General features: G+C 70.5%; 51 protein-coding genes and 3 tRNA genes (1 of these 54 only partly in view). 15 read left to right on the top strand and 39 right to left on the bottom strand.

All coding sequences use genetic code 11. From position 1 onward, the window contains the following. Positions 1-155 carry the final stretch of a class I adenylate-forming enzyme family protein gene (locus ACWF62_RS05540; RefSeq protein ID WP_378506612.1) on the top strand. It extends 1,504 nt beyond the left edge of the window, so only the last 155 of its 1,659 coding nucleotides appear in the window; its start codon lies beyond the left edge, outside the window; it ends in the stop codon at positions 153-155. Further along, positions 152-1,936 (top strand): N-acyl-D-amino-acid deacylase family protein, encoded by a 1,785-nt coding sequence (locus ACWF62_RS05535; protein WP_452629576.1) that lies wholly within the window; start codon positions 152-154, stop codon positions 1,934-1,936. The genes ACWF62_RS05540 and ACWF62_RS05535 overlap by 4 nt, the downstream gene beginning before the upstream one ends. Before the next feature lie 66 nt (positions 1,937-2,002). Here ACWF62_RS05535 and smc read toward each other — a convergent pair whose 3' ends face one another. Both smc and ACWF62_RS05525 read right to left on the bottom strand, forming a co-directional pair. Next, positions 2,003-5,611 carry a chromosome segregation protein SMC gene (smc, locus tag ACWF62_RS05530; RefSeq protein WP_378569954.1) on the bottom strand — a complete coding sequence of 1,203 codons (3,609 nt, stop codon included), beginning with the start codon at positions 5,609-5,611 and terminating at the stop codon, positions 2,003-2,005. Positions 5,612-5,671: 60 nt separating this feature from the next. After that, entirely contained in the window at positions 5,672-6,436 is a 765-nt protein-coding gene (locus ACWF62_RS05525) for a VOC family protein (protein ID WP_378506609.1), read from the bottom strand. Between the two features lie 154 nt (positions 6,437-6,590). Between ACWF62_RS05525 and ACWF62_RS05520 the strand changes: the two genes are divergently transcribed. Then, positions 6,591-8,153: an APC family permease gene (locus tag ACWF62_RS05520; RefSeq protein ID WP_378569955.1), complete on the top strand. Its 1,563-nt coding sequence runs from the start codon at positions 6,591-6,593 to the stop codon at positions 8,151-8,153. A 70-nt stretch (positions 8,154-8,223) separates the two neighbouring features. On the opposite strand, the gene ACWF62_RS05515 is transcribed toward ACWF62_RS05520, so the two are convergent. From ACWF62_RS05515 to ACWF62_RS05405, 23 genes are all read right to left on the bottom strand, one after another. Continuing rightward, complete coding sequence (locus tag ACWF62_RS05515) at positions 8,224-8,679, bottom strand: DUF350 domain-containing protein (protein ID WP_378506607.1); 456 nt, start codon at positions 8,677-8,679, stop codon at positions 8,224-8,226. Positions 8,680-8,720: 41 nt separating this feature from the next. After that, the gene (locus ACWF62_RS05510; protein ID WP_378506606.1) at positions 8,721-9,887 is read right to left on the bottom strand and encodes a glutathionylspermidine synthase family protein; all 1,167 of its coding nucleotides are present in this window, start codon (positions 9,885-9,887) and stop codon (positions 8,721-8,723) included. Then, positions 9,887-10,396: a hypothetical protein gene (locus ACWF62_RS05505; protein ID WP_378506748.1), complete on the bottom strand. Its 510-nt coding sequence runs from the start codon at positions 10,394-10,396 to the stop codon at positions 9,887-9,889. Before ACWF62_RS05505 ends, ACWF62_RS05510 begins: the two co-directional genes overlap by 1 nt. Positions 10,397-10,570: 174 nt before the next feature. Next, positions 10,571-10,852: an acylphosphatase gene (locus ACWF62_RS05500; RefSeq protein WP_378506605.1), complete on the bottom strand. Its 282-nt coding sequence runs from the start codon at positions 10,850-10,852 to the stop codon at positions 10,571-10,573. Between the two features lie 11 nt (positions 10,853-10,863). Beyond that, entirely contained in the window at positions 10,864-12,045 is a 1,182-nt protein-coding gene (locus ACWF62_RS05495) for an SMP-30/gluconolactonase/LRE family protein (protein ID WP_452629575.1), read from the bottom strand. Between the two features lie 13 nt (positions 12,046-12,058). After that, positions 12,059-12,502, bottom strand: coding sequence for an OsmC family protein (locus tag ACWF62_RS05490; protein ID WP_378506603.1), 444 nt, complete (start codon positions 12,500-12,502; stop codon positions 12,059-12,061). Positions 12,503-12,551: 49 nt separating this feature from the next. After that, the gene (locus ACWF62_RS05485; RefSeq protein ID WP_378506602.1) at positions 12,552-13,232 is read right to left on the bottom strand and encodes a response regulator; all 681 of its coding nucleotides are present in this window, start codon (positions 13,230-13,232) and stop codon (positions 12,552-12,554) included. Further along, complete coding sequence (locus ACWF62_RS05480) at positions 13,233-15,746, bottom strand: DUF4118 domain-containing protein (protein WP_452629574.1); 2,514 nt, start codon at positions 15,744-15,746, stop codon at positions 13,233-13,235. 7 nt (positions 15,747-15,753) lie between these two features. Continuing rightward, entirely contained in the window at positions 15,754-16,398 is a 645-nt protein-coding gene (locus tag ACWF62_RS05475; protein WP_452629573.1) for a potassium-transporting ATPase subunit C, read from the bottom strand. Positions 16,399-16,404: 6 nt separating this feature from the next. Beyond that, the gene (kdpB, locus tag ACWF62_RS05470) at positions 16,405-18,507 is read right to left on the bottom strand and encodes a potassium-transporting ATPase subunit KdpB (protein ID WP_378506599.1); all 2,103 of its coding nucleotides are present in this window, start codon (positions 18,505-18,507) and stop codon (positions 16,405-16,407) included. Beyond that, the gene (gene kdpA / locus ACWF62_RS05465) at positions 18,504-20,195 is read right to left on the bottom strand and encodes a potassium-transporting ATPase subunit KdpA (RefSeq protein ID WP_378506598.1); all 1,692 of its coding nucleotides are present in this window, start codon (positions 20,193-20,195) and stop codon (positions 18,504-18,506) included. Before kdpA ends, kdpB begins: the two co-directional genes overlap by 4 nt. Further along, a complete protein-coding gene (kdpF, locus tag ACWF62_RS05460; protein ID WP_378506597.1) occupies positions 20,196-20,294 on the bottom strand; it encodes a K(+)-transporting ATPase subunit F in 99 nt (32 codons plus the stop codon). 321 nt (positions 20,295-20,615) lie between these two features. Further along, positions 20,616-21,482: a bifunctional DNA-formamidopyrimidine glycosylase/DNA-(apurinic or apyrimidinic site) lyase gene (gene mutM / locus ACWF62_RS05455; protein WP_378506596.1), complete on the bottom strand. Its 867-nt coding sequence runs from the start codon at positions 21,480-21,482 to the stop codon at positions 20,616-20,618. 4 nt (positions 21,483-21,486) lie between these two features. Beyond that, a complete protein-coding gene (rnc, locus tag ACWF62_RS05450) occupies positions 21,487-22,254 on the bottom strand; it encodes a ribonuclease III (RefSeq protein ID WP_452629572.1) in 768 nt (255 codons plus the stop codon). A 5-nt stretch (positions 22,255-22,259) separates the two neighbouring features. Next, a complete protein-coding gene (gene rpmF / locus ACWF62_RS05445; protein ID WP_137799096.1) occupies positions 22,260-22,442 on the bottom strand; it encodes a 50S ribosomal protein L32 in 183 nt (60 codons plus the stop codon). A 2-nt stretch (positions 22,443-22,444) separates the two neighbouring features. Beyond that, positions 22,445-23,071, bottom strand: a complete 627-nt coding sequence (locus ACWF62_RS05440) for a YceD family protein (RefSeq protein ID WP_378506594.1) — start codon at positions 23,069-23,071, stop codon at positions 22,445-22,447. A gap of 131 nt (positions 23,072-23,202) precedes the next feature. Continuing rightward, positions 23,203-23,967 (bottom strand): DivIVA domain-containing protein, encoded by a 765-nt coding sequence (locus ACWF62_RS05435; RefSeq protein WP_378506593.1) that lies wholly within the window; start codon positions 23,965-23,967, stop codon positions 23,203-23,205. Between the two features lie 102 nt (positions 23,968-24,069). Beyond that, complete coding sequence (gene coaD / locus ACWF62_RS05430) at positions 24,070-24,561, bottom strand: pantetheine-phosphate adenylyltransferase (RefSeq protein ID WP_378506592.1); 492 nt, start codon at positions 24,559-24,561, stop codon at positions 24,070-24,072. Then, positions 24,558-25,121: a 16S rRNA (guanine(966)-N(2))-methyltransferase RsmD gene (gene rsmD, locus ACWF62_RS05425; RefSeq protein WP_378506591.1), complete on the bottom strand. Its 564-nt coding sequence runs from the start codon at positions 25,119-25,121 to the stop codon at positions 24,558-24,560. The genes coaD and rsmD overlap by 4 nt, the downstream gene beginning before the upstream one ends. Before the next feature lie 25 nt (positions 25,122-25,146). After that, the gene (locus tag ACWF62_RS05420) at positions 25,147-28,560 is read right to left on the bottom strand and encodes a pyruvate carboxylase (RefSeq protein WP_378506590.1); all 3,414 of its coding nucleotides are present in this window, start codon (positions 28,558-28,560) and stop codon (positions 25,147-25,149) included. A 151-nt stretch (positions 28,561-28,711) separates the two neighbouring features. Beyond that, a complete protein-coding gene (locus tag ACWF62_RS05415; RefSeq protein WP_452629571.1) occupies positions 28,712-29,230 on the bottom strand; it encodes an Rv2732c family membrane protein in 519 nt (172 codons plus the stop codon). Positions 29,231-29,284: 54 nt separating this feature from the next. Continuing rightward, entirely contained in the window at positions 29,285-31,624 is a 2,340-nt protein-coding gene (gene recG / locus ACWF62_RS05410) for an ATP-dependent DNA helicase RecG (protein ID WP_378569962.1), read from the bottom strand. A gap of 29 nt (positions 31,625-31,653) precedes the next feature. Beyond that, the gene (locus ACWF62_RS05405; protein WP_452629570.1) at positions 31,654-33,288 is read right to left on the bottom strand and encodes a DAK2 domain-containing protein; all 1,635 of its coding nucleotides are present in this window, start codon (positions 33,286-33,288) and stop codon (positions 31,654-31,656) included. A gap of 214 nt (positions 33,289-33,502) precedes the next feature. Between ACWF62_RS05405 and rpmB the strand changes: the two genes are divergently transcribed. Further along, the gene (rpmB, locus tag ACWF62_RS05400) at positions 33,503-33,694 is read left to right on the top strand and encodes a 50S ribosomal protein L28 (RefSeq protein ID WP_378506586.1); all 192 of its coding nucleotides are present in this window, start codon (positions 33,503-33,505) and stop codon (positions 33,692-33,694) included. 115 nt (positions 33,695-33,809) lie between these two features. After that, the gene (locus tag ACWF62_RS05395; protein ID WP_378506585.1) at positions 33,810-34,607 is read left to right on the top strand and encodes an enoyl-CoA hydratase/isomerase family protein; all 798 of its coding nucleotides are present in this window, start codon (positions 33,810-33,812) and stop codon (positions 34,605-34,607) included. A 92-nt stretch (positions 34,608-34,699) separates the two neighbouring features. Here ACWF62_RS05395 and ACWF62_RS05390 read toward each other — a convergent pair whose 3' ends face one another. After that, positions 34,700-35,395: a uracil-DNA glycosylase gene (locus tag ACWF62_RS05390; protein WP_452629568.1), complete on the bottom strand. Its 696-nt coding sequence runs from the start codon at positions 35,393-35,395 to the stop codon at positions 34,700-34,702. Between the two features lie 243 nt (positions 35,396-35,638). On the opposite strand from ACWF62_RS05390, the gene ACWF62_RS05385 reads away from it, so the two are divergent. Continuing rightward, positions 35,639-37,084 (top strand): DUF1254 domain-containing protein, encoded by a 1,446-nt coding sequence (locus tag ACWF62_RS05385; RefSeq protein ID WP_452629567.1) that lies wholly within the window; start codon positions 35,639-35,641, stop codon positions 37,082-37,084. 9 nt (positions 37,085-37,093) lie between these two features. Here the strand turns inward: ACWF62_RS05385 and ACWF62_RS05380 are convergent, their stop codons facing one another. Continuing rightward, on the bottom strand, positions 37,094-38,002 hold the full coding sequence (locus tag ACWF62_RS05380) for a thiamine-phosphate kinase (protein WP_378506582.1): 909 nt from the start codon (positions 38,000-38,002) through the stop codon (positions 37,094-37,096). Between the two features lie 201 nt (positions 38,003-38,203). On the opposite strand from ACWF62_RS05380, the gene ACWF62_RS05375 reads away from it, so the two are divergent. Next, positions 38,204-38,437, top strand: coding sequence for an Lrp/AsnC ligand binding domain-containing protein (locus ACWF62_RS05375; RefSeq protein WP_378506581.1), 234 nt, complete (start codon positions 38,204-38,206; stop codon positions 38,435-38,437). A 35-nt stretch (positions 38,438-38,472) separates the two neighbouring features. Continuing rightward, positions 38,473-39,066: a DUF3515 domain-containing protein gene (locus tag ACWF62_RS05370; protein WP_378506747.1), complete on the top strand. Its 594-nt coding sequence runs from the start codon at positions 38,473-38,475 to the stop codon at positions 39,064-39,066. A 161-nt stretch (positions 39,067-39,227) separates the two neighbouring features. Here the strand turns inward: ACWF62_RS05370 and ACWF62_RS05365 are convergent, their stop codons facing one another. Both ACWF62_RS05365 and ACWF62_RS05360 read right to left on the bottom strand, forming a co-directional pair. Then, positions 39,228-40,334: a D-alanine--D-alanine ligase family protein gene (locus ACWF62_RS05365; protein ID WP_452629566.1), complete on the bottom strand. Its 1,107-nt coding sequence runs from the start codon at positions 40,332-40,334 to the stop codon at positions 39,228-39,230. Positions 40,335-40,385: 51 nt separating this feature from the next. Then, positions 40,386-41,384 (bottom strand): NAD(P)H-dependent glycerol-3-phosphate dehydrogenase, encoded by a 999-nt coding sequence (locus ACWF62_RS05360; protein WP_378506579.1) that lies wholly within the window; start codon positions 41,382-41,384, stop codon positions 40,386-40,388. A gap of 119 nt (positions 41,385-41,503) precedes the next feature. Here ACWF62_RS05360 and cofC point away from each other — a divergent pair, with 119 nt between their 5' ends. From cofC to ACWF62_RS05345, 3 genes are all read left to right on the top strand, one after another. After that, positions 41,504-42,163: a 2-phospho-L-lactate guanylyltransferase gene (gene cofC / locus ACWF62_RS05355; protein WP_378506578.1), complete on the top strand. Its 660-nt coding sequence runs from the start codon at positions 41,504-41,506 to the stop codon at positions 42,161-42,163. A 124-nt stretch (positions 42,164-42,287) separates the two neighbouring features. Beyond that, entirely contained in the window at positions 42,288-44,453 is a 2,166-nt protein-coding gene (locus tag ACWF62_RS05350) for an RNA degradosome polyphosphate kinase (protein ID WP_378506746.1), read from the top strand. 28 nt (positions 44,454-44,481) lie between these two features. Continuing rightward, a complete protein-coding gene (locus tag ACWF62_RS05345; RefSeq protein WP_378506577.1) occupies positions 44,482-45,426 on the top strand; it encodes an NUDIX hydrolase in 945 nt (314 codons plus the stop codon). A gap of 68 nt (positions 45,427-45,494) precedes the next feature. Here ACWF62_RS05345 and ACWF62_RS05340 read toward each other — a convergent pair whose 3' ends face one another. From ACWF62_RS05340 to leuC, 3 genes are all read right to left on the bottom strand, one after another. Beyond that, on the bottom strand, positions 45,495-46,214 hold the full coding sequence (locus ACWF62_RS05340) for an HU family DNA-binding protein (RefSeq protein ID WP_378506576.1): 720 nt from the start codon (positions 46,212-46,214) through the stop codon (positions 45,495-45,497). Positions 46,215-46,367: 153 nt separating this feature from the next. Beyond that, positions 46,368-46,982: a 3-isopropylmalate dehydratase small subunit gene (leuD, locus tag ACWF62_RS05335; RefSeq protein ID WP_378506575.1), complete on the bottom strand. Its 615-nt coding sequence runs from the start codon at positions 46,980-46,982 to the stop codon at positions 46,368-46,370. 28 nt (positions 46,983-47,010) lie between these two features. Then, entirely contained in the window at positions 47,011-48,444 is a 1,434-nt protein-coding gene (gene leuC, locus ACWF62_RS05330) for a 3-isopropylmalate dehydratase large subunit (RefSeq protein WP_378506745.1), read from the bottom strand. 159 nt (positions 48,445-48,603) lie between these two features. On the opposite strand from leuC, the gene ACWF62_RS05325 reads away from it, so the two are divergent. The 3 genes from ACWF62_RS05325 (at position 48,604) to ACWF62_RS05315 (ending at position 50,210) form a co-directional block, all read left to right on the top strand. Beyond that, positions 48,604-49,323, top strand: a complete 720-nt coding sequence (locus tag ACWF62_RS05325) for an IclR family transcriptional regulator (RefSeq protein ID WP_378506574.1) — start codon at positions 48,604-48,606, stop codon at positions 49,321-49,323. A 100-nt stretch (positions 49,324-49,423) separates the two neighbouring features. After that, the gene (locus ACWF62_RS05320; RefSeq protein WP_378506573.1) at positions 49,424-49,921 is read left to right on the top strand and encodes a PPOX class F420-dependent oxidoreductase; all 498 of its coding nucleotides are present in this window, start codon (positions 49,424-49,426) and stop codon (positions 49,919-49,921) included. 121 nt (positions 49,922-50,042) lie between these two features. Next, on the top strand, positions 50,043-50,210 hold the full coding sequence (locus ACWF62_RS05315) for a DUF5302 domain-containing protein (protein ID WP_378506572.1): 168 nt from the start codon (positions 50,043-50,045) through the stop codon (positions 50,208-50,210). 58 nt (positions 50,211-50,268) lie between these two features. Here the strand turns inward: ACWF62_RS05315 and ACWF62_RS05310 are convergent. From ACWF62_RS05310 to ACWF62_RS05290, 5 genes are all read right to left on the bottom strand, one after another. Beyond that, positions 50,269-50,341 (bottom strand) — tRNA-Glu (locus tag ACWF62_RS05310). Positions 50,342-50,371: 30 nt separating this feature from the next. Continuing rightward, positions 50,372-50,447: transfer RNA gene (locus tag ACWF62_RS05305), tRNA-Glu, on the bottom strand. Positions 50,448-50,533: 86 nt separating this feature from the next. Next, positions 50,534-50,605: transfer RNA gene (locus tag ACWF62_RS05300), tRNA-Gln, on the bottom strand. Positions 50,606-50,744: 139 nt separating this feature from the next. Beyond that, positions 50,745-52,217 (bottom strand): glutamate--tRNA ligase, encoded by a 1,473-nt coding sequence (gene gltX / locus ACWF62_RS05295; protein WP_378569967.1) that lies wholly within the window; start codon positions 52,215-52,217, stop codon positions 50,745-50,747. A gap of 87 nt (positions 52,218-52,304) precedes the next feature. Further along, positions 52,305-53,078, bottom strand: a complete 774-nt coding sequence (locus ACWF62_RS05290; RefSeq protein WP_378506570.1) for a fumarylacetoacetate hydrolase family protein — start codon at positions 53,076-53,078, stop codon at positions 52,305-52,307. Between the two features lie 76 nt (positions 53,079-53,154). On the opposite strand from ACWF62_RS05290, the gene ACWF62_RS05285 reads away from it, so the two are divergent. After that, the gene (locus tag ACWF62_RS05285) at positions 53,155-54,354 is read left to right on the top strand and encodes an MFS transporter (RefSeq protein WP_378506569.1); all 1,200 of its coding nucleotides are present in this window, start codon (positions 53,155-53,157) and stop codon (positions 54,352-54,354) included. Between the two features lie 232 nt (positions 54,355-54,586). Here ACWF62_RS05285 and ACWF62_RS05280 read toward each other — a convergent pair whose 3' ends face one another. Continuing rightward, complete coding sequence (locus ACWF62_RS05280) at positions 54,587-55,600, bottom strand: 3-isopropylmalate dehydrogenase (RefSeq protein ID WP_452629565.1); 1,014 nt, start codon at positions 55,598-55,600, stop codon at positions 54,587-54,589. A gap of 95 nt (positions 55,601-55,695) precedes the next feature. After that, on the bottom strand, positions 55,696-57,288 hold the full coding sequence (gene serA / locus ACWF62_RS05275; RefSeq protein ID WP_378506567.1) for a phosphoglycerate dehydrogenase: 1,593 nt from the start codon (positions 57,286-57,288) through the stop codon (positions 55,696-55,698). Positions 57,289-57,671: the final 383 nt, after the last annotated feature.

Here is a 57,671-nt window from a genome sequence, read left to right as displayed (position 1 = left end):
CGCGACCGGGCGATGACGTGTCGGCGGAGGCGTTGCGCGCCTATGCCGCCGACCGGCTCGCGTACTTCAAGGTGCCGACCCGGTGGCGGATCACCACGACGCCGCTGCCGCGCAACGCGACCGGCAAGACAATGCGAACGAGGGTGCAGCTGTGACGAACCGACCAGTGCCCGGCGATCCCCGCGACGGGACGCGCTTCGACGTCATCATCAGGAACGGCCGCTGGTTCGACGGCACCGGCGCCACGTCCGCGATCCGGAACCTCGGCATCCGCGGCGGGCGGGTCGCGGTCGTCTCGATCGACCCGCTCGACGAAACCGGGTGCCCGCAGGTGCTCGACGCCTCCGGCAAGTGGGTCATGCCGGGCATGCTCGACATTCACACGCACTACGACGTCGAGGTCCTCCTGAGCCCGGGACTGCCCGAATCGGTGCGGCACGGCGTCACCTCGGTCTTCCTCGGTTCCTGTTCGCTGTCCGCCGTCCACGCGGACCCCTCCGATGCGGGCGACCTGTTTGGCCGGGTCGAGGCCATCCCGCGCAGGCACGTCGTCGACACGCTCACCCAATCCAAGACGTGGACCTCGGCGCACGAGTACATCGAGGCGATCGAGGCGCTGCCGTTGGGCCCGAACGTGTCTTCCTTCCTTGGGCATTCGGACATTCGTTCCGCGCGGATGGGACTGGACCGGGCGACCCGCAAGGAGGTCGCGCCGACGCAGGCCGAGCTCGACGCGATGGCGGCCATGCTGGAGGAGGCGCTCGACGCGGGCTTCGTCGGCCTGTCCACACAGGAACTGCTGTTCGACAAGCTAGACGGTGACCTCTGCCGGTCCCGGACACTGCCCTCGACCTATGCGACGCGGAAGGAGCGCCGCAGGCTCGGCGCAATCCTGCGACGCCGGGGTCGGGCGTTGCAGGCGGGCCCCGACGTGGCCCGTCCGCAGTCGATGGTCGCGTTGGCGCTGAGCAGCGTTGGCCTGTTCCGGCGTCCGCTGAAGGTGAGCCTGCTCTCCGCCGCCGACGTCAAGGCGACACCGGCTGCGGCGCACCTCTTCCCGGCGATGGCGAAGGCGATCAACGCGCTGGGCGGCGACTTCCGCTGGCAGCATCTTCCTGTGCCGTTCGAGGTGTACGCGGACGGCATCGATCTGCCGGTGTTCGAGGAGTTCGGCTCCGGCGCCGAGGCATTGCACCTGTCGAACCAGATCGAGGAGCGGCGGGCGCTGCTCGCCGACGTGGACTACCGGCGACGTTTCCGCGCGGACTACGACAAAAAGTACGGGCCGCGGGTCTGGCACCGGGACTTCTTCGACGCCGAGATCGTCGAATGCCCGGACACTTCGGTGATCGGCAAGACCTTCGGGCAGGTCGGGGTCGACCGGGGCGGGGTGCACCCCGTCGACGCGTTCCTCGATCTGGTCGTCGAGCACGGCACCAAGGTGCGGTGGCGTACCACGATCTCGAACCACCGCCCGGCGGTGCTCGACCGGTTCGCCGCCGACCCCGGCATCCAGCTGGGCTTCTCCGACGCGGGCGCGCACCTGCGGAACATGGCCTTCTACAACTTCGGACTGCGGTTGCTGCGCCGCGTTCAGGACGCCGAGCGGGCGGGAACACCGTTCATGTCGGTGGAACGGGCGGTGCACCGCCTGACCGGGGAGCTCGCCGACTGGTATCGGCTCGATGCCGGGCACCTGCGGATCGGTGACCGGGCCGACGTGGTGGTGATCGACCCCGCGCACCTCGATGCCACGCTCGACGCATACGCCGAGTGCCCGGTGCCGGAGTACGACGGACTGTCGCGCATGGTGAACCGGAACGAGGATGCGGTGTCCGCGGTGTTCGTCGGCGGCGAATGCGTCGTCTGCGACGGGGTCCCGACACCCGTCCTCGGCGTCCGGCGAACCGGGACCTTCCTGCGCGCCTCCCCCTGACCGAATGTGGGATTCGGTCACTTGAAGTGACCGAATCCCACATTCGGTCAGGAAGGGGGGCGGTGGCTAGTCGGCGACCGGGGCGGGTTCGGCGACATTCTGGCCGCGCAGCCGCTGCGAAATCACCTGCGTGATGCCGTCGCCGCGCATGCTGACACCGTAGAGCGCGTCGGCGATCTCCATCGTCGGCTTCTGGTGCGTGATGACGATCAGCTGCGACTTCTCCCGCAGCTGCTCGAACAGGCTGATCAGCCTCCGCAGGTTGGTGTCGTCGAGCGCCGCCTCCACCTCGTCCATCACGTAGAACGGCGACGGCCGGGCCCGGAAGATCGCGACCAGCATCGCGACCGCGGTCAGGGACTTCTCGCCACCCGAGAGCAGGGACAGGCGCTTGACCTTCTTGCCGGGGGGACGGGCCTCGACCTCGATGCCGGTAGTAAGCATGTCGCCCGGGTCGGTGAGCAGTAGACGGCCCTCCCCGCCGGGGAACAGCGTCCCGAACACCTGCACGAACTCGCGCTCGACGTCCACCCAGGCGTCGGTGAACACCTGCAGGATGCGGGCGTCGACGTCGGCGACGACACCGAGCAGGTCCTTGCGGGCCGTCTTGACGTCCTCGAGCTGTGTGGACAGGAAGTTGTACCGCTCCTCGAGCGCGGCGAACTCCTCGAGCGCGAGCGGGTTCACTCGACCGAGGGTGGCGAGGTCCTTCTCGGCGCGCTTGGCCCGCCGTTCCTGAGTGGCGCGGTCGTAGGCCATCGGCGTCGGCGCGACCACCTGCTCGCCCCGCTCCTTCGCCTGCTCGTACTCGGCGATCTCGAGCTCGGACGGCGGCAGCGGCACGTCGGGACCGTACTCGGCGACCAGGTCGTCGAGGCCGATGGCGTGCTGTTCGGAGATCGCGGCCTCGAGCTGTTCGATGCGGGTCGCGGCCTGCGCGCGGGCCACCTCGTCCCGGTGCACGGCATCGGTGAGCGCGGTCAGCTGCGCGGTCAACTGCCGGACCCGTTCCTTGACCGCCTCGACCTGCGTGGCGCGCTCGACCCGTTGACGGGTCAGGTCGTCGCGATGGGCAAGGGCGGCGGCGACGACGGTGTCGAGATGCGCGGCGACCTTCACACCGGATGCGGCGACGGCAGCGGCGACGGCGGCGGCGTTCTTCCGTGCCGACATCGCCCGTTCGGCGCGCGCCCGCGCCTCCCGTTCGGCCCTGGCCGCGCGACGCAGCGAATCCGCCTTGCCGCGAACGGATTCCGCTCGTTCCTCCGCGGTCCGCAGGGACAGGCGGGACTCGACCTCCACCGCCCGCACCTCCGCAAGCGCCGCGGACGCCGCCTCCCGTTCGCTGCTGTCGATCACGGTGTTGGCGCCCGGCCCGCCGGACTGCTCCTGCTGGGCGAGCGTCAACCGCTCCTCGAGGTCCCGCAGGGACGCGATCGCGTCCTCCCGACCGGATTCGGCTGCGGCACGCTGCGCGGCGAGCCGATCCGACTCGGCGTGCGCGGCGCGGGCCACCTGCCCGAGGCGGCCGAGCTGCTCGTAGATCGCGGACATCGCCGCATCGGATTCGTGCAGCGCGGCGAGGGCATGCTCGGCGGTCTCGGCGCGATCCCCGTGCTCTGCGCGGGCGCCGGCCAGCGCGGCGGTCAGTTCCTCGGATCGCCGCTCGGCATCGGCGAGCGACGCCGTCGAGGCGTCAATGGCCGACTGCACCTCAAGGGTCGACGGCCTGCGGTCCGATCCGCCGATCACCCAGCCCGCACCGACGAGGTCGCCGGTCCGAGTGACCGCCCGCCACCGCGGGTGCGCGGCAACGACATCCGTAGCCGTCGCGATGTCGTCGACGACCAGCACCGCTCCGAGCAGCGCGGTGAGCGCGCCGCGCAGCGACGCCGGGTGCTCGACCAGGTCGAGCGCGGCTCGGGCGGCAGACGGCGGGGTCGGGTCGCCGCCGGGCGCCGGGGTGTGCGTGACGACGAGGGCTGCCCGACCGCCGTCGGCCCGCTCGAGTGCGTCGACGGCCGCGTGCGCCGCGTCGAGGGATTCGGCGGCCACCGCGTCGGCCGCCGGACCGAGCGCCGCGGCGATCGCCGCCTCGTAGCCCGCGGCGATCCGCAGCTGCCCGGCCAGCGGACCGATGAGGCCGTCGCCGGACCGGTTCTCGAGCAGCCACGCTGCGCCGTCCTTCTGCTGCAGGCCGATCGCGAGCGCCTCGATCCGGGCGCGCAGCGACGCGACCTCCTGACCCGAGGCGCGCTCGGCGTCCTGCAGTTCGGTGACCCGCGCCGTCGCCGACTCGAGCGCCGCGACGGACCGCTCGTGGTGCGAGTCCAGCCCGAGTTCGCCCGCGTCGAGTTCGTCGACCCGCTCCTGCACGGACTCGAACTCCGCCTGTGCGGCGTCCCCGCGGGCGCGGGCGTCGTCGATCGCGAGTGTCAGGCGGGCCACCTCGGCGTCCACCGAGTCGGCGCGGGTGCGCAGCGTGTCCACCTGGCCGGTCAGCCGGGCCAGGCCCTCACGCCGGTCGGCGACCGCACGCACCGCCGCCATGTGGGCGCGTTCGGCATCGGCCGCCGCCTCCTCGTACTCGGCGAGGGTGTCCTGCGCGGCGTCGAGGGTGGCGCGCGCGATCTCCACGGCCTCCTGCAGTTCCAGCTCCTCGGCGGCGACCCGCTCGGCCTGCTCGTCCAGCTGATCGGGGTCCTGGCCCCGATGCGCCACCGGATCCTCGTCGAGGTGCCGGGCCCGTTCGGTCGCGATCCGGACGGTGGCGCCGACCCGCTCGGCGAGCGCGGACAGCTGGAACCAGGTCTGCGCGGCGGCCTCCGCGCCGGGGGTGAGCCGGGCAAGGGCCTGCTCGTGGGCGCCGAGTTCGGTGCTCGCCTCCTCCAGGTCGCCCTGCACGTGCTCCTGTTGGGCCCTGGCGATGGCCTCGTTCTCGGACTGCGAGGCCAGCTCGGTGCGCCGGGTCACCAGATCGTCGGCCGCGAGCCGGAGCCGGGCGTCGCGCAGGTCGGCCTGCACGGTCTGCGCGCGGCGTGCCACCTCGGCCTGCCTGCCGAGCGGTTTGAGCTGGCGCCGCAGTTCGGTGGTCAGGTCGGTCAGCCGGGCCAGGTTGGCCTGCATCGAGTCGAGCTTGCGGACCGCCTTTTCCTTGCGTTTGCGGTGCTTGAGGACGCCCGCGGCCTCCTCGATGAACGCGCGGCGGTCCTCGGGCCGGGACTCCAGGATCGCCGCGAGGCGGCCCTGCCCGACGATGACGTGCATCTCCCTGCCGATTCCGGAATCGGACAACAGTTCCTGCACGTCCATCAACCGGCAGGAGGTGCCGTTGATCTCGTACTCGCCCGCGCCGTCGCGGAACATCCGCCGGGTGACGGACACCTCCGAGTACTCGATCGGGAGGGCGCCGTCGCTGTTGTCGATCGTCAAGGTCACCTCGGCACGGCCGAGCGCGGCCCGGCCGCTGGTGCCGGCGAAGATGACGTCCTCCATCTTGCCGCCGCGCAACGCCTTGGCGCCCTGCTCGCCCATCACCCAGGTCAACGCGTCGAGAATGTTCGACTTGCCGGACCCGTTCGGTCCGACGACGCAGGTGATGCCCGGCTCGAAACGCAGAGTCGTCGCGGAGGCGAAGGACTTGAATCCTTTCAGCGTCAGACTCTTGAGATGCACAGCCGATGAGATTACGGCACCACACCGACCGATTCCGCCACCCCGCGCCAGGACCGCGGGCTACCCGTGCGGGCAACCGACGGTGAATCGGGCGCCGAACGGGTCGGTGATCTCGGCGATCCGGCCGTAGATCATGTCCGCGGCGTCCTCCGCGGTCCCACCGCAGGCCCGCGCCGCCGCGACCGCCGCGTCCGCGTCGTCGACCTGGAACAGCGTGCCCCACGCCGAGGTGGCGGCGCTCGGGTCGCCGGCGATGCCGCCGATCTCGTGTCCGTCGGGCCTGCGCAGGAAGGTGAAGTCCATGTCCGGCATGTCCTCGTTCCCGTCCAGGGTGAAGTCGAACACCGCGGCGTAGAAGTCGCGGGCGGCGCCGGGGTCGGGGGTCACCAGGTCGTTGCGCAGCAGTGCGCCCGCCTCGTTCACCAGTTCGCAGCCGACGTGCGCCCGCCCCTGCCACAGCCCGACCTGCGCGCCGGACGGGTCGCGGACGATCGCCATCCGCCCCTGGTCCATCACGTCCATCGGGTCCACCAGCAGCTCGCCGCCGTGGTCCCGGCAGCGCGCGACGGTGGTGTCGAGGTCGTCCGTCGCCAGATACACGCTCCACCAGAAGTCCGACGCGGCTGGATCCGGGTTCGGCATCATCGCCGCGACCTTCTTCCCCCCGACCAGGCACATCGTGTACCGGCCGTACTCCTCGGGGCCGACGTCGAACTCCCAGCCGAGGACCGCGCCGTAGAACGACATCGCGCGATCCAGGTCGGGGATTCCAAGATCGATCCAGGTGGGGGTGCCGAGCGGCTGGTTGGTGGTGATCGTGCTCATCGCTGCTCCTTGGGGGGTTGCATCGACAGCGGGCCGACCCGGGGCCGGCGACCGGCGGACCGTCCCAGCCTCCATCGTCGACGGCCCCGGCGCCAGCCGAGCCGGGCGGGGGCACCGGGTCCGCGGTCCGCACCCGTGCCCTAGGCTGCCGCCAGTGATCGATGGTGCGGCGCAGGCCGCAATGCGTGGCGACGTGGACGTCCCCGAGAAGGGGTTGCGGGCGGGGGCGTTGACCCTCGCCTCGAGTGTGGCGATCGGGGTCGCGTCGGCGGGACCCGCCTACAGCATCGCCGCGACCCTGGGGCTGGTGGTCGCTGCGGTCGGGTTGCAGGCGCCGATCGTCGCGCTGCTGGCGTTCGTTCCGATCCTGTTCGCGGCGTTCGGGTATCAGCAACTCAACCGCGCCGACCCCGACTGCGGCACCACGTTCGTGTGGGCGACCCGGGCGTTCGGGCCGGCCTGGGGCTGGATGGCAGGCTGGGCCATCGTCGTCGCTGATGTCCTGGTGATGGCGAGCATGGCGCAGGTGGCGGGCCAGTACACGTTCCTGCTGTTCGGCGCGGACGGCATCGGACACGACCCGACCCACGTCGCGGTGCTGGTCCTGGGTGTCGCGTTCATGCTCGCGATGACGTGGCTGTGCTTCCGCGGGATCGAACTGTCCGCCCGGATCCAGTCGGTGCTGCTGACGGTCGAGTTCGTCGCGCTCGTCGTGTTCGCGGCGGTGGCCCTGGTCCGGGTCTGGATCGGCCGCGCCGGGGAGGCCTCGATGACACCGCAGTGGAGCTGGTTCAACCCGTTCGAGATCGGCTCGTTCTCCACCTTCGTCAACGCAATCCTGCTGATGGTGTTCATCTACTGGGGCTGGGACTCGGTGGTCTCGGTCAACGAGGAGACCGTGGACTCCCGGCGCACCCCCGGCCGGTCCGCGGTCATCTCCACGATCGTCCTAGTCGCGCTGTACGTGCTGGTGACGATCGCCGCGCAGTCCTTTGCTGGCGTGTCGGCCGAGGGCACCGGACTCGCCAACCCCGACCACTTCGACGACTTCTTCGCCGCGCTCGGCACCGCGGTGTTCGGGGACGGACCGCTCGGGGTGTTCGCCGTGCACGTGCTGCTGCTGATGATCCTCACCTCGGCGGTCGCCTCGACGCAGACGACGATCCTGCCGACCGCGCGGACCACCCTGGCGATGGGCGTGTTCAGGGCGCTGCCCGCGAACTTCGCGACCGTGCACCCGCGGTTCCGGACCCCGACGGTGTCGACCCTCGCGATGGGCGGGGTGTCCGCCGTCCTCTACGTGGTATTCAACTTCCTCGCCGCGGGCGACCTGATCTACGACTCCGTCGCCGCGATCGGTATCGCGGTCGGCTTCTACTACGGGATGACGGGCCTGGCCTGCGCCTGGTTGTACCGCGCCGACCTGCGGGCCGGTGGCCGCGAGCGGTGGATGCGGGTGCTCCTTCCGCTGGCGGGCGGGGCGATGCTGGTGTTCGCCGCGGCGTGGACGGCCGTGACCTCGTTTGCCGCGGACTACGGCGAGACGTACTGGACGCTGCCGTTCGCGCCGCACTGGCAGGTCGGCGGGGTGTTCCTGATCGGGGTCGGTTCGATGGCGATCGGCCTGCCACTGATGTGGTGGTGCCGGCGCCGCGAGCCCGCGTTCTTCGACGGCGACACCATCGACCGCGGACTCCCCAACTCCCCGAAACGTTGAACGGGGGTTCATGTGTCATCCGGCGTCCGGACTTGACACATGAACCCCCGTTCACTGCAGGGCGGCGGGGTCAGAGAATGGCGAACGCCACGATCAGGCCGAGCGCCACGTGGGCGGCGGCGACGACGAGGACCTCCGGTGTGAACCGCTCCCGGTCGAGCACCTCACCGATGTCGATGGCGGTGACGAGTTCAACAAGGCGAACCGAGATGACCTGGGCGGCGATGCCGACGAGCCCGAACACGGCGCTGTAGATCAGGCCCTCGACGAGCTTGCCGGACGAGGCGTAGATCGCGAGCACGATGATGAGCGCCATGCTCACCATCCCGGACGCGGTCACGACCGCCGCGTTCGGCCTGCCCGCCCGCACCAGGTCGCGGAGCTTGCCTGGGGTGGTCCAGTCGATCGCGAAGAAGCCGAGCACCATCAGGGCGAGGCCGAGGATCGCGTACAGCACGATCGCGGACACCCCGCGGCCGAGGGTGGACCAGTAGTCGCTGCCGAGGGCTACCACCGCAGTGGTCATCGAGGTACTCCGTTCATCGGGTGGGTGAGGTACTTCCTGGGTCAGGGCTGCGGGATGCGGTGCGGCACGAAGGCGGCGCCGTCATCGGTGACCAGGCCCGCGGTCTCCCGGATGCCGAGCCCGGCCGCCTCGTCACCGACGATCCACGCGCCGAGCGCGGGCCGCATCCCGTCGAATGCGGGGAGCGGGTCGAGCAACTGATACACGAACCCCTCCTCCCCGTAGATGCCGCCGGTCGCGGTGTCCATGCCCGCACCGACGATCGACACGTTGGCACCCTCGCGGCCGAGCTTCGGCTTGCGCACGTACTCGGTCAGCTCGTGCGGGTCGTCGAGGTAGGCGGGCAGCAGGTTCGGGTGCCCGGGGTACATCTCCCACAGCACGGCGAGGATCGCCTTGTTGCTCAGGATCGCCTTCCACAGCGGCTCCACCCACAGCGTCTCCGGCAGGAGTTCGAGTGCGCGCCTTCCGAACTCGTCGTCGAGGATCCACTCCCACGGATACAGCTTGAACAGGCTGGAGATCGGCGCCTCCTCGAGGTCGACGAACCGGTGCAGGTCGGCGTCGAAGCCGACCTCCTCGATCGCGAGGGCGACGGTGTCCAGCCCCGCCTCGGCGGCGCATTCCTGCATGTAGGCGACGGTGACATTGTCCTCGCCGCTGAGGTCGGCGCTCGACCACGCGAGATGCAGTTCGGCACTGGGAAGCTGGGAACGGATCTCGGCCCAGCGCGCAACCAGCTTCTCGTGCAGGGAGTTCCACTGATCGTCGCCGGGGTGGGTGTCGGTCAGCCAGTGCCACTGCAGGATCGACGCCTCCAACAGCGTCGTCGGGGTGTCCGCGTTGTACTCGAGCAGCTTCGCCGGGCGCCGCGCGTCGTACCGGAGGTCGAAACGGCCGTACACGTGCGGGTCGCCGCGGCGCCAGGATTCAGCGATCGGTTCCCACGTCCACTCCGGCAGCCCGAAGTCGCGGTACCGCTCGGTGAGGATGACGTGGTCGACGGCCTTCAGGCACATCGAGTGCAGCAGTTCGACGTCCGCCTCCAGCGCGAGGATCTCGTCCATGTCGAACTCGTAGTGCACGGATTCGTCCCAGTAGGGCCGGTCGGTGCCGTCCGCCATCCGGGCGGGCGTGCCGAACACCATGCCCTGCGCGGCGACGGTTTCCCGCCAGCCCGGCCGCGGGGTGCTGCGGACGCGGCGCATCAGGTGCCGACGCTTCCGGAGCTCTTGCTCCCGAACCCGCCGCGCTGGACCGTGGTGCCGGACTTGGTCTTGATGGTGGTTCCCTTCGGGGTGACGACGGTGCCGCCGGACACCTTGGTGCCGACCGGTCCGCTCTTCCCGCCGTAGTAGTAGCGGTAGGTCGACCCGGCGTAGATGAACATCCCCGCCGACGAACCGGAGCCGGGTGTGCCCGTGGTGCAGTAGGACTCGTCGACGACGACCTCGGTGTCGGGGTCGATGCAGGTGGCCTCGACCTCGTCCGATGAGAGCACCGAGTAGCCGAGCGCGACCAACCCGACGATGCCGACGACGGCGACGCCGCCGATCATCGCCTTGCGCCGGGTCCGACGCTTCGCTTCGTCCTTCTCCGCCTGCTCGGCGGCCAACCTGTCCTGCTCCTCGCGGGCGCGGCGGGCCTTGTCGCGGGCGCGGGCCTCGCCGACGGTCGGCGGGCGCGGCGTGGTCGTTCCCGGGTCCTGACGGCGGATGCGTCCCGCAGCGGGCCGGGCCTCGCCGTCGTCACCGGCGCCGGTGCGCGGGTCCTGCTCGTCGGGTCCCATCGACCCCTCCCCCTCGTGTGTCGGTGTCCGCAGCCGACCCTAGGCCACCGGGCCCCGCGGCCCGCGCGGCACCCCCGACCGCCGCCGCAGCGGACGGCCGGGTCAGCGCTCGACGAATCCGACCAGGTTCCCGGCCGCGTCCGACCAGCTCTCGACGACCAGGTCGACGACGCCGGGCGTCGAGCCCGAGGTCAGCAGGTCCAGCAGCCGCTCGCAGTCCCGCCGCGAGCCCTCGGCGATCACCAGGACCCGGCCGTCGGGGCGGTTGGTCGCGTGCCCGACCAGGCCCAGTTCGAGTGCACGCGAGCGGGTCCACCACCGGAAGCCGACACCCTGCACGGTGCCGTGCACCCAGGCCGTCAGCCGGACCCGCTGCGCGTCCACGCCGTCCACTCTCAGGGTGCCGGCGTGAGACGGTGCACGGTGCCGTCGAAACCGGTGGTGTACAGCGACGTCGCGTCCCAGCCCTCGCCCTCGCCGAACCGGACGGACGAGGTGAGCGGCAACCCGGACGCGAGCTCGCAGGTGTCCCCGGTCGCGGGGTCGAGACGCACCACCGTGCCAGCGCCACCCAGCGCCATGTAGATCCGGCCGTCGGAGTCGACGGTCAGGTCGTCACCCGCGTTGGTGTGGCCGTTCCCCGGCAGGGTGAACGTGGTGGCGTCACCGGTCAGGTCCGCGGCGTCGAGGACGTGGATCTCGGTGCGCTTGTCGAAGGTGTTGCCGACATATACCCGTGAACCGGCCGTGGCGAGGCCGTTCGCGGAGCCGACGTCCGTGCGGACCCGTTCGGCGTCCGTCTCCCCCTCCGGGATCCGGATCAGGCCCGGGTCGTTGCCGAGGGCCTGGGTGACGAGGAGGTCGCCGTCGGCCAGTATGGCGAGGCCGTTCGGCATCGTCAGCCCCTCGGCGAGGGTGGTGCGGTCCGCGCCGTCCAGGCTCACCGACTCGACGGTGCCGTTGGTTCCGTTGTAGAGGCCGGCCATCACGTTGTTGCCGGTGGTGAACACCACCCGATCGCCGTCGACGACGAGTCCGCCGGGCGACGCGACGCCGGACACCAGCGTGCCCTTGTCGCCCTTGGGCGTCAGCGTGCGGATCGCGCCCTCGCCGAGGGCCGGGCTCTCCGACAGCAGCATCCGTCCCCCGTCGAACGCCAGGTTCTCCAGGACCCCGAATCCGCTCGCGACGGTGTCGACCGTCCACGGCGTGCAGGCGGGTGCCGCGGCGGGGGCGGCGGGGGTGGACGCGACAGCGGGCGCGGGCACGGCCGTCGACTGCGGCGCCGTGGTCGTTGTCGGGGCCGCGGCGGTGGTGGTCGCGGCAGGCGCACCGGGCAGCTGCGGCAGCGCGGGCAACGACGGAAGCGGCGGCAGGGCGGGGAGTTCCACCTCCAGCTCGGGCAGCTGCACCTGCGGGATCGGCAGCGTGCTCGTCGGTGCGGACGACGGCGTCGGAGTGGGCGACGGCGTGACCGGGGTCGGCGTGACCGGGGCGGGCTGTGCGGCGGCCAGTGGTGCACCGGCGACCACGCCGGCGACCACCGCGCCGACCATCGCAACGCGGGACAGAGTCATGGCGCCCATCAGATCACGAATCGGTTTCAATCGAAAGCCGAACGACGGTGCCGCTTTTCAGCGTGCGACCGACCGTGCAGACCTTGTCGATCGACTTCTCGACGACGGTGATCAGCCGCTGCTGGGCCTCCGCGTCGAGTTCGCTGAGATCGAGCTCGAGCACCTCCTCGAGCACCGGGTACACCTCGTTCTCCCGGTCGGCGGCGCCGGAAACCCGCACCGTGGCGTCGTAGTTGTCGCCGAGCCTGCGCGAGAGCGGCAGATCGGAGCTCATCCCGCTGCACGCCGCGAGCGCGATCTTCAGCAGCTCGCCCGGCGTGAACACGCCCTCGACCGACTCGGAGCCGATCAGCACCTCCGCGCCACGTGAGCTGCGGCCGGTGTAGCGGCGGGTGCCGGTGCGCTCGACCCACAAGTCGGTCGCGGCGGGGGCGGTCTCGGGGCTCTGGTCGGTCATGGCCCAATCCTGCCATTGCCGTCCCTGGCCCGGACGCGGACCCGTCCCCTCATTCCTGGAACCGATAGCCCATCCCCGGTTCGGTGATCAGATGGCGGGGAGTGGACGGGTCGTCCTCGAGTTTGCGGCGAAGTTGCGCGAGATACACGCGCAGGTAGTGCGTTTCGGTCGCATACGCCGGGCCCCACACCTCGCGCAGCAGTTCCTTCTGCCCGACGAGCTTGCCCTTGTTGCGCACCAGCATCTCAAGCATGCCCCACTCGGTCGGCGTCAAGTGGACCTCCCGGTCCCCCTTGGTCACCTTCTTCGCGGCCAGGTCCACCGTGAACGAGTCGGTGACGACGACCGGGACGCCGACGTCCGCGGCCGCGGTACCGCGCCGGACCGCCGCACGCAGCCGGGCCAGGAACTCGTCCATGCCAAACGGCTTGGTGACGTAGTCGTCGGCGCCCGCGTCGAGCGCGGCCACCTTGTCCGACGAATCGGTCCGCGCGGACAGCACGATCACCGGAACGGTGGTCCACCCGCGCAGCCCGGCGAGCACCTCGATGCCGTCCATGTCCGGCAGGCCCAGGTCGAGGACGATCACCTCCGGGTGCCGTTCGGCGGCCGCCCGCAGCGCCGCCGCCCCGTTGGCGGCCGTGGTCACCTCGTAGCCGCGCACACTCAGGTTGATCCGCAACGCACGCAGGATCTGCGGTTCGTCGTCGATCACCAATATCCGTGTCACTCAGTCAGCCTTCCCGATTCCCGCAAGATCCACCACCATCGTCAGTCCGCCGCCCGGGGTGTCGGTGGCAGTGACGCTGCCGCCCATCGCGTCGACGAAGCCGCGCACCACCGACAATCCGAGCCCGACCCCGGTGGTGGTGTCCCGATCGCCGAGTCGCTGGAAGGAGTCGAACATCTGCTCCTCCGACCCGCGGGCGATCCCGGGCCCGTTGTCCGCCACCGTGATCAGCACCCGGTCCGCGACCGCGGCGGCGCCGATCCGCACCACCGTGTCCGGCGCGTACCGCAACGCGTTGTCCACCAGGTTCGCCACCACCCGTTCCAGCAGGCCGCCGTCCGCCATGACGGCATGCGCGCCGACCTCGACCCGCACCCGGTCCCCCACCGTCCGTGCGGATCCGACGGCGGTGCCGACCCCGACGCCGACGAGCGCGCGGTGCACCACCTCGTCGAGGTACACCGGGCGCAGCGCCGGGCGCACCACCCCGGCCGCGAGCCGCGACGAGTCGAGCAGGTTGCCGACGAGGTTGGTCAGCTGATCGGTCGACTCCTCCACCGTGGCAAGCAGTTCCGCGGTGTCCTCGGGCGAGAACTCGACGTCGTCGCTGCGCAGGCTCGACACCGCGGCCTTCACCGCGGCCAGCGGGGTGCGCAGGTCGTGGCTCACCGCAGCGAGCAGTGCCCTGCGCAACCGATCGGCCTCGGCCAGCGCCCGTGCCGCACTGGCCTCGGCGGCCAACTGTTCCTGCCGGATCAGCCCGACCGCCTGATTCGCGACTGCGGTGAGCACCCGCCGGTCCCTGGCGGCGACCTCGGCGCCGCGGAGCACCAACGCGTACTCGTCGACCTCGCAGACGGTGTCCGCGTCCTCAATCCCGCAGGGCGGCTCGTCCCCGACCGCGCTGACGACGCCGCTCGTGCGGTGCAGGACGGCGACCGCCCGCTGCCCGTAGGTTTCCCGCACCTTCCCCAGCAGCGCGGGCAGGTCGGCGCCGCGGAGGACGGAGCCGGCGAACAGCGCAAGCAGTTCCGCCTCCTGCGACGCCCGGCGCGCCTCGCGAGCCCGCTTCGCGGCCTCGTCGACGAGCACCGCGACCGCGACCGCGACGACCAGCAGCACCACGGTGGTGATGAAGTTGTCGGGTTCGGCGATCGTGAAGCTGCGCAGCGGTGGCGTGAAGAAGTAATTCAGCAGCAACCCGGAGATCAACGCCGACAGCACCGCCGGCGCGACACCGCCGAGCAGCGCGACGACGAGCACCACGATGAAGAACAGTGCGCTCTCGCCACCGACCTCGAATCGGGTGTTCACCGCCCACATCAGCAAGGCCGCGGCCGACGGGACGAGCAGCGCCGCGATCCACGACACCGCGCGGCGCGGTCGGGAGCCCCCCGCCAGCCAGCGGCGGGACGGCGTTGTCTCGCCGTGGGTGACCATGTGCACGTCGATCCCGCCGGACCGTTGGACGACGGTGGCGCCGATGCCCTCGTCGACGATCCGCGCCCACCGGGACCGACGCGAGGTGCCGAGCACCAGCTGCGTCGCGTTCGCGGAGCGGGCGAAGTCGAGCAGGGTGGCGGGGACGTCGTCGCCGACGACGCTGTGCAGGGTGGCACCGATGCTCGCGGCGAGCCGGCGTACCTTCCCCATCTCCGCCGCCGACACCCCGGCCAGTCCGTCACCGCGGACCACGTGCACGACCATCAGTTCGGCGCTGGCCTTCGACGCGATCCGGCTGGCCCTGCGGATCAGGGTGTCGGACTCCGGACCGCCGGTGACCGCGACAACCACTCGTTCCCTGGCCTCCCAGGTATCGGTGATCGCGTTCTCCGCGCGATACTTCGCGAGCGCGGCGTCCACCTGGTCGGCGACCCAGAGCAGCGCCAGTTCCCGCAGCGCGGTGAGGTTTCCGCGCCGGAAGTAGTTACTCAACGCCGCGTCGACCTTCTCCGCCGCGTACACGTTCCCGTGGGACAGCCTGCGCCGCAACGCCTCCGGCGTGATGTCCACCAGCTCGACCTGGGTGGCGCCGCGCACCACCGCGTCGGGAAGCGTCTCCCGCTGCGCCACCCCGGTGATCTGCTGCACCACGTCGTTCAACGATTCGAGGTGCTGGACGTTCACGGTGGAGAGCACGTCGATGCCCGCGGCGAGCAGTTCCTCGACGTCCTGCCACCGCTTCTCGTTGCGGCTGCCCGGGGTGTTGGTGTGCGCGAGCTCGTCGACGAGGACGAGCGCCGGACGCCTGCGCAGCACCGCGTCGACGTCCAGCTCCCCCATCCGGGTGCCCCGGTACTCGACGAGCCGCGGCGGGACCAGCTCCAGATCACCGATCTGCGCCGCGGTGCGGGCGCGGCCGTGGGTCTCCACCACGGCCACGACCACATCGGTGCCCCGCTCCCGCCGCCGGTGCGCCTCGCCGAGCATCGCGTACGTCTTCCCGACGCCCGGCGCGGCGCCGAGGTAGATCCGGAGCTCGCCCCGGCGGGGGGCGGTGTCGCTGTCACTCACCCCGCCATCATCCACCCGCGGGCACGCAATCCGGCGCCGTCAAGCCGAGCGCGAGGTTCAGTTCCAGCACGTTCACCCGCTCCGCGCCGAGGAAGCCCAGCTGGCGGCCCTCGGTGTGCTCGCGGACCAGCTCGCGCACCCGGTCCTCGCCGAGCCCGGTCGCCGTCGCCACCCGCGGCACCTGCAGGGCCGCGTACTCCGGGCTGATGTGCGGGTCGATGCCGGACCCCGAGCCGGTCACCGCGTCGACGGGCACCCGATCGGGCGAGATGCCTTCCCGGTCGGCGATCGCCGCGCGGCGGGCCGCCGCGAACTCGGCGAGCAGCTCACTGCTCGGCCCCTGGTTGGTGGGCAGCGCGGCGGCCGGATCACTGACCGCGAACGGGTCCGCGTCGGCAACCGACCCGGTCACCCTGGCGTGGAAGAACGGGTCCGGCTCGCCGGCATCGACCTGCGGGTCGAGCCCGACCCACCGGCTGCCGACCACGCAGCCGTTGCCGTCGCGGACCGGGGAGCCCTCCGCCGAGCCGGGGGCGAGCCTGCCGACCCCCCACACCGCGGCCGGATACAGGATCCCGAGGATCGCGGTCAACGCGAGCAGCACCGCAAGCCCAGCGCCCACCTGGCGCACCAATCCGATCGTGAATCGCATCGTCACTCACCCCATCCCGGGAATCAGTCGGACCACAAGGTCGATCAGCCAGATGCCGATGAACGGCGTGATCACACCTCCGAGGCCGTACACCAACAAGTTTCGGCCGAGCAGTGTCGACGCCGTTGCGGGCCGGTATCGGACGCCCTTGAGCGCCAACGGGATCAGGCCGACAATGACCAGCGCGTTGAAGATGACCGCGGACACGATCGCCGACTCCGGCGTCGCCAGCCGCATGATGTTGAGCGTGTCCAGCTGCGGGTAGATCACGCTGAACAGGGCAGGCAGGATCGCGAAGTACTTCGCGAGATCGTTGGCCAGCGAGAACGTGGTCAGCGCACCGCGGGTGATCAGCAGTTGCTTGCCGATCTCGACGACCTCGATCAGCTTCGTCGGGTCGGAGTCCAGGTCCACCATGTTCCCGGCCTCCTTCGCTGCCGAGGTGCCGGTGTTCATCGCGACACCCACGTCGGCCTGCGCGAGGGCAGGTGCGTCGTTGGTGCCGTCACCGGTCATCGCGACCAGGCGGCCACCGCTCTGCTCCCGGCGGATCAGTTCGAGCTTATCCTCGGGTGTCGCCTCGGCGAGGAAGTCGTCGACGCCAGCCTCGTCCGCAATGGCCTTGGCCGTCAACGGATTGTCGCCGGTCACCATCACGGTGCGGATGCCCATCGCCCGGAGCTGGGCGAACCGTTCCGCGATGCCGGGCTTGACGACGTCGGAGAGCCGGACGACACCGAGCACCCGGACCGTGTCCCCGATCGCGACCGCGACGACGAGGGGGGTGCCGCCACCCGACGCGATGTCGTTGACCGTGTCGGTCACCTCGGTCGGGGCGAGGCCGCTCTGCGACCGCACCCAGAGCAGGACCGCGTCGCTCGCCCCCTTCCGGATCCGCGTCACCCCGTCCGGGCCAGCCAGATCCAGGCCGCTCATCCGGGTCTGCGCGGTGAACGGCACGAACTCGGAATCCTTCTCGCCCGCGGTCGCCTCGGGTGACAGCCCGAACTCGGCGACGCACAGGTCGACGATGCTGCGTCCCTCCGGGGTGCCGTCGGCGAGGCTGGACAGCCGGGCGGCGGCGGCGAGCTGGTCCGCGTCGACGCCGGGCGCCGGGTACAGGGCGGTCGCGCGGCGGTTACCGAACGTGATGGTGCCGGTCTTGTCCATCAGCAGGGTGTCGATGTCGCCTGCGGCCTCGACTGCGCGGCCGGACATGGCGAGCACATTGCGCTGCACGAGCCGGTCCATGCCCGCGATGCCGATCGCGGACAGCAGCGCCCCGATCGTGGTCGGGATCAGGCAGACGAGCAGCGCGATCAGCTTGACCGGGTCCAGCGCATGCCCCGCGTACAGGCCCATCGGCCCGATCGCGACCACGGCGAGCAGGAAGATGATCGTCAGCGAGGCGAGCAGAATGTTCAGCGCGATCTCGTTCGGCGTCTTCTGCCGGGCCGCGCCCTCGACGAGCGCGATCATCCGGTCGACGAAGGACTCACCCGGCGCGGCGGTGATCTCGACGACGATCCGGTCCGACAGCACCACGGTGCCGCCGGTGACCGCGCAGCGATCGCCGCCGGATTCGCGGACGACGGGGGCGGATTCGCCGGTGATCGCGGACTCGTCGACGGTGGCGATGCCCTCGACCACGTCACCGTCGCCGGGGATCACCTCCCCCGCGACCACCACGACGCGGTCCCCGACCCGCAGCTCGGTGCCGGGCACCGATTCGATCGTTCCGCTTCCGGTGATCCGGTGGGCGGTGGTGTCCTGCTTGACCTTCCGCAGGCTCGCGGCCTGCGCCTTGCCGCGGCCCTCGGCGACGGATTCGGCGAGGTTGGCGAACAGGATGGTGAACCACAGCCACGCGGCAACCAGCCACGAGAACACCGACGGGTCGGCGATCGCCATCACGGTGGTCACCACCGAGCCGACGAGCACCACGAACATGACCGGGTTGCGGGCCAGGTGGCGGGGGTCAAGCTTGCCGACCGCGCCGGGCAGCGCGGTGATCAGCTGACGGGGGTCGAAGATGCCCGCCTTGACCGGCGACGGATCGCCGTCGACGTCGGGGGCGGGCCGGGGGCGTTCGGTGGTGTGCACGCTCATTGCAGTGCCTCCGCGATCGGGCCCAGTGCGAGGGCCGGGAAGAAGGTGAGTGCCGCGACGAGAACGACGGTGCCGGTGAGCAGTCCGGCGAACATCGGTCCGGCGGTGGGCAGGGTGCCCGTGGTCGGTTCGGAACGTCGCTGCGCGGCAAGCGATCCGGCGAGGGCGAGAACGAAGATGATCGGCAGGAACCGGCCGAGCAGCATGCACACGCCGAGCGAGGACTGGAACCAGTCGCTGGTGACGGTGAGGCCGCCGAATGCGCTGCCGTTGTTGTTCGACGCCGACGCGTACGCGTACAGCACCTCGGAGAACCCGTGGATCGCCTGCGGGGTGCCCGGGTCGCCGGAGTTGCCGAGGTACCCGGTCGTCGAGCCGAGGATCACCGTGATCGACGTGCCGATCAGGACCAGCGCCGGCATCACCAGCACCGACAGGGCCGCGAGGGTGATCTCCCGTCTGCCGAGCTTCTTGCCGAGGAATTCCGGGGTGCGCCCGACGAGCAGGCCGCCGACGAACACCGCGACGATCGCGAGCACCAGGATGCCGTACAGGCCGGTGCCGACGCCGCCGGGGGCGATCTCGCCGAGCAGCATGTTCAGCAGCACCGCGCCACCGCCGAGCGGGGACATGCTGTCGTGGGCGGAGTTGACCGCGCCGGTGGAGGTGCCGGTGGTGGAGACGGCGAACAGGGCGCTGCCGGGAATACCGAACCGGACCTCCTTGCCCTCCATCATTCCGCCGGCCGCGGTCGCGGCGACGCCACGGGTGCCGGACTCGGCGGCGAGCACCACCGCGAGCAGCGCCGCCCACAGGCCCGCCATCACCGCGAGGACCGTCAGGCCCTGCTTCCGATCGCCGACCATCGTGCCGAAGGTCCGGGTCAGGGACACCGGGATCAGCAGGATCGCGAGGATCTCGACGACGTTCGAGAGCGGGGTGGGGTTCTCGAAGGGATGCGCGGAGTTCGCGGCGAGGATGCCGCCGCCGTTGGTGCCGAGTTCCTTGATCGCCTCCTGCGATGCGACGGGCGCGAGCGCATTAGTGACGGCGGCGCCGTCGAGGCCGGTCGAGGTGAACCCGGTTCGGTAGGACTGGACCACGCCCTGGCTGAGCAGAACCAGCGCGATCAGGAACGAGATCGGCAGCAGGATGCGCAGGCAGCCGCGGGTCAGGTCGACCCAGAAGTTGCCGATCTCGCCGCCGCGGGTGACGCGGACGAAGCCGCGGATCAGAGCGATCGCGACCGCCATGCCAACGGCTGCCGACACGAAGTTCTGCACCGCGAGCCCGAGCGACTGGGTGAGGTGGCTCATCGTCGTCTCGGGGGTGTACGACTGCCAGTTGGTGTTCGCGACGAACGACGCCGCGGTGTTGAACGCCATCGCCGGGCTGACGCCCTCGAGGCCCGCGCCGAGCGGCAGCACCCCCTGGACCCGCTGCAGGAAGTACAGGAACAGGGTGCTCGCGGCGGAGAAGCCGAGCAGCGACGCCGCGTAGCCGAACCAGGTCTGCTCGGTGTGGAAGTTGATCCGGCAGAGCCGGTACAGGATCGTTTCGATCCGTAGGTCGCGGGACCGGTCGGTGTCGTACACCTTCGCCATGTAGTCACCGACGGGGACGTACAGGATCGCAAGGACGCCAAGCACGAACGCGATCTGCAGTCCCGCTGCGAGTGCGGGATTCACCTAGAACCTCTCGGGGTCGACGAGCGCGACGAGCAGATAGATCACCAGGGCGGCCGCGAGCGCGATCAGCACGACACTCAGCAGGCCGGCCGCCGTCACCGGACCTTCTTCGTCTGCAGCGCGCGCAGCACGCCCGCGCAGACCGCGAAGGTCCCGATGATCAGCATCACGTAGGCCAGATCAGCCATCACGCATTCCTCTTCACACGGCAAGGGGCCGCCGTCCGTCGGCGCGCCCGGCCCGTTTGCGGGCCACAGTGCAGAGTGCCCCCGCCGCGCCGGGGAATCGTCGTCCCTAACGGGTCGCTGACGGGGTGGCCTGCGTGCGTTTACGCCTTCTTGATGCGCTTCGCGCCCGTGCGTGATTTTTACCCCGGTCGGGGTGAAAATCACGCACAGTCGACGGAGTCGACCGGAGGGATCAGGGGCGGCGGGGACGCGGCCGCGGCTGACATTTCGGGCAGCTGTACGAGGAGCGGTTCATGAACTTCTCGCGGCGGATCGGGGCGCCGCACCGGGCGCAGGGCTCGTCCTCACGGCCGTAGGCGTCGAGGGAGCGGTCGAAATAGCCGGACTCGCCGTTGACGTTGACGTATAGCGCGTCGAAGGAGGTGCCGCCCTGCGCGAGCGCCTCGGTCATCACGTCGGTGACGGACGCGAGCAGCAGCCGCACCTGCGGTCGAGTCAACCGGTCCGACGGACGGTTCCCGTGAATCCGGCTGCGCCACAACGCCTCGTCGGCATAGATGTTCCCGACCCCGGACAGCACGGTCTGGTCGAGCAGGACCCGCTTGATCTCGGAGTGCCTGCCGCGAACCGCCGCGACGACGGCGTCCGGGTCGAAGCGGGGGTCGAGGGGGTCGCGGGCGATGTGCGACACCGGTGCGGGGACGGCGGTGCCGTCCACCTGGACGAGCGGCGCCAACGCCCAGCCGCCGAAGGTCCGCTGATCGACAAACCGCAGCTGCCGGCCGCTGTCGAGTTCCGCGAGGATCCGCAGGTGCTTCTCCCTTGCCACGCCGGGTTCCTGCACCAGCATCTGACCGCTCATCCCGAGATGCACCACGACCGCCAGCTCGCCGGGATCGACCTCAAGCCACAGGTACTTGCCGCGACGGCGCGCGGCGGAGACCGACAGGCCGGTCAGCCGGGCCGCCAGGTCGGCGCCGCCCGGCAGGTGCCGGCGCACCGCCCGCGGGTGCAGCACCTCGACGGACGCGACGCGGGCCCCGACGACGTGCGCGTCGAGGCCGCGTCGCACCACCTCGACCTCGGGTAGTTCCGGCACGGGGCTACTCGCCGGCGGAGGACGCCGTGCCCGACGCGGCCTGCGCGTCGGTCAGCGACTTCCAGGCCGTGCTGGCCGCCTTCTGCTCGGCTTCCTTCTTGGACCGGCCGATGCCGATGCCGAGCGGTGCTCCCGCGACGAGCACGGACGCGGTGAACTCCTTGTCGTGGTCGGGGCCGGTGGAGCTGATCTCGTAGACGGGGACGCCGTCGCCGCGTTCCGCGGTCAGCTCCTGCAGGCTGGTCTTCCAGTCCAGGCCTGCGCCGAGCTTCGGTCCGCGTTCGAGCAGGTCCGCGAAGAGGGTGAGGACCACGGTCCGCGCGGTGTCGATGCCGTGCTGCAGGTGCACGGCGCCGAGCAGCGACTCCATGCCGTCGGCCAGGATGCTGGCCTTGTCGCGGCCGCCGGTCATCTCCTCGCCCTTGCCGAGCAGGAGGTGAACGCCGAGGCCACCCTCGCCGAGGCCGCGCGCGACCTCCGCAAGGGCGTGCATGTTCACGATGCTCGCGCGGATCTTCGCCAGCTCGCCCTCGGACTTGTCCGGGTGCGCCAGGTACAGGCGTTCGGTGACGGACAGCCCGAGAACGGAATCCCCGAGGAACTCGAGGCGTTCGTTCGTCGGCAGGCCGCCCTTCTCGTACGCGTACGACCGGTGCGTCAGGGCGAGGGTCAGAAGTGCATCGTCCAACTCAACGCCAAGGGCGGCGAGGAGGGAAGCATGCTGTCCCTCCTCGCCGCCGGCGGGAGCTGTTGGGCTCGTACTGCTTGTCACTGCGACTAGACCGCAGCGGTGACCTGACGACCCTTGTAGGTGCCGCAGGACGGGCACGCAATGTGGGGCAGCGTCTTCTCGCCGCAGCCACGGTTCGGGCAGGTGATGAGGGTGGGCGCAGTGGTCTTCCACTGGCTGCGACGCGACCGGGTGTTGGATCGCGACATTCTGCGCTTGGGGACAGCCACTTCTACTTCTCCTCGGCTTCGGTGTTCACACGACTCGTGCTGGACTCTGCATCGGCTTCGACACTGTCGGCGTCGACCAACTTCCCCGCGAGGGCAGCCCAGCGAGGATCCAGTATCTCATGCCCATGCCCGGATTCTGCAATCGCCAGGCGAATGCCACATTCGGGGCACAGTCCCTGACAGTCTTCGCTGCACAACGGCTGCAGCGGAAGTTCAAGCCCGGCGGCGTCGACGATGACCGGCTCCAGGTCGATCATCTCGTCGACGATCCGGTAGACCTCGTCCTCTTCGGTGGTCTCCTCCGTGACGCTGTCCGGGTAGGCGAACAGCTCGGTCAGGTGGAGGTTCAGCTCGCCCTCGAACGGCTCGAGGCAGCGCGAGCACTCCCCGACCGTCGCGGCGCGCACCGTGCCGGTGACGAGGACGCCCTCGGAAACGGATTCCAGACGCAGGTCCAGCTCGACGTCGGCACCGACCGGCACCGCGACCAGGTCGAGGCCGATGCGGATCGGGGTCGGCACGGTCCGGGTGAGGGTCGTCATCGACCCCGGCCTGCGACCGAGGGTGCGGGTGTCCAGCACGAAGCCGCCGTCGTGCGGACGGGGCGAGGTGGAACGGTGGGACGACACGCGAACACTCTTTCCATACGGGCCGGTTCTCGACGGGACCGGTTCTCTGCGGATCGGGACGGGCCCGGATCGGGCAACCACCCCACGATACGCGACGGTCGACCGCGAGGGTGAATCCGGCGTCGGGCCGGTCAGCGGCGACGCTCGGACCGTCGATCGTCGACGTCGTCGTAGGTCGGCACCCCGGACCCGGTGCGCAGCTGCTGCCTGCCCCTGCCGACGGATCGGACGGTGCCGGTGAGGAACTCCTCGAACTCGGCGAGCTTGGTGTCGACGTACAGGTCGCAGTCGCTGCGGAGGCGATCCGATTCGGCGTGCGCCGCGTCGATCACCCGCGCCGACTCGGCATGCGCCGCCATCGCGACCTCGGTCGCCGACACCAGGCGTTCCTGCTCGGCGCGCCCCTCGGCGATGGACCGTTCCTGCGCGGCCCGCCCCGCCTCGGCCATCCGGTCGGCCTCGTCCTGCGCCCGGCCGGTCACGTCCTCGAACTCGCGCCGCGCGTCGCTGACGGTCCGCTCGGCCTCGTCCTGCGCGTCGGCGACGAGCTGGTCGGCGTGCGCGCGGGCCTCCGCGACCATCCGGTCGGCCTTCTCCTTGGCGTCGGCGAGGATCCGGTCGGCGGAGTCCCGCGCGCCGGTGAGGGTCTCGTCGGCCTCGGCGTTGGCGCCGGAGACCGTCTGCTCGGCGTGCGCGCGGGCGTCCCCGACGAGCTTGTCACGGTGGTCGAGCACGTCCTGCGCGTCGTCGAGTTCGCCGGGCAGCGCGTCACGGACGTCGTCGAGCAGTTCGAGGACGTCACCCCGCGGCACCACGCAGCCCGCGGTCATCGGGACGCCTCGGGCCTCCTCCACGATCGCGACGAGCTCGTCGAGCGCCTCGAATACCCGGTACACGCCACACCCCAATCGTCGACAGCGGCTTGCGCCGTCAATCTTGCCGCAGCCCGCGGACGGGGCGCGGCGCCACGCCCACCGGCACCCAGATGTGTCGTGCGTCTAGCCGGCGGCCGCGCGTTCGGCGATCCGCTCGAGCAGCCGCGCGTGCACGTGCGGGGGCAGCATGTCCGAGACCTCGCCGCCGTAGGTGGCGACCTCCTTGACCAGCGAGCTGGACAGGTAGCTGTAGCGCGGGTTGGTCGCGACGAACAGGGTGTCGACACCGGTCAGCTTGTGGTTCATCTGCGCCATCTGCAGTTCGTAGTCGAAGTCGTTGGCGCCACGCAGGCCCTTGACGATCGCGGTGGCACCGTTCGCGGTCGCGTAGTCGACGAGCAGCCCCTGCCAGGAGTCGACGGTCACGTTCGGCAGGTCCGCCGTCGCGTCGCGCAGCATCTGCAGGCGCTCGTCGACGGAGAACATGCCCCGCTTGTTGGGGTTGACGACGACGGTGACGACGACCTCGTCGAATTGCACCGCGACACGGGCGATCACGTCGAGGTGACCGTTGGTGACGGGATCGAAGGACCCGGGACAGACCGCCTTGCTCATGACTGCAGACGGTAACAGGCGATCTCGACCCGGGTGTCGCCGTACTTGCGGGTCCGCTCGACCTCGAATCCGTCCGGCCACACCGTTTCCGGCGAGCGGGTGGCCCGTTCGACCACCACCAGCGACCCCTCGCCGACCCAGCGCTTCGCGGCCAGGTCGGCGAGCACGACCCCGAGCTCCTGCTCCCCCAACGCGTACGGCGGGTCCAGCATCACGATGTCGTACTCCCCGTCCGGGGTGCCCGCCACGACGGCGGCCGCCGGCGCGGTCGTCACGACCGCGCCGGGCAGGCCCACCTCGGCGATGTTGGCCCGGACCACCGCTGCGGCGCGGGCATTGGACTCGACCAACTGCACGTGGCCCGCTCCCCGCGAAAGCGCTTCGAGGCCAAGGGCCCCCGAACCCGCGTACAGGTCGAGCACGCGCGCGCCGTCGAGGTCGATCCGCGCGTCCAGTGCACTGAACAGCGCCTCCCGCACCCGTTCGGAGGTGGGCCGGGTGCCCTGCTCGGGCACCCGGAGCCTGCGCCCACCCGCGGCGCCGGCGACGATCCGGGTCACCGCACCGCCCCGGCAACGATCCGTGTCACTGCGGGCCGTCCTCCTCTGCGGCGACGACGGAGATCACCGCGAGCAGGTCGCCGCCCTCGACCTGCTGCACCGGGCCGATCGCGAGGCGGGAGACGGTGCCGCCGCGCGGCGCGGTGATCGCGGCCTCCATCTTCATCGCCTCGATGGTGGCGACGGTGTCACCGGCCGCGACCTTCTGTCCCTCCGCGACGATCAGCGTGACCACGCCCGCGAACGGGGCCGCGATGTGGCCGGGGTTGGCGCGGTCGGCCTTCTCCGCGACGGGCACCTCGCTGGCGATCGACCGGTCACGCACCGACACCGGCCGCAGCTGCCCGTTGAGGATGCACATCACCGTGCGCATGCCGCGCTCGTCGGGGTCGGAGATCGCCTCCAGTCCGATGAGCAGTTCCACACCGGGCGCGAGTTCCACGCGGTGTTCCTCGCCGCGGCGCAGGCCGTAGAAGAACTGGTTCGCCGACAGCCGGGAGGTGTCGCCGTACTTGGCCCGGTGCTCACCGAATTCCTTTGCCGGGCCGGGGAACAGCAGCCGGTTGAGGGTGCCGCGCCGCTCGTCGGATGCGCCCGCGAGACCGGCCTCGTCGGCGGCGGTGAGCGGGGTCTCGGGCTTTGCGGCGCCGCGGCCCTCAAGGGCCTTGGTGCGGAACGGTTCGGGCCAGCCGCCCGCGGGGGTGCCGAGCTCGCCGCGCAGGAACCCGACGACGGAGTCGGGGAGGTCGTAGCCTGCGGGGTTGGCAGCGAATTCCTCGGTGTCGACGCCGGAGCCGACGAGGTGCAGGGCGAGGTCGCCGACCACCTTGGACGACGGGGTGACCTTGACGAGGCGGCCGAGCATCCGGTCCGCTGCCGCGTACTTGGCCTCGACCTCCTCGAACTGGTCGCCCAGGCCGAGCGCGACGGCCTGCTGGCGCAGGTTCGACAGCTGCCCGCCCGGGATCTCGTGGGTGTACACGCGCCCGGTCGGGGACGGCAGCCCGGATTCGAACGGCGCGTACACCTTCCGCAGCGCCTCCCAGTAGGGCTCCAGGTCGCACACGGCCTGGAGGTCGATGCCGGTGTCCCGCGGGCTGTGCGCCGCTGCGGCGACGATCGCCGACAGGGCAGGCTGGCTGGTGGTGCCCGCCATCGCGGCGCTGGCGCCGTCGACGGCGTCCGCACCCGCCTGCCACGCCGCCAGGTAGGTGGCGAGCTGACCGCCGGGGGTGTCGTGGGTGTGCACGTGCACCGGCAGGTCAAAGTTGCTGCGCAGCGCCGACACCAGGGTCGCGGCCGCGGGGGCACGCAGCAGTCCGGCCATGTCCTTGATCGCCAGCACGTGCGCACCGGCGTCGACGATCTGCTCGGCCAGCTTCAGGTAGTAGTCGAGGGTGTAGAGGGTCTCGTTCGGGTTGGACAGGTCCCCGGTGTACGAGAGGGCGACCTCGGCGACCGCGGTCCCGGTCTCCCGGACCGCGTCGATCGCGGGCCGCATCTGGTCGACGTTGTTGAGCGCGTCGAAGATCCGGAAGATGTCGACACCGGTCGCGGTGGCCTCCCGCACGAACGCGCGGGTCACGGTCTCCGGGTAGGGGGTGTAGCCGACGGTGTTGCGGCCGCGCAGCAGCATCTGCAGGCAGATGTTCGGCATGGCCTCGCGCAGCGCGGCGAGCCGCTCCCACGGATCCTCGTGCAGGAACCGCAGCGCGACGTCGTAGGTGGCGCCGCCCCACGCCTCCACCGACAGCAGCTCCGGGGTCATCCGGGCCACGTGCCCGGCGACGGTGAGCAGGTCGCGGCTGCGTACCCGGGTCGCCAGCAGCGACTGGTGCGCGTCGCGGAAGGTGGTGTCGGTGACGGCGAGGGCGTCCTGCGCGCGCAGGGCGGCGGCGAATCCCTCGGGTCCGAGCTCCATCAGCCGCTGCTTGGATCCGGCGGGCGGCGCCGCCTTGAGATCGATGGCGGGCAGCTTGTCGTGCGGGTACACCGTCGACGGGCGCTCGCCGTGCGGCTTGTTGACCGTGACGTCGGCCAGGTAGGTGAGGATCTTGGTGCCGCGGTCCGCGGACGCACGCTGCGTGAGCAGCTCGGGACGCTGCTCGATGAACGACGTGGTGACCTTGCCTGCAATGAACTCCGGGTCGTCGAGCACCGCCTGCAGGAACGGGATGTTCGTGGCGACGCCGCGGATCCGGAACTCGGTGACCGCGCGGCGGGCACGGGCGACGGCCGCCTCGAGGGTGCGGCCGCGGCAGGTCAACTTGACGAGCATCGAGTCGAAGTAGGCGCCGACCTCGGCGCCGACCATGGTGCCGCCGTCCAGCCGCACGCCAGCACCGCCGGGGGTGCGGTAGCCGGTGATCCGGCCGGTGTCGGGCCGGAACCCGTTCGCCGGATCCTCGGTGGTGATCCGCAGCTGCAGCGCGGCACCGCGGATGGCGATCGAGTCCTGACTCAGACCGAGATCGGCGAGGGTCTCGCCGGACGCGATCCGCAGCTGCGCCTGCACCAGGTCGACGTCGGTGATCTCCTCGGTCACCGTGTGCTCGACCTGGATGCGGGGGTTCATCTCGATGAAGACGTGGTTGCCGCGGGTGTCGAGGAGGAACTCGACGGTGCCAGCGCAGGAGTAGCCGATCTGCTTGGCGAACGCGACGGCGTCCGCGCAGATCCGTTGCCGCAGTTCGTCCGGCAGGTTCGGTGCCGGCGCCAGCTCGATCACCTTCTGGTGCCGCCGCTGCACCGAGCAGTCCCGCTCGAACAGGTGGATGACGTTGCCCTGCCCGTCGGCGAGGATCTGCACCTCGATGTGCCGGGGGTCGACGACGGCCTGCTCCAGGAACACGGTCGGATCCCCGAAGGCCGATTCGGCCTCGCGGGCCGCGGCCTCGATCGACTCGCGCAGCTGGGCGCGGTCGGCGACCCGGCGCATGCCGCGACCACCACCACCGGCGACGGCCTTGACGAAGATCGGGAACTCCATCGTCTCGGACGCCGCCATCAGCTCGTCCACGTCGGCGGACGGCGCCGAGGACGCCAGCACCGGCAGACCCGCCGCCTTCGCCGCGGCGATCGCGCGGGCCTTGTTGCCGGTCAGCTCGAGGATCTCGGCGGACGGGCCGACGAACGTGATGCCCTCCGCGGCGCAGGCGGCGGCCAGGTCCGGGTTCTCGGACAGGAAGCCGTAGCCGGGGTAGATCGCGTCCGCGCCCGCCTTCTTGGCGGCGGAGACGATCTCGCCGATCGACAGGTACGCCCGCACCGGGTGGCCCTGTTCGCCGATCTGGTAACTCTCGTCTGCCTTCAGCCGGTGAACCGAGTTGCGGTCCTCGTACGGAAAGACGGCGACGGTGCCCGCACCCAGCTCGTAGGAGGCGCGGAATGCCCGAATCGCGATTTCACCGCGATTGGCAACCAAGACTTTTGAGAACATCGCTGAAAACTACCCCTGCGTTCACGGCGAACATGGCGGTGCGTTCCACCATCCGGGAATCCCCCGGACGATCGGACGCCTGTAACGATGCAGTACGCTACCTTGCCCCACCTCACGCGACCCCGCCACCCCGCGTGAGCTGCGATTTCGGCTAATTCTCCCGATGCCCCCGCGCCGGCATCACGTTCGCGCGGCTCCACGTCACCGACGCCCACTGGATCGCGAGCAGCGCCATCGCCGCCCACGCGAGCAGCAGTCCCGCCCCGAGCCCCTGCGGCCTGGTCGCCTCCGGCAGCGACTGCTGCGACCAGCAGGCGAGCATCCCGAACACGAACCCCATCGACGACCCGAGCATCGCCAGCCAGGACAGCGCCCACCGCCGGGTGGCCACCGCGAGCGTCGACACCCCGAGCCCGATCACGAGGACGAACCCGAGGAACAGCCGCTGCGGCACCGTCACCTCGGCGGCGGCCGCGCCGGCCAGGATGGTGACCGCCGAGTCCGAACCGGAGAACGGCAGGAACAACGCGACGGCGAGGACGAACATCAACGCCATCACGACCGGCCGCCTGCGCCCGAACGAGAATTCCCGTCGCACCCGCCGCTCGATCGCCGCCAGCTCGTCCTCGTACGCGGACAGGTCGGACGGGGCGGACAGGTCGTCGGTCATGGCACTTCCTCGGGTCGGTCGGGCGGCGCGGCAGGGTCGGCTGCCACCGACACGCTACGACTTGTCGAGGAAGTCCAGCCGCTCGGCGTCGAGTCCCGCCGACACCATCGACGCCAGCCCCGGATGCTGGCTCAGATCCGGATCCTCCGCGACGACGCGCCGCGCGAAGTCGCGTGCCGTCGCGATGACCTCCTCGTGGTCGAGCAGCGACAGCAGGCGCAGCGTCGTGGTGGTCCCGGACTGGGCGACACCGAGCACGTCGCCCTCGCGACGCTGTGCCAGGTCCAGCTGCGCCAGTTCGAATCCGTCGTTGGTTCCCGCGACCGCACTCAGCCTGCGGAACGCGGGCGACTCGGGTCGCGAGCCGGTGATCAGGATGCACAGTCCCTGGTGGGCGCCGCGCCCGACGCGGCCGCGCAGCTGGTGCAGCTGACTGACACCGAACCGGTCGGCGTCGACGATCACCATCACGGTGGCGTTGGGGACGTCGACACCGACCTCGACGACGGTCGTGCAGACCAGGACGTCGACCTCACCCGCGGTGAACTCGCGCATCACCGTGTCCTTCTCGTCGGCGGGCAGCCTGCCGTGCAGCAGCCCCACCCGCACCGACGACAGCGCCCCCCTCCGCAGGTCCTCGAAGACGGCGACCGCGGCCGCGGTCTGCGGAGCGTCCCCGCCCCTGGCCGGCTTCGCCTTCCTGACCGGTGCGCGCCGGGCGGGTTCGGCTTCGGGTGCGTCGCCGCCGAAGAGGTCGTCGAGGTCGAGTGCCGGTTCGCCGCCCGCCTCGTCGTCCTCGTCTCCCTCCCCGATCCGGGAACACACCACGTAGGCCTGCCGCCCCGCCGCGACCTCCTCGCAGATCCTCGCCCACGCCCGGTCCACCCACGCCGGCTTGTCCGACGCCGACACCACGTTGCTCACGATCGGCGACCGCCCGCGCGGCAGCTCCCGCAGCGTCGAGGTCTCCAGATCACCGAGGACGGTCATCGCGATGGTGCGCGGGATCGGCGTCGCGGTCATCACCAACACGTGCGGGCTCAACCCCTCCCGGGCGCGGGACCGCAGCTTGTCGCGCTGCTCGACACCGAAGCGGTGCTGCTCGTCCACGACGACCAGGCCCAGGTTGAAGAAGCCGACGCCGTCCTGGATGAGCGCGTGGGTGCCGATCACGATGCCGGCGTCCCCGACCTGCGTCTCGTTCAGCGCCGCCCGCTTGGCGGCTACCGACATCGACCCGGTCACCAGCGTGACCCGGGTCGCGTACTCGGCGGCGCCGAGTTCGCCTGCGAGGGCGAGGGTTCCGAGCATCTGCCGCAGCGAACGGGCGTGCTGCGCGGCCAGCACCTCGGTCGGCGCCAGGAGCACGCACTGATACCCGGCGTCGATCGCCTGCAGCATCGCGCGCAACGCGACGATCGTCTTGCCGGATCCGACCTCACCCTGCAGCAGCCGGTTCATCGGATGCGGCCGGGACAGGTCCGCCGCGATCTCCGCCGCCACCGCGAGCTGACCGTCGGTGAGGGTGAACGGCAGCTGCGCGTCGAACGCGGCCGCGAGGCCGTCGGGTCGCGGCGGGCAGGCGGGGGCCACCCGCTCGTCGACGGCGTGCCTGCGCCGGGCCAGCACCAGCTGCAGCGCGACCGCCTCGTCGAAGCGCAGCCGCTCCCGCGCCCGCTCGATGTCCAGCGTGGTCTCCGGCCGGTGCACGAGGCGCAGCGCCTCGTCGAGGGCCATGAGGCCGAACTCCTCGCGCGTCGCCTCCGGCAGCGGGTCGGGCACCGGGTCGAGCTGGTCGAGAACCTGCCGGACGCACTTCGCGATCGTCCACGTCTCCACGTCCCGCGTCGACCGGTACATGGGGATCAGCTCCCGATCGAAGATCTCCATGTCGACGCCCGCGTCGGAGCCCTGCGCGCTGCGCGCCATCCCGGCCAGCTCCCCGGCCCCGCGTACCCGCCCACCGACCGTGGGTTCGCCGTCGCCTGCCGGCAAGATCAGGTAGCTCGGGTGCGTCAGTTGCAGCTGCTCGCGGAAGTACTTCGCGGTGCCGGAGAACATCGCCCGCACGCCCGGCCGGATCACGTGCGCCACCTTCTGCGGGTTGAAGAACGTGGCCTCGACCCGCTGCTTGTCGGATTCGAGGACGGTGCGGAGCATCTTGCCGTTGCGGTTCTTGAACGACACCACGTCGGCCTTCGCGACGGTCGCGACCAGCGTGATGTGGGCGCCCTCGGGCGGCCTGCTCTCCCCCAGCTCCGCACCCTGCGTCGCGTAGCGGTGCGGGTAGTGCCGCAGCAGGTCCTCGACGGTGTGGATCTCGAAGTCCTGCGCGAGCGGCTCGGCGGCCTTGGCGCCGAGCAGGTGATCAATGCGATCGGTGAGGGTTGCCATCGTGAGTCTTCTCGTCCTGCCTCGAGGTCCTACTCGACGCCGACCTGCAGCAGGTCGCCGTCCTGTCCGCCGGGATACACGTGCACCTCGACGCCGGGATGGTGCAGCGCGACATGGTCGACAAGGGCGTCGGCGAGCACAGCGGGCGCCTGTGCCCCCACCAGCAGCGTGACCAGTTCCCCGCCGATGCCGAGCACCTGGTCGAGGAGCCTGCGCCCGGCGTCGGCCGCGTCGGCGGCGATGACCACCACCTCGTGCCCGATCAGGCCGAGTCCGTCACCGGCCGCGCAGGTACCCATCAACGTCAGCGCGCGCTCCCTGGCGACGCGCACCGAGCCCCACCGGGTGGCCGCGGCCGCCTCCGACATCGCAAAGGCGTCGTCGGCGGCGGCCCGGCCGTCGTCGTGCACGGCGAGCGCCGCGAGGCCCTGCACCGTCGACGAGGTCGGCAGCAGCAGCACCGAGCGGTGGTCGTCGCGGGCGGCCGCGCCGACCGTGACCAGTTCCTGCGCGGGCAGCGCCCCGTTCGGCAGGACCAGCACCTCCGCGCAGTCGAGACCGCGGATCGCGGTCAGCAACCGCTGCGGGGTAACCGGCGGGTTCGCGCGCAGCACCCGCGCACCCTCGGCGGCGAACAGGTCCGCGGCACCGTCGCCGTCCACCACCGCCAGAATGCGCCTGCCCGTCGTCGGCGGGTGTGCCGCCTGCCGCGACCCGCGCAGCGCGTCGAGCGCGAAGCAGGCGATCCGGACCCGGCGCACGGACCCGGCCTCCAGACCCGCCTCGACGGCGGCGCCCGGGTCGACGCAGTGCACGTGCACCGTCCACGCCCCGGCACCATCGCCGACGATGATCACGGAGTCACCGAGGTCACCGAGCCGCAGGCGCAGCGTCCCGACCCGCCGCGCGTCGGAGTCGGTGAGCAGGTACATCACCTCGTAGTCCTGACCGCTGTGGTCCCCGGCGCAGGGTGCGGGCGGCGCGACGGGCGCCGCCCCCGCCGTCACGGGGGCGTCGAGTGCGAGCCCGGACCGGTCCGGGACGGTCCCGGTGACAACCCCGACGAGCGCATCCAGGATGACAACCAGCCCGAGCCCGCCCGCGTCGACGACACCCGCCCTGCCAAGCTCGGCGAGCTGTTCCGGGGTGCGGGCGAGCGCCTCGACCGCGGCCTCCGCGGCCGCCGTCACCACGGCGCCGAGCGCGGCACCTGCCGGGCGGTCGTCCGCTGCCGCGGCGGCGTGCCGCAGAACGGTGACGATGGTGCCCTCGACGGGGGTGCTGATTGCCTCGGCGGCGAGGACAGCGGCCTCGTTGAGGGCGTTGCGCACGGCGGCGACGTCGAGTCGCTCGCCGCGGGCCACCTCGGCGATCCCCCGAAGCACCTGGGACAGGATCACTCCCGAATTGCCGCGGGCGCCGGTCACCGCTCCGCGGGCGAGGGCCGCGGCGACCGCGGAGGACGGTGCACCGTCCGGTACCGACGCCGCCGCGTCGACCGCGGAGCGCATCGTGAACAGGATGTTGGTGCCGGTGTCCGAGTCCGGAACCGGGAAGACGTTGAGCCGGTTGATGTCCTCGCAGCGGCCGGTCAGCCCCTCGACGCAGCCCCAAGCCCAGCGACGCAACGCCGCACCGTCCAGCTGCTGCAGGGCCTCGCGCACCTCGATGTCGTCCTCCGCGTGACTTCGGTATCATCGGTGCCGCAAGATTAGCGGCAGGGCCCGACAGCCCGCTCACCTCGACGCACCCCACGGAGCCGGTTTGGCCTTTCGGGGGTGCGCCAGCTAATCTGGCACGGTTGCCTGGCACGGGGCGCTCCAGTGTTCCCTGCTCGCAACTGAAAACCATCCGCATCACATCAAGGAGTTCGCGACTATGGCTGCCGTCTGCGACGTTTGCGCCAAGGGACCCGGCTTCGGTAAGTCGGTCTCGCACTCGCACCGGCGTACCAACCGTCGCTGGAACCCGAACATTCAGACTGTCCGGGCCCAGGTTGGAACCGGTACCCGTCAGAAGCTCAACGTGTGCACCTCCTGCCTGAAGGCGGGCAAGGTCGTCCGCGGCTGAGGTTCATCCCAGCATCGACTGTGCCCCCGACACCCTCCGGTGTCGGGGGCACAGTCGTCTGTCGACCACCGGGAGCTGCGCACACCCGGTTCCGGCGCCCCGATAGGGTACAACGGTGACTTCTCTCGACGGCCTTACCCACGTCCGCCTTGTCGGCGACGTGCTTCGCATCGCCATTGCCACCGCCGACAACGGCACCGCACTCGACTCCGACGCGGTCAACCAGGGCACCACCGCGCTGCGCGCACTCGCCGCAGGCGAGATCGCCGCAGGCGCGATCCTGCTCGTCGGTGACGGCGCGAACTTCTGCGCGGGCGGTAACGTCCGGGCGTTCGCCGCCGCCGACGACCGACCCGCCTACATCCTCGGCATCGCCAACGAACTGCACGACCTCGTGCGCTTGCTGGCCGCCGCGACGGTTCCCGTCGTCGCGGCGGTGCACGGCTGGGCGGCGGGCGCAGGCATGAGCCTGGTGTGCGCGGCGGACATCGCGCTCGGCGGCGCCTCGACGAAACTGCGCCCCGCCTATCCCGGAATCGGGCTCACCCCGGACGGCGGCATGTCCTGGAACCTGCCGCGGATCGTCGGCAGTCGCCGGGCCCGCGAGATCCTCCTCACCGATGCCGTCCTCGACGCGGACGAGGCCGTCCGCCTCGGCGTGCTGAGCCGCGTCGTCGCCGACGATGAGGTGCAGGAGCAGGCCCAACAGCTGGCGCAGCGACTCGCGACGGGGCCGACCGCGTCCTACGCGGGCATCAAGGAGCTCCTCGCCCGGTCGGAGGAGTCCACCCTGTCGGATCAGCTCGACGCGGAGGCGGCGGCGATCTCCGCTGCGTCCGGCGGCGCAACGGGCCGCGAGGGCGTCGACGCGTTCGTCGCCAAGCGCGCCCCCGACTTCACGTCCCTGCGCTGACCGCCGACCCGCCCACCCCGCCCGGCCGAGTGAACGGAAGCGTTCAGTCGATCAGATCGACCGAATGATCCGTTCGCTCGGCGGGTGGCAGGTCAGGGCAACCGCCAGTCGACCGGCTTCTCCCCCTGATCCTCGAGGAGCCGGTCGACGCGGCTGAAGGGCCTCGACCCGAAGAAGCCGCGGGACGCGGACAGCGGGGACGGATGCGCGGACTCCACGACCGGGGTGTCCCCCAGCATCGGCTTGAGCGTCCCGGCGTCCCGACCCCACAGGACCGCGACGAGCGGACGCCGCCGCCCGCTCGGATCGGTCCGGTCCACCAACGCGCGAATGGCCTGCTCGGTGACCTCCTCCCAGCCCTTGCGCCGATGGGATGCGGCCTGACCCGGCTGCACGGTCAGCACCCGGTTCAGCAGCAGCACCCCCTGCTTGGCCCACGGTGTCAGATCGCCGGTCGACGGGGTCGGGACGCCGAGGTCCGACCCGAGTTCGGTGAAGATGTTGGTCAGGCTCCGCGGCACCGGACGCACCTGCGGCGCCACCGAAAAGCTCAGTCCCACCGCATGTCCCGGGGTGGGATACGGATCCTGACCGACCACGAGGACCCGCACCTCGTCGAACGGCTGGGCAAACGCGCGCAGCACGTGCTCCCCCGCGGGCAGGTAGCCGCGGCCTGCGTCGTTTTCGGCGCGGAGAAACTCCCCCATCGCCGCGATGCAATCGGCAACCGGCGCCAACGCCTGCGCCCAGCCTGGCTCGACCAGCTCATCGAGCGGACGGGGCGTCATCGGTGCAGCCCGCGACCGGCGGCGGCCGTCCCACTGCGCCCGAGGCGAGATCGGACCGTGGACGGGCGTTGTCCGCGTGCACTGTTGGTCATGCGGTCAGCCTATCGACGCCCATACGCCCCGGGTGATGGTGCCCCGGCGCGGGCCTGGCCTCCGGATTCACCCCCATCGAGTGAGGCGGCCCTGCCACCGGAATCCCTATCGTGTGGTGACACGGATCGGTTCAGTCGAGAGGTGCTGCACATGGTGAATCACGACACGTCCATTCCCGGTTCGACGCCGCCGGGCCTGACCGACGCGATCGCGTCGATCTCGTCGCCGGACGGCATCGACACCCCGTTCGGGCACCTCCGGTTCTTTGACGGGGTGCCGCTCCCCGACACGGTGACGTCGATCTACGACGCGTTGGACCTGATTCGCGGGATCGACGTGTTCCTCAACTGCGTGCCCGGTGCGTCGCTGGTCGCGTTCCGCCGCGGCCTCCGCACGCTGGGCATCGACTCCCCGCGCACGATCGGCTACTCGGATCCGCGGGCGAATTCACGCGGGCTCGCACTGACTCCGAACACCGAAACCACCTACGGCACCACCTTCCTCGACCTCAAGGCCTGGGGGCCTACGGTGATCGAGGCGCCACCCAACTCGATGTGCGTCGTCGACGACTTCTGGTTCCGCTACGTCACCGACATGGGCATTCCCGGACCCGACCACGGCCTTGGCGGCAACTACCTGTTCCTCCCGCCCGGCTACACCGGCGAGGTGCCGGACGGCTACTTCGTGTTGCGGAGCCCGACCCATACGAACTGGGTCGTGCTGCGCGCGCTCGGCGGCGTCGCCGACATGCAGCGGACCCGGATCTACCCGCTGGGTGAGGCGGATTCCCCGCCAGCCAACGAGTGGGTCAACTGGGTGGAGGAGGCGCCCTTCAACACGGTCCACGCGAACGACCTGTCGTTCTTCTTCGAGATCGACGAACTCGTGCAGGAGGAGCCGACCGAGGCGCTCGACCCGGAACGGGCCGGCCAGCTCGCGGCGATCGGCATCGTGAAGGGCACGCCGTTCGAGCCGGACGACCGGATGCGCGGCATCCTCGATAGCGCGGCCCGCATCGGTGCCGGGATGGCGCGGGCACTGTCCTTCGCGCCGCGGGATCCGGAGGCGTCGCTGTACGGGTCGTGGAACAACGCCTTCGTCGGCGGCAACCACGAATTTCTCCGTGACGGCGCCCGACTTCTCGACGCGCGCACGCAGTTCCACTACATCGCGACCGTCATCACCCCGGCGATGGCGCACGCCAAGGTCGGAGCGGGTTCGGCCTACGCCTACACCGTGCACGACGCGCGCGGGGATATCCTCGACGGCGGCCGCAGCTACCGGCTGCACGTCGACCCCAATCCGCCGGTGAAGAACTTCTGGGCGGTGGACGTGTACGACACCCAGACCCGGTCGCTGATTCAGGTTCCGTCGACGATCTGGCCTGCGGTGGCGAGCAACTCCGGCGACCTGGTCGCCAACGAGGACGGCTCACACGACCTGTTCTTCGGCCCGACCCCGCCCGCGGGCAGGGAATCCAATTGGGTCGAGACGCTGCCCGGCAAGTCGTGGTTTCCGCTGTTTCGCCTGTATGGCCCGCTCGAGCCGTGGTTCGACCAGACCTGGACGCTTGGCGAATTCGAACCGCTCGACTGATCCCGCGGGTCAGCCGAAACTCTGCCAGCCTCCCGACCCCGACCACGCGCGCCCGCCGACGGTGACACCGGCACCGGCCCGCACGACGCCGATGCGGCGCCACCCGTCGGGCAGGGCCGCGCCGCGGGGGAAGGTCGCGAGGAGGGAGTGATCCTCGCCACCGGTCAGCACCCAGGCGGACGGGTCCACGCCCAGCGTCTGGGCGGCGGCACGCAGCGGCGGGTCCGGGGCCAGGGCTGCCGGGTCGAGGTCGACCCGTACCCCGGACGCCGCGCACAGGTGCCCGAGGTCGGCGACGAGGCCGTCGGAGTTGTCCGTCATCGCCGTGGCGCCCGCCTCGGCTGCGTCCGGACCACGGCGGTAGGGAGGCGTCGGAACACGGTGCGCATCAACAAGTTCCGGGAAGTCGCGGTTGTCGGCGACGAGCAGGGCGAGGCCGGCGGCGGACCACCCGAGCCGCCCGGTGACCGCCACCTGGTCCCCGGGTCGGGCACCCGCCCGCAGCACCGCGTCGCGGCCTCGCAGGTCGCCGAGCACCGTGAGGGACAGCACCACCTGATCGGACTGGACGGTGTCCCCCCCGACCACCCCGGCGCCGAGCGCGGACGCCTCCGCCCAGATCCCCTCGCTCAGGGCGTCCGCCACCCGGATCGGGGTGTCCGGCGGGCAGCCGAGCGAGACGAGGAACGCGGTCGGCCACGCCCCCATCGACGCAATGTCCGCGGCGTTCTGCGCGGCCGCCTTCCGCCCCACCTGCTCGGGGGTGGACCAGTCGAACCGAAAGTGCCTGCCCTGCACCAACATGTCCGAGGACACCACCACCCGCCCGTCGGCGGCGCGCACGACGGCGGCGTCGTCGCCCGGTCCGAGATCCGTGGTGTCCGGCTGGACGCGTCCGGCCACCGCCCGGTCGATCACGGCGAACTCCCCGAGATCCGCAACGGTGGGTCCGCGGTCCGGGAACTGCTCCGAAGCCGGTGTGTCGATGACGGGCCTTTCGTCGAAAGCGGTCGCGGTACCCTGGGAGGCGGCCGGGACTCGATCCGGCCGAGCACGACAGCCAGGGCCACCGCGACTCTACCGAGGCGGCGGGGCCCTGCACTGGGAAGGGGCCCACCGGTGGCGCAGGCGTACATACTGATCCAGACCGAGGTGGGCAGGGCGACGGTGATCGCCGACCGCATCCGGCAGTTGCCGGGGGTGCTGACCGCGGAGGACGTGACCGGCCCCTACGACGTGGTGGTCCGTGTCGATGACGGGGCTGGCTCCGGGTTCACCCCGGTCGTCGAGCGGATCCAGCGGGTCGCCGGAATCACCCGCACCCTCACCTGCGAGGTGGCCACGACCGCGTGAGCATCCCGTCACCAATCCCCGACGACAACAATCCCCTGAACGAAACGGCACAGAACAGCACCGTGAGCACCACCGACGCCACCGATCCGTCCGATACCCGCCGCAGCCCCGCCCTGATCGCCGCCGCGGTCGCGCTGCCCGTCGCGCTGGTCGGGGGCATCGTCGTCGCGGCCATCGTGGCGAACCGCAACCCGGCGCTCGATCCGGTCGCGCTCGGCCCGGTGCCCGCGCCCGCGTCCGGGTCCGCCGAATGCACCGCACTGATCGACACGCTGCCGGACCGGTTGGGCGACTTCAGCCGCGCCGAACTCGTGGATCCCGCCCCGGAGGGCGCAGCGGCGTGGCAGTCGGCCGACGCGCAGGAGATCGTGCTGCGGTGCGGCCTCGACCGGCCGAGCGAGTTCGACGCGGCCAGCGCGTTGCAGCTCGTCGACGGTGTGCAGTGGTTGGAGATTCCGGGCGACGAGGGCCTCGATGCCAGCACCTGGTTCGCCGTGGACCGGGGCGTGTACGTCGCGGTGACCATCCCGCACGGGCTTGGCCCGACGCCGCTGCAGGACACGTCCGCCGCGCTGTCGGGCGCCCTCGAGGCGACGCCGATCGACCCGGCGCCGATCCCCAACCCCTGATCGCGTCCCTCGATCAGTCGGCGGGCCCGGAAACGGTGCCCCCACCGCCGAGTGAACGGCACGTTCAGTCGATTAGATCGACTGAACGCTTCCGTTCACTCGGGGTGGGGGCGGGTCGGGGTGGAGGGGACCTCGGGGCGCTCGGGGCGGCTCGGGGCGCGTTAGCGCAGGCCGGTCCCGCGCGCGAGCGCGGTGTCGACGAGCGTGGACACCAGCGTCCGGTAGTCGACACCGGCCGCGTCCCACATCCGCGGGAACATCGAGATCGCAGTGAACCCCGGCATCGTGTTGATCTCGTTGATGACCGGGCCGTTCTCGGTGACGAAGAAGTCGACGCGGGCGAGGCCCTGGCAGTCGAGTGCCTCGAACGCGCGCACCGCGATCGCGCGGATCTCGTCGCCGACGGCGTCGTCCAGCTTGGCGGGCACGTCGAACTCGCAGATGTCGTCGAGATACTTGGTGTCGAAGTCGTAGAACGCGCCGTCATCGTCGGTGACCTCGGGCATGCGGATCTCCGCGACGACGCTCGACCGCACGGTGCCGTCCGGGAACTCGAGGACGCCGCATTCGACCTCGCGGCCGATGATCGCGGCCTCGACGATGACCTTCGGGTCGTGACTGCGGGCATGCGCGATCGCCGCATCGAGCCCGTCCCAGCTGGTGACCCGGGTGATGCCGATCGAGGAACCCCCGCGGGCGGGCTTGACGAAGACCGGCAGCCCGAGCGCCTCCCGGTCCGCCGCGGTCACCGTCGCGGCACCCGGCCGCAGCACCACCTGGTGGCCGATCGGCAGCCCCTCTGCGGCGAGCAGCTTCTTCGTGAACTCCTTGTCCATGCCCGCCGCGCTGGCCAGCACGCCGGGACCGACGTAGGGCACACCGGCAAGCTCAAGGAGGCCCTGGATGGTGCCGTCCTCGCCGTAGGCGCCGTGCAGCACCGGGAACACGACGTCGACGGACGCGAGGATCTCACCGGCCCGCTCGGGGTCGAGCGCGACCACCGCGCCGGGCCGGGTGGGGTCCGCGGTCAGCGTCAGGGCGGCACCCGACGCGTCGACGGACGGCAGCGCGCGACCGTCGATGGTCAGCGTGTCCGGGTCGGTGGAGCCGAGCACCCACGCACCGTCCGGGGTGATGCCGATCGGCACCACGTCGTAGACGTCCGGATCGAGGTTGCGCAGGACGCTGCCCGCGGACACGCAGGACACCGAATGCTCGCTGCTTCGGCCACCGAAGACGACCGCGACCCTGGTACGAGGATTGTTCACCCGGAAACCCTACCGTTGGCGGCGGGCGGTCGGCGCACGCGGGTTTGCGACCTACTCGGGTTTGATTCGGCGGCCGAGCAACATGCCGACCGCCTCGGGCACGGACAGTCCCTCGTGGCAGACCTTGTGGACGGCGTCGGTCAACGGCATCTCCACGTCGTGCCGTGCTGCCAGCGCGCGCACCGAGGTGCACGACTTGACGCCCTCGGCCACCTGCCCCTTGGTCGCGGCCTGGGCACTGGCCAGGGTGCCGCCCTGCCCCAGGTGCGCGCCGAAGGTTCGGTTCCTGGAGAGCGGCGACGAGCAGGTCGCCACCAGGTCCCCGACACCGGCCAGGCCGGCGAGCGTCGCGGGGTTGGCGCCGAGCGCGGCACCGAGCCGGATCATCTCGGCGAGGCCGCGGGTGATGATGGAGGCGTTCGTGTTCTCCCCGAATCCGAGCCCGGACGCCATGCCACACGCGAGCGCGATGACGTTCTTGCAGGCACCACCGATCTCGCAGCCGACCACGTCGACGTTGGTGTACGGCCGCAAATATCCTGTGGCACACGCCTTTTGAACTCCAACAGCCCGATCGTGATCGACGCACGCGATCACGGTGGCGGAGGGCTGACCGACCGCGATCTCGCGCGCGAGGTTCGGGCCGGAGAGCACGGCCACCCGCCCCGGCGGCACTGCCGCGACCTCCGTGATCACCTCACTCATCCGCATCAGCGTGCCCGACTCGATGCCCTTGGCCAGCGACAGCAGGGTCGCGTCCGGTCCGATTGCCGGCGCCCAGCCGGCGAGGTTTTCGCGCAGCGTCTGGGAGGGCACGGCGAGGACCACGAGATCCGCGCCGTCGACCGCCGCGGTGTGATCGCTGGTGGCGGTCACGGTCGTCGGCAGCGCGACACCCTCCAGGTAAAAGGGATTGGCGTGGGTCGTCGTGATCGCGGTGGCGACCTCCTCGCGACGGGCCCACATCGTCACCTCGGTCCCGGCATCCGCCAGCACCTTCGCGAACGCCGTTCCCCACGAACCCGCACCCAGTACCGCCGCCCTGACCATCTGCCCTCCGACCGTTCCCGCTCCATGTTGGCAGTGACGACAGTAGTACCGGGGTGGGGACCGGCGGTGCGCATGACGCCCCCGTGTCCGCCGTCGGTGGCACTGGCAGGATTGGCGGCATGACCGGCGCACCCCCACCCTCGACGGCGGTGCGCGCCCACGTGGTGATCGCCGTCAAGGACCTCGGGCGCGCGAAGTCCAGGCTGGCGTCCCGCCTCGACCGCGCGCAGCGGGCCGCGCTGGTGCTGGCGATGCTGCGCGACACGCTCGCCGCCGCGCGGTCCTCGGATGCCGTCGCGGGTGTCACGGTGATCACCCCGGACGCGGCGGTGGCTGCCGTCGCCGAGACCGCGGGCGCGGCGCACCTGGCGGACCCCGACGAGCACGCCGTCGACCCGTTGAATTCGGTGCTGCACTCGGCCGCTCGGCGGCTCGGCATGCCGGGGGTGCCGATCGTCGCCCTCCAGGGCGACCTGCCGTGCCTGTCCGCGGACGAACTTACCGCCGCGGTGACGGCCGCGCTGCCGCACCGGCGTGCGGTGGTCGTCGATCATCACGGCACCGGGACGGCCGCCCTGATCGCCGCGACGGCGGCCGATCTCGCACCGCAGTTCGGTGCGGATTCGGCGCGCAAACACATCGATTCGGGGGCAGCGGCGTTGACGGGGAACTGGCCAGGGCTGCGCCTCGATGTGGACACGCCAGCCGATCTCGACGCCGCGGCCGCGTTGGGCGCCGGCCCGGAGACGGCGCGGGTGCTTCGCGCGCTCGGGTGGTGAAACGGTCGCTCGACGTTCATCTCGAATCGCCGTCGTCGGATTGTCGCCTCCTCGCCATCTGGGGGATGATCGAGCCGTGAGCAACGGCGAAGGCGCGGGACCCGACACGGCCAAGAAGACGGCGATCGACGGCGAGGTCCTCGGCCCGTCACCCGTCGCCGGACACCTCCCGGTGATCCCGACCGCGCCCCCCGCCGCGACACCCCGGTCGGTCGACGGTTCGGTGGCGCCGCTCCCCGACGATCGCTACCTCAACCGCGAACTCAGCTGGCTCGACTTCAATTCGCGGGTTCTCGCGCTCGCCGAGGACCCGTCCCTTCCGCTGCTCGAGCGGGCCAAGTTCCTCGCGATCTTCGCGTCGAATCTCGACGAGTTCTACATGGTGCGCGTCGCGGGGCTCAAGCGCCGCGACGAGACCGGGCTGTCGGTGCGCTCCGCCGACGGGCTGACCCCGCGCGAGCAGTTGGCGCTGATCGGCGAACGCACCCAGGAGATCGCCGAACTGCACGCCCGCACCTTCCTCGACCAGGTGCTCCCGCAGCTCGCGCGGCAGGGCATCTCGATCATCCGGTGGTCGGACCTCGACGAGGACGAGGCAGGCCGGCTCTCCGAGTACTTCCGGGACCAGGTCTTCCCGGTGCTGACACCGCTGGCCGTCGATCCCGCCCACCCGTTCCCCTACATCAGCGGGCTGAGCCTGAACCTCGCGGTGACGGTGAAGGATTCGTCCACCGGGGGCGAACACTTCGCCCGCGTGAAGGTGCCCGACAACGTGGACCGCTTCGTCCGGGTCACCCGAGCTGACGGACCGGGGGCGATCCCCGCGTTCCTGCCGATGGAGGCGCTGATCGCCGCGCACCTGCACGTGCTGTTCCCCGGCATGGAGATCGTCGAGCACCACGCGTTCCGGATCACCCGCAACGCCGACTTCGAGGTCGAGGAGGACCGCGACGAGGACCTGCTGCAGGCCCTCGAACGCGAACTCGCCCGCCGCCGCTTCGGATCCCCGGTCCGGCTCGAGGTCGCGGACGACATGACCGACCACATGCTCGAGCTGCTGCTGCGCGAACTCGACGTCGACCCCGGCGACGTGATCCAGGTGCCGGGCCTGCTCGACCTGTCCTGCCTGTGGCAGGTGTACGGCGTCGACCGGCCCGCGCTCAAGGACGCCCCGTTCGTCCCCGCCACCCACCCGGCGTTCGGCGAACGCGAGACACCCAAGAGCGTCTTCTCGACGCTGCGCGACGGTGACGTCCTCGTGCACCATCCGTACGACTCGTTCTCGACCAGCGTGCAGCGGTTCATCGAGCAGGCGGCCGCTGACCCGCAGGTGCTCGCCATCAAGCAGACGCTGTACCGCACCTCGGGCGACTCCCCGATCGTCAATGCGCTCATCGACGCGGCCGAGGCGGGCAAGCAGGTGGTCGCGCTCGTGGAGATCAAGGCCCGGTTCGACGAGCAGGCGAACATCAAGTGGGCACGCAAGTTGGAGCAGGCGGGCGTGCACGTCGTGTACGGACTCGTCGGACTCAAGACGCACTGCAAGACCTGCCTCGTCGTCCGGCGCGAGGGGTCGACAATCCGCCGCTACTGCCACATCGGCACCGGCAACTACAACCCGAAGACCGCGCGACTCTACGAGGACGTGGGCCTGCTCACCGCGGCCCCCGAGATCGGCGCCGACCTGACCGACCTGTTCAACACGTTGACGGGGTACTCCCGAAAGGCCAACTACCGCAACCTTCTCGTCGCCCCGCACGGGGTTCGTGCCGGCATCGTTGCTCGCATCCATGCCGAGATCGAGCACCGGTTGGCCGGTCGACCGGCGGGCATCCGACTCAAGGCCAACGCGCTCGTCGACGAACAGGTGATCGACGCGCTCTACCGCGCCTCGCAGGCGGGCGTCCCGGTCCGGGTCGTGGTCCGCGGGATCTGCGCACTGCGGCCGGGGGTGCCGGGCCTGAGCGAGAACATCGAGGTCCGTTCGATTCTCGGCCGGTTCCTCGAGCACTCCCGGATCATGCACTTCGAGGGCGCTGGCGAGTTCTGGATCGGCAGCGCCGACATGATGCACCGCAATCTCGATCGGCGGGTCGAGGTGATGGCCCAGGTCAAGGATCCGCGCCTCACCGGCCAACTCGGCGAGGTTTTCGAGTCCGCGCTCGACCCGACGACCCGGTGCTGGGTGCTGCAGTCCGACGGGCATTGGGCGGCGTCCCCGGCCCGCGGCGAGCAGGTGCGCGAGCATCAGGAGGAACTGATGTGCAGCCGACGCGGCCGCACGGCATAGGCCCCGACCACCCGACAGGAGGAACTCCGTGAGCACGAAGTCGGATGGCCCGAAGGCCGGGTCGACGTCGATCAAGGCGAACATCTTCGCGGCGGGGGCGGTGCTGTGGCGAAAGTCGCCCACCAACCCGTACGAGATCGAGATCGCCCTGATCCACCGCCCCAAGTACGACGACTGGTCCTTCCCTAAGGGCAAGCTCGATCCCGGTGAGACACCGGTGGTTGCCGCGCTGCGCGAGGTCGAGGAGGAGACGGGCCTGAGAGTCCAGCTGGGCAGGCACGTCACCCGGGTCGCCTACGAGGTACCCGGACATCGCAAACGCAAGCGGGTGGACTACTGGGCGGCCGAGGCGCGCGGTGGCCTGTTCGTGCCCAACGACGAGGTCGACGAACTGCGGTGGCTCCCCCCCGAGGACGTTCCGGCCGCACTGTCGTACCCGGTGGATCTCAAGGTGACCCGCCGCTTCCTCAAGGTTCCCGCCGACACAACAACGGTGCTGCTGGTACGGCACGCGAAGGCGGGTCGGCGCACCCGATACAAGGGTGATGACACCCAGCGCCCCCTGGACAAGGTCGGGCGCGGGCAGGCCGAGGCGCTCTCGACGCTGCTGCGGGCCTTCGGCGCCACCGAGATCCACGCCGCCGACCGGGTCCGCTGTGTGCAAACCGTCGAACCCCTCGCCCGCGACCTCGGGGTCGGCATCGGGGTGGAACCGGCGCTGACCGAGGAGTCGTACCTGGACGATCCGGCGACGACGCAGTCCCTCGTGCGCAAGATCGCGGCCCGCGGCGGGGTCCAGGTGATCTGCAGCCAGGGCCGGGTCATCCCCGATCTGTTGCAGCGCTGGGCCGATCGTGACGGTGTCACCCTCCCCGCCGCGCGCAATCGAAAGGGCAGCACCTGGGTGCTGTCGATGTCCGGGGGCCGACTGGTGGACGCGAACCATGTCGACAGCGCCCTCCCCGAGGCCTGAACGGCACTGACACGAAAGAAGAGGGGGACGACGGTTGCCCGTCGTCCCCCTCTTCCGTGCGTCGAGGCCTACCGCTTGCGGGCGGTGGTCTTCTTCGCGGGGGCCTTCTTGGCCGGTGCCTTCTTCGCGGGGGCGGCCTTCTTGGCTGCGGTCGCCTTCTTGGCGGGGGCGGCCTTCTTGGCGGCGGTGGTCTTCTTCGCGGCCGTCGCCTTGGTGGCCGTGGCCTTCTTGGCGGGGGCGGCCTTCTTGGCTGCGGTGGTCTTCTTCGCGGCCGTCGCCTTGGTGGCCGTGGCCTTCTTCGCCGCGGTGACCTTCTTGGCGGGGGCGGCCTTCTTGGCTGCGGTGGTCTTCTTCGCGGCCGTCGCCTTGGTGGCCGTGGCCTTCTTCGCCGCGGCGGCCTTCTTGGCGGGCGCGGCCTTCTTCGCCGCCGTCTTCTTCGCGGCGGCCTTCTTCGCGGGAGCCGCGGCGGCCGCACCACGCTTCACGGCCGGGCCGGACGCGGGCAGCTTCTGCTTTCCTGCGATGACGGACTTGAACTGGGCGCCAGGGCGGAAGGCAGGCACCGACGTCGGCTTAACCTTGACGGTCTCACCGGTGCGCGGGTTACGCGCGACCCGCGCCGCACGACGACGCTGCTCGAAGACACCGAAGCCGGTGATGGTGACGTTCTCGCCGGCGTGCACCGCGCGGACGATGATGTCGACGATGTGCTCGACCGCATCGGTGGCGCTACGACGATCAGACTCCAACCGTTCGGTCAGCTGATCAATGAGCTCTGCTTTGTTCATTGGATGTTCCTCCGCAAACCAATGGCCCATTGACGGACCGACTAGCAAACACGGTAAACCGGAAATGGGCAAGAGTCTATGTGCCACGCCAATTCTCATGCCTCTCTCAGCGGCGTGGCTACCCATTTCCGGCGTCCGATGTGCTTAGCGCCCCTACCCGTCGCTGCCGTCGACCCGGGCCGGAAGGGTGGTCGGTTTCCATGACGGCCTTGACTTTTCGAACTCGGAAATCGCGTCTACCTGGCGCAACGTCAATCCGATGTCGTCGAGTCCCTCCAGCAGACGCCAGCGCGTGTAGTCGTCAATGGCAAAGGGCACCACCAGACTTCCAGCACTCACCGTGCGCGACGTGAGATCCACGACAATTTCCAGACCGGGCTGCTCCTCGAGCGCCTTCCAGAGCAGTTCGACGTCGGACTGCTCCACCTGAGCGGCCAGCAGACCGGCCTTGCCCGCGTTGCCACGAAAGATGTCCGCGAACCTCGATGCGATGACGACCCGGAATCCGTAGTCCGACAGCGCCCACACCGCGTGCTCACGGGAGGAGCCGGTGCCGAAGTCCGGTCCCGCTACCAGTACGGTGCCCTTGTCGTACGGGGCGAGGTTCAGGATGAATCCGGGATCGGCACGCCAGCCGGCAAACAGCCCGTCCTCGAAACCACTACGCGTGACGCGCTTTAGGTACACCGCGGGAATGATCTGATCGGTGTCGACATTGGACCGTCGCAGCGGGACGCCGATGCCCTTGTGAGTGGTGAAGGCTTCCATCGAAATATCTCCTACCTGTTCCGAGTCTCTAGTCGAGGTCCGCCGGCGCCGACAGCGTCCCGCGCACCGCGGTTGCGGCGGCGACGAGCGGCGAAACCAGATGGGTGCGACCGCCCTTGCCCTGCCTGCCTTCGAAGTTTCGATTCGACGTCGACGCCGAGCGCTCACCCGAGGCGAGCTGGTCCGGGTTCATGCCAAGGCACATCGAGCAGCCGGCCTGACGCCACTGCGCCCCTGCTGCCGTGAAGATCTCACCGAGCCCCTCCGCCTCAGCCTCGGCCCGCACCCGCATCGAACCGGGAACGATCAGCATGCGGACCCCGTCGGCAACCTTGCGGCCCTTGAGAACTCCCGCGACCGCACGCAGATCCTCGATCCGCCCATTGGTGCACGAACCGACGAAGACGGTGTCGACGGAGACCTCGCGGAGCGGCGTGCCCGCCTCCAGCCCCATGTAGGCCAGGGCCTTCTCGGCTGCCGCGCGGTCGCTCTCGTCGACGATGTCCTCCGGGTTCGGCACCCGCTCCCCCAGCGGAGCACCCTGGCCCGGGTTGGTTCCCCACGTGACGAAGGGGGTCAGCGCCGACGCGTCGATGTGGACCTCGGCGTCGAAAACCGCATCGTCGTCGGTCTTCAGCTCGCTCCACGCGGCAACCGCGGCATCCCAGTCCGCGCCGGTCGGGGCGTGCGGACGCCCCTTGACGAACTCGTAGGTGATCTCGTCGGGTGCAATCATCCCGGCCCGCGCGCCCGCCTCGATCGACATGTTGCAGATCGTCATTCGGGCTTCCATCGAGAGCTTGCGGATCGCCTCACCGCGGTACTCGAGCACGTAGCCCTGCCCCCCACCGGTACCGATCTTCGCGATCACGGCGAGAATCAGGTCCTTGCTCGTGACACCATCGGCCATCTCACCGTCGACCGTGATGGCCATCGTCTTGAACGGGCGCAGCGACAGGGTCTGCGTCGCCATCACGTGCTCGACCTCGCTGGTGCCGATTCCCATTGCCAGAGCACCGAAGGCGCCGTGCGTGGAGGTGTGGCTGTCGCCGCAGACGACCGTCATGCCGGGCTGGGTCAGCCCCAGCTGCGGACCGACGACGTGCACGATGCCCTGGTCCAGGTCACCCATCGGGTGCAGCCGGACCCCGAACTCCTCACAGTTGCGTCGCAACGTGTCGACCTGAAGTCTCGAAACGGGATCGGCGATCGGCTGATCGATGTCGACGGTCGGGACGTTGTGGTCCTCGGTCGCGATCGTCAGGTCCGGACGACGAAGCTGCCGTCCGGCCAACCGAAGTCCGTCGAACGCCTGCGGGCTGGTGACCTCGTGCACGAGGTGCAGGTCGATGTAGATCAGGTCGGGCTGACGCGCCGAGCCCTCCCCTTCGCCCCGGACGACGACATGGTCGTCCCACACCTTCTCCGCAAGAGTGCGCCCTCTGCTGGCCATGTTCTCCACCTCTTCGTGATCGGTCGGCTCGCGGGTTATGGGCTGGCCCGCCGAGGATCCGACCTCCATCATCTCTCGGTTCGTGGTCGTTGCCATCGTCCTGCCGTGCGCATCCCGCGAGAGTGTCCGATTAGGAATCTCAGAATGCGAGACGCATAATATCGACCTATGAGAAAGCATAGCGTTCCCGAGGCGGTCAGCGGCATCGGGGTTCTCGACAAGGCGATGTCGGTCCTGCACGCCGTCGCGGAGGCGCCGTGCACTCTCGGGGAGCTGTGCACGCGCACCGGCCTCCCCCGTGCGACGGCGCACCGCCTCGCCGTCGGCCTCGAGGTGCACCGACTGCTCGCGCGCGACGCGGACGGCCTGTGGCGCCCGGGCCCCGGCCTGGCGGAACTGGCACCGACCGCACACGACAATCTGCTCGAGGCGGCCGCCCTGGTCCTGCCGCGACTGCGTGAGATCACCGGCGAGAGCGTGCAACTCTATCGACGCGAAGGGGTGCAGCGGGTCTGCGTCGCGTCGATGGAGCCGCCCACCGGCCTTCGCGACACCGTGCTCGTCGGCGCCCGGCTGCCCATGACCGCGGGATCCGGCGCCAAAGTGCTTCTCGCCTGGTCGGATCCACAGGTCCAACGCAGCGTGCTCCCCGATGCCCTGTTCAGCGAGCGGGTCCTCACCGAGGTACGCAAACGAGGGTGGGCCCAGAGCGCGGCCGAACGCGAACCCGGCGTGGCCAGCGTCGCCGCCCCGGTCCGCGACCGCACCGGGAGCGTCGTCGCGGCGATCTCGGTGTCCGGACCGATCGACCGGATGGGCAGACGCCCCGGCGCCAGGTGGGCGGCGGACCTGCTCGCCGCCGCGGAAGCGCTGCACAAGCGCCTCTGAGTGGGATTCGGCGCCCATCCCCTCCCCCGGCGGACACCCACGTGGCACAGTGCTGCGTGAGAACACGTTCCAGAAAATCCGAAACCGGAGGACCGTCGCAGTGGGCACCAACCAGCGGGCACAGGTCACGATGACCGACGCCGAGATCACCGAGTTCGTCGAACACAGCCGCGTCGCAACGATGGCCACCATCGGCCCGCACGGCGCACCCCACCTGATTGCCATGTGGTACGCGATCATCGACGGCGAAGTGTGGTTCGAGACGAAGGCGAAGTCGCAGAAGGCGGTGAACCTGCGCCGCGACAACCGCATCACGGTGATGATCGAGGACGGCCACACCTACGACACCCTGCGCGGCGTCTCGTTCGAGGGCACCGCCGAGATCGTCGAGGATCCCGACGCCCTGTGGTCCGTCGGCGTGAGCATCTGGGAGCGGTACACCGGCCCGTACCGCAAGGACGTCGATCCCGCGATCGAGATGATGCTCAACAAGCGAGTCGCGGTGCGGGTGAAGCCGGACCGAGTGCGGTCGTGGGACCACCGCAAGCTCGGCCTGCCGTCGATGCCGCTCGGCGGCAGCACCGCCGAATTTCTCTGACACCGCCCCCGCCCGACCGCATCCGTGCCGCGAAATATTGCCGCGACGGGGGCACGTCGGCGCGGTACGGTCACGGTGCGACCCCATCCACCGGAGATCGACGATCGAGGAGGACCGCACCGTGACCGAATCCGAGAGTGAACACATCAAGGAGCAGTTCCGGGAGGCACTCGAGCGCAAGAGTCATCAGCACTCGATGCACGGCAACGCACCGGCAGGCGATTCCAAGATTCACAACTCGCATGGCCCCGCCGACCACAAGCGTGAGTTCCGCCGCAAGAGCGGCTGACGGACGTTCCCGTCCAACGACGAAAGACCCTCCGGATACCGGAGGGTCTTTCGTTTTGTAGCCCCGACGGGATTTGAACCCGCGCTACCGCCTTGAGAGGGCGGCGTCCTAGGCCGCTAGACGACGGGGCCAGGACTTGCAGACGATCGGCACGCTCTCCGTGGTAGCCCCGACGGGATTTGAACCCGCGCTACCGCCTTGAGAGGGCGGCGTCCTAGGCCGCTAGACGACGGGGCCAGGGAACGTGCCGTGTACTGCATGGCAACCCGGCGAACGGCCGCTGTGCTGTCGAAACAGCACAGTGAACACTCACCGAATTTCCGCTGGGGTACCAGGACTCGAACCTAGAATGGCTGAACCAGAATCAGCTGTGTTGCCAATTACACCATACCCCAATGGCTTCTCCCGACGGCCTCCGCTGCGCGGCGGTTGCTGTCGTTCGAACCGAGGAGAACTTTAGCAAAGCCCACCCGCCATTCTCCAAATCGGCTGGTCAGGGGCCCAATCTGAGCCACCCGACCAGCCGGCGGAGGGTCAGACGATGCTCGCGCGGGCCGCCAGCAGGCGGCCGAGGGTCTTCTCGCGGCCCAGCAGCTCCATCGACTCGTACAGCGGCGGGCTGATGTGCGACCCGGTCAGCGCGACCCGCACCGGAGCAAACGCCTTGCGCGGCTTGAGCTCCAAACCGTCGATCAGCGCGGCCTTGAGGGCGGCCTCGAGGTCGGCGGTCGCCCACGCGCCGAGCCCGTCCAGTGCGGCGATGGTCGCATCCAGCACCGGCGCCGCGTCGGCGCCCAGGTTTTTCGCTGCGGCGGCCTCGTCGATCGCGAAGTCGGCGTCGGGGACGAACAGGAACTTGAGCAGGTCCCAGGCGTCCGACAACACCACGATGCGGGTCTGCACGAGCTCCGCGGCGGTGTCGAACTGCTCGGCCGTCACGGCGTCGACGGGGTGACCGTGCGCGGTCAGGTACGCGCGGAGCCGGGCCGCGAAGTCCGCGGAGTCGAGCAACCGAATGTGCTCGGCGTTGATCGCGTCGGCCTTCTTCTGGTCGAACCGCGCGGGATTGGAGTTGACCTTCGCGATGTCGAAGGCCGCGACCATCTCGTCGAGCGAGAAGACGTCGCGGTCGTCGGCGATGCTCCAGCCGAGCAGGGCCAGGTAGTTCAGCAGCCCCTCGGGGAGGAAGCCGCGGTCGCGGTGAATGAAGAGATTCGACTCGGGATCCCGCTTGGACAGCTTCTTGTTGCCCTGCCCCATCACGAACGGCAGGTGCCCGAACTCCGGTGTGAAATCGGCGACACCGATGCGCCGCAACGCCTCGTACAGCGCGAGCTGCCGCGGCGTCGACGACAGCAGGTCCTCGCCGCGCAGCACATGGGTGATCTTCATCAGCGCGTCGTCAACGGGGTTCACGAGCGTGTAGAGCGGGATGCCGTTGCCACGGGTGAGCGCGAAGTCCGGGACCGTGCCCGCCTTGAACGTCGTCTCACCGCGGACCAGGTCCACCCAGGTCAGGTCGTGGTCGGGCATGCGCAACCGGATCACCGGCTTACGCCCCTCGGACCGGTACAGCTCCCGCTGCTCCTCGGTCAGGGTGCGGTCAAAGTTGTCGTACCCGAGCTTGGGGTCGCGGCCTGCCGCGTGATGCCGCGCCTCCACCTCCTCCGGCGTCGAGAAGGACTCGTATGCCTCGCCCGCCTCGACCAGCTTCGCGACGACCTCGAGGTGCAGATCGCGGCGCTGCGACTGCCGGTACGGCTCGTGCGGCCCCCCGACCTCGGGGCCCTCGTCCCAGGTCAGGCCGAGCCACCGCAGCGCGTCGAGGATCGCCTGGTACGACTCCTCCGAGTCGCGCGCCGCGTCGGTGTCCTCGATGCGGAAGACGAACTTGCCGCCGTGATGCCGCGCGTACGCCCAGTTGAACAGGGCGGTGCGGACGAGCCCGACGTGCGGGGTTCCGGTGGGAGACGGACAGAAACGGACGCGCACTTCGCTGGTGGTCATGGCTCACTTGGGTTGGAGGAGGACGGTCTCGTTGAGACCGCGGGTCCCTCCCAGATTAGTCCTCCCCCGCACCGTCGGGCCGCCCGATCAGCCTTTCGCGACGACGGGGTTGGTGAGCGTCCCAATCCCCTCGACGGTCACGCTGACGCTGTCGCCCGCGACGATCGGCCCGACGCCTTCCGGTGTTCCGGTCAGGATGACGTCGCCCGGCAGCAGCGTCATGACCGCTGAGATCCACTCGATGATCTTCGGAATATCGTGCAGCAGTAGCGAAGTGCGGCTGCGCTGCCTGAGTTCGCCGTTCACCTCGGTGCGGATCTCGACGTCGGAGGCGTCGAGGGTGGTCTCGATCCACGGCCCCAACGGGCAGAACGTGTCGTGCCCCTTCGCCCGGGTCCACTGGCCGTCGTGGCGCTGATGGTCACGCGCGGACACGTCGTTGGCGACGGTGTAGCCGAGCACCACGTCGAGCGCCTTCGCCGCGGGCACATCCTTGCAGGGGCGGCCGATGACAATGGCCAGCTCACCCTCGTGGTGGACCTCGCTGGAACTCGGCGGCAGCACGATCGGTGCGCCGGGGCCGACGATCGCGGTGTTGGGCTTGAGGAAGATGACCGGATCGGCGGGCGCCTCGCCGCCCATCTCGGCGGCGTGCGCGGCGTAGTTCTTGCCGATGCAGATCACCTTGCTCGCGAGGATCGGGGCGAGCAGGCGCACGTCCGCGAGGGGCCAACTGCGGCCGGTGAACGTCGGGGTGCCGAACGGATGCTCGGCGATCTCCTTCGCCGTGCGCGCGTCCCCCTCCCCCTCGATCGAGACGAAGGCGACCCCATCCGGGCTGGCAATTCGACCTAGGCGCATGCCCGAATCCTAGACCTATTCCATATTTTGGGACATCAATTTCACTACATGAGAAGCACGGTCGTAGCGTGACGTCATGACCGATACCGCGCAGCACACCGTCAGCACCACGCGCCGCGCGGCGATGCTCGGGCTCGGCGTCGCCGCCCAGGCCGCGCAGGCGGTCCTGGTGAACGGGACCGCGTTCCTGATCCCCACGCTGCACGACGAGTACGGCCTCACCCTCGCGCAGGCCGGCACGCTCGCGTCGGCACCGATCGTCGGCGTGATGCTGACCCTGGTCGCCTGGGGCGCGCTGGCCGACCGATACGGCGAGCGCGTCGTCCTGGCCGCCGGGCTGGCGCTGGCCGCCGCGTCCACCACCGCCGCCACCGTCGTCACGGCCCTGCCCGCACTCGCGGTGCTGCTGGCGTTCGGCGGCGCAGCGGCCGCCGCGGCCAACGCCGCCAGTGGACGCGTCGTCGTCGGCTGGTTCCCGCCCCACCAGCGCGGACTCGCGATGGGCATCCGCCAGATGTCGCTGCCGCTCGGTGTCGCGGTCGCCGCGATGACCGTCCCGGTCCTGGCCCGCGATCACGGCATCGGCTGGGCGCTGGCCTTCCCCGCCGCGGCGTGTGCGCTGGCGGCCGCGGCATGCGCGATCTGGATCGCGGATCCGCCGCGGCCCGCGCCCGGTGACGCCGCCGACCTCGGCCTGCTCGCCAACCCGTACCGGACGACCGGCACGCTGCAACGCATCCACGCCACCTCGATCCTGCTGGTGGTCCCGCAGTACGTCGTGTGGACCTACGCCCTGGTCTGGCTGGTGACCGACCGGGGGTGGTCGGAGTCGTCCGCGGGCATCGTCATCACCGCCGCACAGTTCCTCGGCGCGGCGGGACGCGTCGCCGCCGGCGTCTGGTCCGACCGGGTCGGCAGCCGACTGCGCCCCCTGCGGACGGTCGCACTGGCCGTCTCGGTGTCGATGCTCGCCCTGGCGGCGGCAGCGGCGACCGGGTCCCCGGTCGCCGTTGCACTGTTGGTCGTCGCGTCGGTGACCACCGTCGCTCCGAACGGTCTCGCGTTCACCGCGGTCGCCGAGATCGCGGGACCCTACTGGAGCGGCCGGGCACTGGGCATCCAGAACACCGGACAGTTCATCGCCGCGGCGGCCGTCGGCCCGGTCTTCGGCGCGGTCATCGGCGTGATCGGGTTCCCCGCCGCGTTCGCTGTCGCCGCCCTGATGCCCGCCGCCGCGGCACCCCTGGTCCCCACCCACCACCCCGCCCGCACCTGATCCGCCGGCCGAGGCGCGCGCACCGTCCCGACGATCGGACCACCGGGCCCATCCGCTCCACACCGCCCGAGTGAACGGATCATCCGCTCGATCTGATCGACTGAACGGAAGCGTTCAGTCGATCTGGTCGAATGAACGGCACGTTCGCTCGGCTGAACCGGCCTCGGACGACCGGTCCACAGACACACACGCGCCCGCGAGCCGGACGGCTCGCGGGCGCGTGTGGCGCGTACTAGACCGCGGCCGCGATCCGGTCGCCGACCTCGGTCGTGACGATCGGCGCGTCGCCACGGGCAGCGAGATCGGCCTCGACCGCGCGCTCGATCCGCGCCGCGTCGTCCTCGCGACCGAGATGGCGCAACAGCATCGCAGCCGACAGGATCGCCGCGGTCGGGTCGGCGATGCCCTGGCCCGCAATGTCGGGGGCCGACCCGTGCACGGGTTCGAACATCGACGGGTTGGTGCCGGAGGCGTCGATGTTGGCGCTCGCGGCGAGGCCGATACCGCCGGTGACCGCGCCTGCCAGGTCGGTGATGATGTCGCCGAACAGGTTGTCGGTGACGATCACATCGAACCGCGCCGGGTCGGTGACCATGTAGATCGTCGCGGCGTCGATGTGGCAGTACGCGGTCTCGACGTCCGGGTACTCGGCGCCGACCTGCTCCATCGCGCGGGTCCAGATGCGGCCCGCGTTGGAGAGCACGTTCGTCTTGTGGATCAGCGTCAGATGCTTGCGACGCTTCTGCGCCAGCTCGTAGGCGGCGCGGACGACGCGCTCGGCACCGAACCAGGTGTTGACCGACACCTCGGTGGCGACCTCGTGCGGGGTGCCGACCCGGATCGAGCCACCGTTGCCGGTGTACGGCCCCTCGGTGCCCTCCCGGACGACGAGGAAGTCGATGTCCGGGTTCGCGGCCAGCGGCGACGTCGACTCCGGGTAGGTGCGGGCCGGGCGCAGGTTCACGTGGTGGTCGAGCAGGAAGCGCATGTTCAGCAGCAGGCCACGCTCGAGGATGCCGGGGGCAACGTACCGCGGATCACCGATCGCGCCGAGCAGAATCGCGTCGTGCTGACGGATCGACTCCAGCTCCGCGTCCGGCAGCAGGTCGCCGGTCTCGTTGTACCGCTTGGCACCGAGATCGAACTCGGTGGTCTCCACGTCGGGAACCAGCTTCCGCAGCACCTTCAGCGCCTCGGCCGTGACCTCGACACCGATGCCGTCACCGGGGATGACCGCAAGCTTCATGAACACACTCTCTTCTCGTAGCTACTGGGGGTGAATCTGACTGTGGCCGCGACCGTTTCGTCAACGGTCGCGGCCACGTGGTCAGACCGGGACGATCAGGACAGGTCGACCTGCGCCACACGCGCGTCGAGCTGCGAGGTGATCTGCGCGACCTCGGCGTCACCGACGACGCGGTCGACGCGCAGGATCACGGTGGCGCCCTCGCCCTCGGCGTCCTGGCTCAGCGCAGCGGCCTGGATGTCGATGCCCGCCGTGCCGAGCACGGTGCCGAGGATGCCGAGCACGCCCGGCCGATCCGTGTAGTGCACGACGATGTTGTGGCCCTCGGCCCGCAGGTCGAAGCTGCGGCCGTTGACGGCGACGATCTTCTCGACCTGCTGCAGGCCGGTCAGCGCACCGGCGACGGTGGTGACGGTGCCGTCGGCGGCGACCGCGCGCACCTCGACGGCGCTGCGGTGCGTCTGCGCCTCGCTGTGCTTCTCGACCTCGACGGTGACGCCGCGCTGCTCGGCGAGCTGCGGGGCGTTGACGAACGTGACGGCCTCGTCGCTGCTCGCGGAGAACAGGCCGCGCAGCGCGGCGAGACCGAGGATGTCGACGTTCTCGGCGGACAGCTCGCCGCTCGCGATCACCTGGACGTTCTGGACGGCCTCGGTCGACAGCGTGCCGGCGAGCAGGCCCAGCTTGCGGACCAGCTCGAGCCACGGCGCGACCTCTTCGCCGACCGGGCCGCCGGAGACGTTGACGGCGTCCGGCACGAACTCGCCGGCCAGGGCCAGCAGCACGGACTTGGCGACATCGGTGCCCGCGCGGTCCTGGGCCTCGGAGGTGGAGGCGCCAAGGTGCGGGGTGACGACGACGTTGTCGAGGTCGAACAGCTTGGAGTCGGTGCACGGCTCGGTGTTGAACACGTCGAGACCGGCGGCGCGAACCTTGCCGTTCACGAGCGCGTCGTACAGCGCGTCCTCGTCGATCAGGCCACCGCGGGCGGCGTTGACGATGATGACGCCGTCCTTGGCCTTGGCCAGGCGCTCGGCGTTGATCAGGCCCGCGGTCTCCTTGGTCTTGGGCAGGTGCACCGAGATGAAGTCGGCACGCTCGACCAGCTCGTCGATGTCGACCAGCTCGATACCCAGCTGCGCCGCGCGGGCCGCGGGCAGGTAGGGGTCGTACGCGATGAGGTTGGTCTCGAACGCGGCGAGACGCTGCGCGAACAGCTGACCGATGCGGCCAAGGCCGACGACGCCGACGGTCTTCCCGAGAATCTCGGTGCCGTTGAAGCTGGAGCGCTTCCAGGTCTTCTCCCGCAGCGTGCGGTCGGCGGCCGGGATCTGACGGGCGGTCGAGAGCAGCAGCGAGACGGCGTGCTCGGCGGCCGAGTGAATGTTGGAGGTCGGCGCGTTGACGACCATGACGCCGCGACCGGTCGCGGCCGGGATGTCGACATTGTCCAGCCCGACGCCGGCGCGGCCGACGATCTTCAGCTTGGCGGCCGCGGCGAGGACCTCGGCGTCGACGGTGGTCGCGGAACGCACGAGCAGGGCGTCCGCCTCGGGCACGGCGGCCAGCAGGGCGGGACGGTCGGGGCCGTCCACCCAGCGCACCTCGACACCGTCTCCGAGCGCATCGACGGTCGATTGTGCGAGCTTGTCGGCGATCAGGACAACGGGACGGCCATTCTGGCTCACGAGCGAACTCCCTGTGTTAGGTGTCTGGGCGGATCGTCACCGAACCGGGGCGCGGTGCGGTGCCCGCAAAGTTCGTGACCCGGACAGCTTAGTTGCCCCCACAGTTCGGTATCACCCCGCGGGTCGGCAGTACCACATCGTGGACGCGGGAACGATCCGCACGCGCATCACCGGGTGCGCGTGTCGGCCGCCTCGCCCCCGGAAAGCGGACGGGCCCGATGCCCTCCGGAACAGGTGCACTGTCCGGGAGGGCATCGGGCCCCGCGCTACCGCGCCCGTGGGTGGGTTTTTCCCCCACCCGGGGGAAAAACCCCCCCAACGGCGAAAACCCCCCCGGAGTCTCTGTTGTTCGAGATCTTACCCCCCTCCTCCTATTTCGCCCC

This window comes from Rhodococcus sp. NPDC054953 (assembly GCF_053609225.1).
This window is presented reverse-complemented; position numbering and strand designations above follow the sequence as displayed.

Coding starts and splice junctions, on each gene's coding strand:
- coaD (WP_378506592.1), bottom strand. CDS start 24,561: ATGAGCAAGGCGGTCTGTCCCGGGTCCTTCGATCCCGTCACCAACGGT.
- ACWF62_RS05325 (WP_378506574.1), top strand. CDS start 48,604: ATGAGAAAGCATAGCGTTCCCGAGGCGGTCAGCGGCATCGGGGTTCTC.
- ACWF62_RS05420 (WP_378506590.1), bottom strand. CDS start 28,560: ATGTTCTCAAAAGTCTTGGTTGCCAATCGCGGTGAAATCGCGATTCGG.
- ACWF62_RS05285 (WP_378506569.1), top strand. CDS start 53,155: ATGACCGATACCGCGCAGCACACCGTCAGCACCACGCGCCGCGCGGCG.
- rpmB (WP_378506586.1), top strand. CDS start 33,503: ATGGCTGCCGTCTGCGACGTTTGCGCCAAGGGACCCGGCTTCGGTAAG.
- ACWF62_RS05390 (WP_452629568.1), bottom strand. CDS start 35,395: ATGACGCCCCGTCCGCTCGATGAGCTGGTCGAGCCAGGCTGGGCGCAG.
- ACWF62_RS05490 (WP_378506603.1), bottom strand. CDS start 12,502: ATGACCGACCAGAGCCCCGAGACCGCCCCCGCCGCGACCGACTTGTGG.
- ACWF62_RS05340 (WP_378506576.1), bottom strand. CDS start 46,214: ATGAACAAAGCAGAGCTCATTGATCAGCTGACCGAACGGTTGGAGTCT.
- ACWF62_RS05475 (WP_452629573.1), bottom strand. CDS start 16,398: ATGCGATTCACGATCGGATTGGTGCGCCAGGTGGGCGCTGGGCTTGCG.
- ACWF62_RS05415 (WP_452629571.1), bottom strand. CDS start 29,230: ATGACCGACGACCTGTCCGCCCCGTCCGACCTGTCCGCGTACGAGGAC.
- ACWF62_RS05515 (WP_378506607.1), bottom strand. CDS start 8,679: ATGACCACTGCGGTGGTAGCCCTCGGCAGCGACTACTGGTCCACCCTC.
- recG (WP_378569962.1), bottom strand. CDS start 31,624: ATGGCAACCCTCACCGATCGCATTGATCACCTGCTCGGCGCCAAGGCC.
- ACWF62_RS05360 (WP_378506579.1), bottom strand. CDS start 41,384: ATGGTCAGGGCGGCGGTACTGGGTGCGGGTTCGTGGGGAACGGCGTTC.
- ACWF62_RS05280 (WP_452629565.1), bottom strand. CDS start 55,600: ATGAAGCTTGCGGTCATCCCCGGTGACGGCATCGGTGTCGAGGTCACG.
- cofC (WP_378506578.1), top strand. CDS start 41,504: ATGACCGGCGCACCCCCACCCTCGACGGCGGTGCGCGCCCACGTGGTG.
- ACWF62_RS05525 (WP_378506609.1), bottom strand. CDS start 6,436: ATGAGCACGATCACCACCAACCAGCCGCTCGGCACCCCCACCTGGATC.
- ACWF62_RS05385 (WP_452629567.1), top strand. CDS start 35,639: ATGGTGAATCACGACACGTCCATTCCCGGTTCGACGCCGCCGGGCCTG.
- ACWF62_RS05495 (WP_452629575.1), bottom strand. CDS start 12,045: ATGACTCTGTCCCGCGTTGCGATGGTCGGCGCGGTGGTCGCCGGCGTG.
- kdpB (WP_378506599.1), bottom strand. CDS start 18,507: ATGAGCGTGCACACCACCGAACGCCCCCGGCCCGCCCCCGACGTCGAC.
- leuD (WP_378506575.1), bottom strand. CDS start 46,982: ATGGAAGCCTTCACCACTCACAAGGGCATCGGCGTCCCGCTGCGACGG.
- ACWF62_RS05290 (WP_378506570.1), bottom strand. CDS start 53,078: ATGCGCCTAGGTCGAATTGCCAGCCCGGATGGGGTCGCCTTCGTCTCG.
- ACWF62_RS05510 (WP_378506606.1), bottom strand. CDS start 9,887: ATGCGCCGCGTCCGCAGCACCCCGCGGCCGGGCTGGCGGGAAACCGTC.
- gltX (WP_378569967.1), bottom strand. CDS start 52,217: ATGACCACCAGCGAAGTGCGCGTCCGTTTCTGTCCGTCTCCCACCGGA.